Genomic DNA, 57,671 nt, shown 5'->3' with positions numbered 1-57,671 from the left:
GGTACCAGGGCCATTTGTACCACTACTTAAATTGGTAGGATAATAATATTCATACTTCTCACGATATGCCTGACCGCCCAGATTTACTTTAAACGACAGGTTCTTTATGATCTCATAAGTAGCACTGGCGTTGGCGGTAGTACGCAAACCTTTACGGGTTATTTTTACCCGTTGCGCCAGGGCTAAAGGATTTTCAATACCCTGAAATGCATAGCTGAAACCATCGAACTGCGCTCCCGCGTTTGCATATGACAGGGCAAGCGATCCATCGGGGTTATAAACAGGGAAAATTGGCATATAGATCAATGCGCCTAAAATTGGCCCCTGGTTAAAACGGCCTTCCTGTACTTCGCGGTTTTCGGTATTGGTTACAAAAACGCTTGATGAAATTTTCAACTTCGGCGAAACATCAGCATCGATATTCGATCTGAAGTTGATGCGCTTTTGATAGGTACTATTTAAAATACCCGGCTGATCGAGATAACCGCCACTCACCATATAACGAACGCCATTGTTGCCACCGGTAAATGTAAGATTGTGCCTTGTTGCCATGGCGTTATCATACAATGCGTCCTGCCAGTCGGTATTGTACTTAGGTTCTATCATCTTTTGTGTTGGGAAATCATACAGGTCTTTGATAATACAAACAGAACAGTTTTGTTTTGTTTGGCCCGATTTCGCTACACGAGTATCGTTATCATCAGAATAAAATGAATCATCCCACGCTATACCTTTTGAGATCAGGATGTCTTTATAATTGGCATTACGACCATTTATAAACAGATCGGTAAAATCGTGCGCATTCATCATCTTTACTTTGTGCGACAATTGCTGGCTGCTTACCTGAAGATCATAGGTAAGTTTTCCTTTACCGTTCTTACCTCTTTTAGTAGTGATCAATACTACGCCGCCAGATGCACGTGAACCATAAATAGCCGCAGATGCCGCATCTTTAAGGATCTCTATTGATTCAATATCATCGGGATTAATAAAGATATCGTTACCTGAAGTATTGGGATTATAACCGGTAGTTGAGTTACCACCGCTACCCGCCTTATTGCTAATGTTTCCGCTTACCGGGTAACCGTCTATTACATATAAAGGCTCAGAGCTGGCGTTGATAGATCCAATACCACGCACCCGGATCTTGGTGCCTGAATAGGGAGCACCACTTACCTGTGATACCTGTACACCAGCCACTTTACCAACCATTGCCTGACCAAGTGTAGGTGTGCTCAGGTTCAGTTCACCGGCCCTTACACTGGTAATAGAACCGGTTACATCGCTCTTTCTGAGGCGTTGATAACCGATAGAAACTTCATCCAGTGTTTTTATTTCTTCTGCCAGTTTTACAGTAATAACCGTTTGGCCCGAAACAGCCACTTCCTGTTTTCCAAAACCTGTAGACGAAAATACCAGCCTGCCGTTTTCACTGGCCTCTATAGTAAACTTACCGTTCTCATCGGTCATTACCATTTTTTTCGTTTTGGGGTCCTGCACAGTTACAGCCTGCAGCGGCTGCCCTTTCTCATCAGTTACCATACCGGTAATTTTACCTGTTTGCGCCAATACCGGGAATGTAATGGCCATACAGAAAATAAACGTCCACCAATGAAGGTGTTTGTGTCTGATCCGAATTCTCATTGTTTAGTTTTATAAATTGAAAAACTTGTGTACTAACAACTGAAGTATGAAGTAAGAAGTATGAGTTTCATGCTTGATCTTGATAACTAATTTCGTTCTCGTACTTCTTACGTCCTACCTCTTACTTCCTAATGTTCGATGGATCGCCCGATGTAAACATCATGCGCAGGCATACGATGGCCATGCTGATCATTTTCATAAACAATCAATTTAAGTGCAGTAAAAAATATCCAGGACTAAGTATCCAATGGTTCGGTAGGATCGATGTGTAATACATCGATCACCGGAATAAACTCCGCTTCCGTTTCAAACAGGCGTTTTCCTGCTTTAAAGAGCACTTCATTTAACTCTTTCTGGCATCTTGCGGCAAGTGTCGTGGTGATCATCATACTTTGACCTGCGGTGGTAGTAGAAATGCAGGGTTTATCATTAGGCATTCCGTAACGGAGAAGTTTTCTAACCTCAATATCATTTTGCAACAGGGTAAGCAAATAATAATTCGTCATTTGCACCATACTATTGCCCTTTATCAACTTATAGTGTGCATTGGGCATAGCCTGCCGGGCATTAGCCAAATAACCAATACCAATAGCCAACGTGATCAATAATAATATTCTCTTCATCATACCAGGTTAGAAACGATCGCAAAGCTGGCTAAATCGGATTAACTTAGTATCAATATGAGATTATGCAATTATTAAATATTAAATAAATGCTAAAATTGTTTTGCACACATTTTATTTCTCTATCACTCATTTGGCTCTTTCATATTGCACCGGCCATTTAATATCATCGTTTAACTCACCTGCAGCCTGCAAAGGGAAATAAGGCTGGCGAAGCATTTCGCGTGCCATTATTATAAGATCGGCATCGCCATTTACAAGAATGGTTTCGGCCTGAATAGAAGTTGTGATCATACCTACAGCGCCGGTAAGCATGCCTGTTTCTTTTTTAATACGCGAAGCAAAAGGTAATTGATAACCTGGGCCGGTAGAAATTTGTTGCAGGTTTGATAAGCCGCCTGAAGAAACATCCATCAGATCAACATCCTTTTCCTGTAAGATGCGGGCCAGCTTTATCGATTCTTCCAAATGCCAACCACCCTGTACCCAATCGGTAGCGGATATACGTACTATCAACGGCAGGTTGGCCGGCCATTCTGTTTGAACGGCAGCAATCACTTCAAGCAGTAAACGAATACGGTTCTCAAAAGTACCGCCGTATTTGTCGGTACGGTGATTACTGAGCGGTGAAAGAAACTGATGAAGCAGATAACCATGTGCACTGTGGATCTCTATTACTTTAAACCCGGCCTCTAATGAACGTTTTGCTGCAGCTCTGAAATCGTCAATCACTTTTTGAATACCCTGCTCGTCCAACGCAACAGGCATGGGATAATTATCAGAGAACGCAATGGCAGAAGGAGCCACAACCGTCCAGCCGCCATGTTCAACGTCTACTTTACCCCGACCCTGCCAGGGAACATTGGTACTTGCCTTACGACCTGCATGCGCCAATTGAATGCCTGGTACTGTTCCCTGGGCCGATATAAATGAAGTGATCTGTTGTAATTTTTCTAAATGCGCATCTTTCCAAATGCCAAGATCAAATGGGGAGATGCGGCCTTCGGGTGATACTGCCGCCGCCTCTGAAATAATAAACCCTGCTCCACCCACTGCCCTGCTGCCTAAATGCACCAAATGCCAATCGGTGGCAAACCCATCTTCCGAAGTATACTGACACATAGGTGATACCGTGATCCGGTTCCTGAATGTTACTGACTTTATTTGGAGCGGGGTAAATAATTTTGACATACGTTCTGGTTGATTATTATATGATACTGCGGCAAAGGTAAGAAACGTTTCAGGTTTCGAGTTTCGAGTTTCAGGTTACGAGTTCTCAGTTTTTAGTTTTTAGTTCTTTAATTCAGAACTCGTTAATAATGGGAACCTCGCTATAGTTCATGGTTTCGAGTTTCAGGTTGCCGTGACGGCGTGATGCTGTATTCGGTATTAGCTTACAGCTGTATTTGCTTTCGGCTGTATTTGTATTCGCTTGCAGCTTGCAGCTTATAGCTTACAGCCGTGTTCATCTACAGCTGCATTCACTCCCCAGGAGAATATTTGCTTTGTTGCAAGAACTGCATAGGCAGCGTCAACTCAATCATATCTACAATAGCCTGTCGTTTATTAGTAGCCTGTTCATAATAGGCTTTGGCAATACGGTAACCCATATAATAACCTAAATCGCCGGGTTTGTCTTTTGCACTTTGGCCATTGTACAACCATTTACTCATATCCGAACTGCAAAGGTTTGATCTCAACTCACTCCACAGTTCTTTTTCATGTTTGTCGCCATATTCATGTGCAACGCTATTGATCTGTTTACCCGCAACCATTTCGCCTATAAAATCACAAATACCTTCCTTCAGCACCTGCCATAACAACGGACACGCTGCAGCCGTATCTGATATATTCTTCTGTTGCGTATGTACACACTCATGCGCCACCATATTGCGGATCTTTTGCACCAGATCGCCATCACCCGAAAGCATATTGGCCCTGTTTGTTTCTTTATAAGTAATAAACTCAGAAACGTCCACATCTTTTGACGAAGCCGAGATCTCTGTACCTATCAACACAAATTTGTCGGAGACTGTACCGCCGGTATTAAGAATACCAATAGCAAAACAAACCTTAAAGGGTTTGAAGTTGGCATACAACGACTGAAATTTGGTAAACAATTCCTCAATAACTTTCTCAGAATTTTTTACCCCTAAAGTATTCTTCCTGCTAGAAGCATAAAATTTCGGATACCGGGCTATTAATTTAAGTTGTGCTTCGGCCGTAAGATCACGAGCCGCAATAAAGTCTATCAACCCATCGGTTGCCCTGTCAAAGTAAAGTTTTTGAATGGCCGAAAGACTGTCGGCATGCGATTTACAACTACTTAATGCATCAACCGCCTGCCAAAAATGATCTATATCTGCTGTAAGCACTGTTTTGGCATTTTCCGGCTCCAATTCTTTCCTGATCTTTTGCCTTTCAGCTAATTCAACTTTGTTGAGGCTTTTTATAAATATGGAAAGTTTACCCGAATCGGTATTCTGCGGATGGTTAAAACGGTACACCTTAAGTGTATAATCAGTTTTAACTGTTGGCGCATACTCCGATTTTAGAAAACCGTTAATATCCACCGGTTGGCGGCTTTTCATTTTAACCTGGTGCGTAGCATCGGCTAATTCATAGGCAAGAGCTATTCCCTGCTGTTCAATAGAAAATTGAAAAATACCTCCCTTTTGTAATCGAAGCCCGTAACGTAAGGTATCGGTCTTTGTTACAGCCAGGTTGTTGTATGGTTGATTGAGTTGTAATGGTTGCTGCGCTTTGCCTGCTATTGTAAAACCAAACAGCAACGCAGGTATAAAAAGTGAAATTCTTAACATGGTCAAAATCAGTTATGGTAATGTAATTTACTCAAAAGTATGTTTACGAAGCTAAAGCTCAACTTATAAAACACAAAAAGGATCGTGACCAGCGATCCTTTTTTGTTATGAGAAGTAACCGGCACTCCCAGGCCGGCTATAACCTGCTTTTTTCATCACTGGTATGCTGATCTATCTTTTTCTTTGTAAAGGCTTTACCCGCACGGAAATTATAATTCACTGCCAAACCAAAAGTTCTTGTTGGCCGTTTCTGATAGAAGTCAATTCGTGTATCCCCATAAATGGTCAACTCCTTTTCCCGTACTGTGTTGAAAATATCATTTGCATACAACCGAATGCGACAACGGTCTTTCCAGAACTTGCGCACAAAACCCGCATCCATCATAAAGATCTGCGCATAACGGCTATTAGCCGTAACGTAAGGAGAATTGTATTGCATCACCATATCTATATCCATCACTTTCTTCCACGTAATGATCTGTACCGACTGAACATTTAAGCTTTGCTGTGCAAAACGCCCCACATCCATTTTACTCGAAATATAATAAGCTATTAAACTGGTTCTGCTGTTCCACCACTTTGTAATGTCCACGGCCGCTTCAAGTGAAACACCATACTCTATATTATTGGGATAATTCTTTGTTCTATACTCAACAATGTTGCTGTCGATAGTTGAAGCGGTTTGCGCCAGGTAGTTACTGGTGCTTTGTAAATAAACAGTAGCCGTATAATTGTTGTGGTGCGTATACCCGGCCCGTATACTATGCGTGTATTGCGGAACAAGATCAGGGTTGCCTGTCATAACAGTAAAATCATGTACCTGCAACCGGTAAGGGTTCAGGTCGTTGTAACCCGGGCGGCGTACACGCCGGGCATAGTTCAACACCAGTATATTTCCTTTCTTTTCATTTAAATTTTGGGTAATGAACAATGAGGGGAACCACCCGAAATATTTTCGATCGATGCCTTGCTGCAAAGTGATGGAATAACCATTTGCCCAGGTATTTTCACCACGTAACCCGGCCTTTATACTTGTCTTTTTAATGGTTTTTTCAAAAGAGCCGTAAAACATTAAGAGGTCTTCACTGTACTTAAACTCATTGCTGGCGCCAATATCCTTTTGCCATTCCAGGCCCTCATACTGTTCCGTCAAAACCGTATTATTACGACCGGTATGTACATATTTTATTCCTGTTTTTATTGCTGCCGCATTTCGTAAGGCTTTTGTATAATCGGCCTGTACACTGCTGAGGTGTGTAGTACTTGGCGTAATGGTGCGGTAATGCCTGTTACGCAACGTATCGCTGTAAACAGATATAAGTTCATTAATTTCCCATTTGCTGCTGGTAGTATAATCGGCTATCAGCCGCAGTACCGAACCAATGGTGTCCATCTTCCAACCATAGTTAAACGTATAGCTTCCCTGCCAGGGTTTTCGCCGCCAGCCCGATAAGGCATTGCCCGTTACCTGCTCCATTGGCAGATTATATTCGAGCCCCGACTCAAAGCGATTCGCCAACCGGCTGTCCATCCCCATCATCTGAATGTTGAGGGAATGACGGGCCGAAAGATCATAGACCAGCGCGGCCCTGAACTGGTGCCGGGTAATATTATTATAGCGAAAAGTTGAATTGTACAGATTACTTTTATTGGGGTAGCGCACATTGTTCCAACCGGTATAGGCGGTTCTGTCGTTTGTAAAATTGTAACCGCCTGCCAGGTACAACTGTTTCGACTTATAATCGAATGAACCACCCGCCCCTGTGCCCGGGTTACTACCCTGCTGTCTGTATTGAGCAGAAAGCGTTCCCGTTAAACCATCCTTACGTGCTTTCTTTAGTATAATATGAATGATACCACCCGTTGAAGAAGCTTCATACTCAGAAGGCGGGTTGGGTATCACTTCAATTTTAGCAATATCTTCCGACCGCAATGAACGCAGGAACTCAGCCAGGTCGGCCCCCGACATCCGTTGTACTACATCATTGATCATAACGGTTACCGACTGTCCGCCGATGATGCGGATAGAACCATCGGGACTCACCCACAAACCTGGTGATCGTTGCAGTACTTCCAATCCTGAATGACCATTGGCCAGGTAACTATCTTCTACCTGCACTATATAGCGATCGGCTTTTCTTGTTACCAGTGGCTTGCGCGAAGCAACCACCACTTCACCCAATAATTTTCCCCCCCGTACCAGTACCAGGTTTTTCAACAGTGCCGTATCGGGCCAGGTAAATGGTTGTTCCAACGTTTGATAACCTATCAGCGATAATTTCAATTTATACTGAACGCCTGCCGTTAGCGTGGTGTGTAGTTTGAATACACCAGCTTCATTGGCAATACCGCCGGTTACAAAACCGGTATCGCGCAATAAGGCCACCGAAACAAAAGGCAGGGGTTTATGATCGGCCGTTTGTACTTGTCCTGAAACAGACTGGCCATAGACCTGAACTATACCTACAATACATATGAAAATAAATAGAATAAATGATCGCAGCATACAGCATAAAAATACTTGCTGTATTAAAGCGTACGGTTAACAATGAGCGGTTAGCAGAAATGAATGAGCAGCTTGCGGAATTTAACGGCTTTGCAGTTTTTTTAAAAGAATATCTTTTCTTGAGCGCGATACCGCCAGTTCTGCCCCATCGCTCATTAACACGGTTCCGCCCTCGCCCCGAATGTATTTTTGTATTTCGTGCAGGTTTACCAAACAACTATGGTGCACCCGTAAAAAAGGATGCTCTTCCAGCATTTCTTCAATTTCCTTCAATGTTCGGGACACGGTCAACTTTTGCTTATCTTTTAATACCAGTAAAGTATAGTTGCTGTTGGCCGTACAGTACAAAATATTATCAACCGGTACCATTTGCAAACCTTCCATGGTGGGTAAAGCAATGCGATTGCTGAGTGTGGCTGGCTGGCGCAATTTATGAAGCAGAATATCCAACTGGCTGGGCAAGGTTGAAGTGGAAATCAGACCGGCCGATTTTTTAACCGCAGCTTTCAACTCCTGCGGATCAACCGGTTTTAATAAATAATCAATGGCGCTGAATTTAATAGCCTTTATCGCGTACTGATCGTAACTGGTGGTGAAAATAATCTGAAAGTTTACCGGCGCCAGTTTTTCGAGCAGTTCAAAACCATTCATATGTGGCATTTCTACATCGAGGAACACCAGCTGCGGGTTAATGGCGCGCACCAGTTTCTCAGCTTCTTTTGCCGCATGGCAAACCGCTTCCACCTTTACTTCGGCACAATGTTTTTCAAGCAGAATTTGTAATACCTGCGCAGCGTGCGGTTCATCGTCAATAATAACTGATCTGATCATAGCTTTACCGGGTATTTATTCTAATAACAGCTTCGGTGCCCTCGCTGTCTTTTCTATTTTGTAAAGTATAAGGAAATTCGCCCTTCTTTCCCTGATTAAACAGCCAAAGGCGTGTTGCCGTTAGTTTCAGTCCCATCGAATCGCTGCCTTTTGTTTTCAGCCGGGCGGCTTCGGCCAGGCCTATACCATCGTCTTTTATCGAAACGATCAATTGTTTATTCTCAAAATGTATATCAATTAATAACTGCCCCTTGCCATCTTTATGCAACAACCCATGCCAAATGGCATTTTCACAAAAAGGTTGCAAAATAAAACCGGGCACCTGTACCATGGAGGGCTGTACATCGCCATGCAGGGTGATGGTATAATCAAACGCATCTTTAAACCGAAGTTGTTCCATGGTTAAGTACAGGCGCACCATATCCAACTCATCTTCCAGGCTTATGGTTTTCTTACTGGCATTCATCAGCACCATGCGCATCAGCCGTGAAAACCGGGTAAGGTATTCACTGGCTTTATCGGAGTCCTTATTCAATATGCTGTGATTAATGGCCGAAAGACAATTAAAAATAAAATGCGGGTTCATTTGAGCAAGCAGCGTTTGCATTTCCAGTTCGGCTGTTCGCTGTTTCAGCCGCAGCTTTTCATTCTTGTGCCTGAAGATGATGAGGGCGATGGCTAACACCGAAATAAGCGCCACGATCAATATGGTACGCTGGGCAAGTTTTTTATCGGCCTCTACGGCTGCCAGTAAAGCCGCCTGTTCGGCCTGCATGGTCTTTTGTTTAAATGCAAACAACTGTCCTTTATATACATCCGAAATAGCTGAATCTTTTAGGCCATGAAATAATTTCTGATAGCGTAGCGCTGCGGCAGCATTTCCCTGGCGTTCGTATAAACTGCCCAGTAAGGCTGCTGCATCTGTTCTATACCTATGTACGCCCAACTGCATAGCCCTGTCGAAGGCCCTTTGCGCCAGCGGCAGGGCGGTTTGCACATCGCCCCTGGCCTCAGCAACTTTACTCATGCCGATGGTAACCCCAATGCCTATGTTCACATCGTTCTTTACGATCATTTCTTTATACAATGAATCAAGGTAAAAAGAAGCGCTGTCAATATGGTGTTGCATCAGGTGGCATTCACCTAACCGCAAACGTATGACGGGGCTGGTTGGAAATCCGAGAAATGCCTGCCGGTAATAGATCTTTGCAGAATCAGGCTCACCACGCGCCACATACAGATCGCCCAAACAACAATGCAATTCACGAAAAGGATAGGAGCCTTTGGTTGGCCCCAATGCCAGTACTTTTTGATAATAATCCATGGCGGTTTCATAATCGCCAATATTCTTATACAACTTTCCCACCTGCACCATCGAGAGCAACTCATTTTGCCGGTCAAATCCTTTGTTGAGGGCAAGCGCTTCCTGAACGGCTTTAAATGCATGTACATAGTCGCCTATATCGTCGTAAATGTTGCTTAGAATTCGCCAGAGGCCGATCTTATCGCCAGTATCGTTACCACTTAAATAGGTTAGCGCCAGCTTCATGGTATCGGCTGCCCGTTGAAAGTTACCGGCATACCAGGTGGCCTGCCCAGCTCCGCTAAGCGCCATGGCAATGAGATAATTATTTCCGATGGACCTTGCCAGCAATACAGCCTCGTGATATTGCTGCATAGCGTCGATGGCTTTAAACTGCCCCAGAAAACTGCGGCCGTTATTAATAAGGTTACGGCAGTCAAGCTCCCGGGCCTGTGGCCATACGCTGAAACCCGCAAAACACAAAAGAATAACCCCAATTCCTTTCTTAACCATGATGTATAAGGTACTAAAATAACATTCTATGCTGAATTTATGTCATTTCATTCCTGTTTCGCCTACATCAAACGCCACCCATTGTAGTTTTGAACAATGAAAAAGTTAACGTCTATTGTATTTTCCGGTATTATCCTAAGCGGGTTGCTGTTGGGTGCATGTAAAAAAAGCAAAGAAGAAGGTACGGCTCCGGCAGTTCCCGGCAACCTGGAAATACGGTTAGATACAGGTTACATGCCCGTTAATAAAATTGACTCGGCCATAGTAGAATGGGAGATCAATGGCGTTTCAAAAACAATAAAACTACAGCTCAGTGGTGATACCTTACGCGCACCGTTAAAGGAATTCAGTGAAGGTAACGGCCAGCTCACCATACAATTATATACAAAAGTTAAAGTAAGCAATACTGATCTGCAATGGGAGAAACGCTGGCAGTTTCAGTTGCAGCACAATGAACCGGTATTATTAAAGGGCCCCATAAACTACGAAGATGCGAACTGGTTACCACGCGTTATTTTAACAGAATCCTTTACAAAGTTCGTAGCCATTCTTGCCGTACGGCCCCAAGACCCATACTTCTGTTTGAAGAACCTGCCGGCAAAATATCCTTATATAGAATTTGAACGCGGATATTACAAAATACCCGGCGGAATTGAATATGCGGGCTATGGTTACTATAAATGTAATGGCACTTGTGGAACTGAACTGGAAGACCGTAGCTTCTTTGCCAATATGGGTAATATGGTTGGTATTAAACCATGGACCTCACTTTGGATGGGCGTTGGGCTTTTTAGTAAAACTGAGATCAACAGTTACAGCGTTTCGTTTAACTGGGTGAAGAAATAAATTAGCTAACGGGTTAACGAGAATTTACCGGTTTATCTCTTCCTATAAATCGTTCTTTACCTAATAAAAAATTGATCGCCCTGGTAATGTTCTTATCAAGCGCCTCAGGTGTTTTAAGATTAGCTAAATAGCGAACGATCTCCAATTGCAGCGAAGGTATTAAGCTGTCGAAAACGGCTTTGGCCTTTTTATTCGCTTTTAGCGCTTTCAGGAATTTCTCCGGCGCCTGTATAGTTCTGGGCTCAGGATCATGCTCAACAGTTACATGTATAATTTTCCCAATATGCTTTGGTGAATCTTTAAGCATGATGGTGTTTATATAAAGCCGCCATTCGCCTTTATATTTTACCAGCGTTTGCTTATAAGGTTTGTCATTTACGGTTCCACAAATAGGTATGGGGCCTTTTTCTTTTTCTGCCTGTTTGAAGATCTTCTGTAAGATCTTTTCAGGAACCGACACAAAAGGGTTGATGCCTATGATCTGTATTGCTGCTTTAAATTTATTCATCGGTCATCAAAAATATGTTCTCCAGCGGACATTAAACGTATCAAAACCGAACAATTACCTGAAAACTTTATTTAACAACCGGTTGGTTCTCACTTGAATTTATCAATGGCACTTTATTGGCATGCTTAGGCAGCAGCCTGTATTATTAACCTGCAACATTGTTTATGTTCACCAACTACTTTAAAACCGCATGGCGTAACCTGATCAAAAATAAAGCGTATAGCATCTTAAATATAATGGGTTTGGCGATAGGCATGGCGGTTGCCCTGTTGATAGGTTTATGGTCATACAATGAATATAGCTACGACCGTTTTCTGCCAAACTATGAGCAATTGTATCAGGTTAAAAAGAACTTTAATAACAACGGACAGATCCTTACTTTCAATTCCGCTTCATTAAAACTGGCCGATGTTTTACGCAGCCAGTTCCCCGAAATTGAATATGTGGCCGAAAGCGACTGGATGGTACCACACGGATTACGGGTTGCAGATAAAAAGTTTTACCTGGCAGGCGCACAGATCAATAGTGATTTCCTGAAAATGTTTCAGTATCCCTTATTGGAAGGTAATGCAAACACCGTTTTATCAGACCCCTACTCTATTGTACTTACACAATCCACAGCCAAAACATTATTCGGCGATGCACATCCTATAGGCCAAACCGTTCGGTTCGATAACCAGCATGAACTAAAAGTAACTGGTATTTTAAAAGACCTGCCTGCCAATTCATCGCTTTCATTCAACTACCTGGTGCCCTTCAGTTATTATGAGCAAAACGACGCCATGGTGAAATTCAATAGGGCTGCAGGTTTTGAACAAAACTCTTACCAGGTATTTATTCGTTTGAAACAAGGCGCTTCTTATGCCAGTTTAGCAAACAAAATAAAAGACATTGAGAAGATCGACAGGAAGAATATAAATTTCATGAATACAGATGTGATACTTCATGCGTTGAAGGACTGGCATTTGTATAGTGAATTCAGGAACGGACAACCGGTTACCGGTTTTATTGAGTACGTACGAATGTTCAGCGCCATCGGTTTGCTGGTTTTACTAATAGCCTGTATCAACTTCATAAATTTAACTACTGCACGGTCACGCAAAAGACAACGCGAAGTAGGCGTACGTAAGGTAATGGGTTCACAACGTAAAAACCTTGTGCTGCAATTTTTAACAGAATCGTTCTTACTCACTTTTATTTCTTTTATATTATCGTTGGCGCTGGTACAATTGGCTTTGCCCGCGTTCAATACCCTTACAGGAAGAACAATACAAATACCTTTTACAAGCGGTAAATTCTGGCTGGCAACTATGATCTGCATGTTGATCACTGCGCTTATAGCAGGCAGCCGGCCGGCATTTTACCTCTCGTCTTTTCAACCGGTAAAAGTATTGAAGGGTTCCATGCAATGGGGCCATGCGGTTACCCTGCCCCGAAAAATACTGGTAGTACTGCAATTCAGTTGTTCAGTAGCATTGATCATTAGCACCGTCATTATATACCGGCAAATACAATATGCGAAAAGCCGCCCATCGGGTTTCGAGCTGAGCCGGCTGATGTTTAACTACTCCTCAGATGACCTTAGTCGTAATTATACCGCACTAAAAAACGAACTATTACAACAAGGTGTTATTGAAAACATGACCCATTCAACCAGCCCGGCTACAAATGTGTACTGGCATTCCGATGTTGAGCAATGGCCAGGTAAACAACCTAATGAAACGGTGCGTATGGGTGTGGTAGTGACGGGCGAAGATTATTTCAAAACAATGGGCATGTCGTTACTGATGGGTAGAGATTTTAATGGAAGCGCCGATACCACCAGTGTTGTTTTTAATGAAGCGGCCGTTAAACAAATGCGACTTAAAGAACCATTGAACCAGGTGATCAACTTTCAGGGTAAGAATTTGCGAATAGCAGGGGTATATAAAGATGCGTTAATGGTATCGCCTTTTGCGCCTGCTGAGCCTACCATTTTTTTAAGAAGACCGGGTCAGCACAGTGCTATCATATATCGTTTATCGCCTACTATTAATCCAACCGATGCATTGGCGAAACTTACTGCCGCATTTAATAAATACAACCCGGCTTATCCTTATAATTTTGAGTTTGCCGATGCCAGTTACGCTCAAAAGTTCAACCTGGAAATTCTTATCGGAAAACTGGCCGGTTTGTTTGCCGGTCTCGCTATTTTCACCTCCTGCCTGGGCTTATTTGGCCTTGCGGCTTATATGGCAGATCAACGCACACGCGAAATAGGTATTCGAAAAATACTGGGCGCATCCTTATTGCAACTGTGGGTGATACTGACCAGGGATTTTATTATACTTGTACTCATCAGTTGCCTCATTGCTTCGCCCCTGGCCTTGTATTTCTTACAGAACTGGCTGCAGCAATATGCATGGCGCGTAACCATTGGGCTCAATGTGTTCCTGATTGCAGCCGGTGCAGCAATTGCCATCACTTTATTGACGGTGAGTTTACAGGCAATAAAAGCGGCGGTGGCTAACCCGGTAAAGAGTTTGCGGAGTGAATGATAATTAATGGCTTTAGATAACCTGCTCATAAAAATTCATTTGAAAAAGGGGATCACGCCACGTGGCGTGATCCCTGGTAATTGCATTACAATGTTACTTCCAACATTCCTTCATTACGGGGAACATCGGTTGCAATAGCTACTATTTTACTACCGGCCAGTGGATTGTTTACCTGCGTGGCTGTGTAAATAAAATCGAGCGTATTTTCGTCCATTTCAGCATTACCTGATTCCAGTAATGTACCATTGGCAGCATATATTTCTACCAGTACACTTACTACGCGAAAATCATCTATTGCACGAACAACGATCTTATCGCCGGCTGCGCCTTTATATCTTCGTGTAGTGATACTTTTAACAACGGGCGGAGACATACAGTCTTCCAGTGCTCTACTAAACACGTTCTGCCTTGGTCTCAATCCAGTGCCATAAGCTTCTGCCAGGCCCTGATCTGGATTATTAATAACTGCCCGTGCAAACCTTGAAGCCAGCAGGAATTTTTCCTGTGTTTCGGCTTGTTTTTCCGTTGGTTTGCCTTTGCGCTTACCGGGCGCTTTTGCTACTACTGTTTTACCCTCCCACTCGCGAAAAACGAGTTCTTTACCGAGGGTTCCTTTGAGTTTGCGTGTTACTACGCTATTGTCTGAATGTGCCATAAGACTAAAAATTAAAAGTGTAAAAATTTGTTTCTGTCCTCAATCGCTGCCGCGGAGAGGGTTCACAGGTTCGCTCTTCCTGTTAGCCCTGAGCGAAACTCCTTTGGCCTTGATTGATGGATCAAATGTAGAACAGAATTCAGCCTGTTTTTTCAGAAATGTGACGGGGTTTGCCACTGGGCGTGACGAGCTTCGAAAACCGGTGTGACGAACTGCATTTTCTCCCCGGAAATGCATTTTCAGATGTGACGAACTTGGGAAATGGGTGTGACGAACCTATAGAAACGGTGTGATGAACCGCATATTTAGTCAATTGCAACCTCGAAAACACCTCGATGCTATCCTGTTTCTCATTGTATGCAACCTTGTAACATCCTCGGGTTGTCCTCGAAACTCCTCTTTGGGTCCTCGGATTCCGGGGTAGCAACAAGGAACCCAGCCGAAGGAAGTACACTGGCATATGGGTATCATTGTGGTTAAAGAAAATACCAGAAGTAAATGCGTCACCCAAACACAAACAATGGATTAATTGCGAACTTATTTTTAAATTGTCATCCTATAACCTCAAAGCGCATTCGTTATGTTTTATCCATTCTTCGTTTGGCAAAATAAAAAATTGAAAAATGTTGATCCTGAAGATGTAATGTGCCTGGCTACAGAAGGGAACTATACCAGGATCGTTCTTTCTGACAAAACTTTTTTCATGGTGCGATCGAGCTTATCTACAGCGTTAAAAAAACTTCCGCCGAAAATGTTTATTCAAACACATCGGTCTTATGCAGTTTCAATTTTTTTCATTGATGATATTGCCCGCGACCATTTCGTAGTGGCCGGAGAAGCCGTTCCTATTGGGAAACAGTATTACAATAAAGTGATAAACCAATTGAATATTATTGATTAAAACACTCAACACCCCACCAACCCACATTTATCCATCGTAGTTTCCAGTTGAATTGTAGGGTGCTGAATATGATGTTTTTTCAGCACGTTTATCATTGCAGAAAAGATGTTATCCTTTTGTCTTTCTTCTGAAGCCTGCACCACTGCGTGTAAAGTAGCAACGTTAAAATTTCCATCGAGGCTCCATACATGCAGATCGTGAATGTTTTTTACACCTTCAATATGACTCAATTCATTCGAAAGCTTTTCAACATCTACATTCTCTGGTATCGATTGCAATAATACACTTGCTGTACTCATAAGATTTCTTATGGCGTTGTACCCTATAAATACCGCAATGGCTATCGCCAATACACCATCTATCCAATACCAGCCGGTATAATAAATAATGGCAGCACCAATTAAAACAGCCACCCAGCCCAACACATCTTCCAATAAATGCAGCATTACCGCCCTGCTATTATGGCTGTGAACATGACCATGATCGTGATGATGATCGTGCTCATCCTTTTGCATGCGCCAAAAGGCTAATCCATTAATAGCAATACCCAACACGGCTATCCATAACATGCCGCTGCTGTTTACGGGTTCAGGGTGATAGAAAGATCTCACAGCCGCTATACACATCAAAACAGCGCCTACCAAAATAAAAACCGACATACCCAGTGCCGCCAGTAATGAAAAACGTTTGTAGCCATAGGTGAATTTTGGAGTGCGCTTTTTTGCAGACACTCTCTCCAGCCACACAGCCGCGCCAATGGTCATGGCATCCATAAAATCGTGAAATGCATCGGCAATAATGGCTGTTGAATTGGTGAAAATACCACCGGCAACTTCAATGATTGAAAACACCAGGTTAAGCCAGAAAGCTACCGACAGCCCTTTTGTATTTGAGTGGTGATGATGATGATGTGACATAAAAATAACTTTATTATAAACCTGTTTTACCTGCGGCCCAATATGCCTGGGCAATTATACTACCACTTACCCCGTATTGCTTTATTGCCCGCCTTACTGTTTGCACCGATGTTGCATTACCGCTTACAATAAACGTGGCCTCTTTATAACCAGGCATTTGAAACATTGGCAATTGGTTCACAAGCTCAACATTGGCTAACGTTTTATTCTTACTGAAAACGCTATAATTATCTAACCCCAAAATAGCTGGAATGTTCTTATTTTCTGCATCTAATTCAAAGTAAAAATGCAACAACGCTTTATTTTTCTTTGCCCTTTCATTTAATGCACAGGCCATTGCCAGTGTTGTTTCATCGCCAAAGAAGAAATACTGCTTTACATCTTCACTATATACTTTCTTTCCGCGCGGCATTATAAGTTTAAGCTCATCGCCGATTGATAAATTGTTCATATACCGGCTGCCGGGGCCATCGCCATGCAAATGAACAATTAATTCAACGATCCCATTTTCCACATCATCAAACGAAGGGGTATAATTCCTGTATTCCGTATCGCTTATTCTTACGCCTGTGGCATAACCAGCATGGCAATGCCAGTCGTTCAGCTCACCCTGCAAACGTATTCTTTTTATAAAAGGATTTAAATATTCCGTTTCTGTAACCTTTACCCGCGGCATTTTTGAGCCTAATAAGGTCTCAACTGTATCATTGAACCATTTTGGCGCTTTTGGCATATTTTGCGTTTTAGTATCTACTGCAAAATAAAACCACAGCGCTTCCCCGGGCAATCACATACCAAAGTAGCTATTGGACTAATCGAGGTTTTTGTTTCGGAAAGTAAGGGCCGTCATACCTGCCACTTTTGTAAACTGGCGCGAAAAATAGGGATAATCTTCAAAGCCTAATTCAGCGGCTATTTCCTTAACCGATTTATTGGAATGATATAACATTCGCTTTGCTTCTAATATAACCCGTTGTTGAATATGGTGAGAAACCGGCAACCCGGTTACCGTTTTTACGCATTCATTTAAATAAGCGGCCGATATATTCAACAGGTTGGCATACTCTGAAGGCCGTTTGTATTTAATAAAAAGAGCTTCCAACGCATGTCTGAAATCGCGGGTAACAATCTCGAAACGCGTAAGCCCTGCTACCGGTTCAGCGTGCTCAATATATTTTGAAACAATCAGCCCTATCAATGTATTACAACTGTCTTTAAGTATTGTGGAATATAACCTGTCGTCTTTTCTTTCAAAAACATCAATACATAATGATGCCGCCTGTGCAAGTATTGAAAACTCAGCAGGCTTTAACAACAATGGATCGGCCGGGGCTATTTCTTCCAACAGTTTCAGATACCGGGGATCGAGATTTTCATTGTTTACAGCCACAAGGTATAAATTGCCCTTCCCCACCCTTGTCATCAGGTGCACCTGGCTGGGATGGATATATACTATAGCAGTATTTTTTAACTGGTATTTCTTAAAGTCAATTTCAATTTGCGACCTCCCTTCCTCCTGTAAAATAAAGAGGTGAAAATCGTGACGGTGCGAGTGAGCCGGGTCGGCAAAACTGTGCGCGTCGCCTACAGATTCTTTACCAATCAAGATACCCTTATCAAACATTTCGGGGAGAGTGATTACAGGAATGGGTGGTGATTTTTTAGCCATTACCTGCAATGTAGATATTTCCGGGTGTTTTTGACAAAATCGTTACCTTACTATATTGCCTGTTATAATCTTCCATCATGTGGTATCAGCTGCTGAATATCTTCTTCTTCGTATTTCATACACTGCTCACGCTTTTTAACATCACCGGCTGGATGTTCCGCATCACAAGAAAATGGAACCTGATAACCTTACTGTTAACCGCCTTTTCCTGGTTTGTGCTGGGCATTTGGTATGGCTGGGGTTATTGCCTTTGCACCGACTGGCACTGGCAGGTAAGGGAACAACTCGGGTACCATGATCAGCAAAATTCTTACATTCATTTTTTGTTATTAAAACTCACCGGTATAAACTTCAACGAGAACCTGGTAGAAACTGTTACCCTTATTGTTTTTATGATAAGTCTTGCACTGAGCATATGGCTTAACATCAGGGACAGAAAAAAACCGGTCTAATAATATAATCCATCTTTTTCATAAATATTTCTATTGGCCTACGGGCATAATAATAGCAGATTTGCTGAAGAACGCTGAACAACTGAATAACTCAATAACTGAATAACTGAATAACTGAATAACTGAAACCCGATGCTTAAGTCATTTCATTATCTTCTTTCGATTGTCTTGCTAGCCTGCACTGTTACCATAAAGGCTCAAACAATCGATCTTTCCGGCCAATGGCGGTTTCAAATTGATTCGCTCGACAAAGGAGTAGAACAACAATGGTTTAACCGGAAGCTAACCGATGCCATTAAACTGCCCGGCTCCATGACCACCAATGGGAAAGGCAATGATGTTGACATCAATACACCCTGGGTGGGCAATATTTGGGATACCTCCTGGTTTGTAAAACCCGAGTATGCCGAATACCGCCGCAAGGGAAATATTAAAATTCCCTTCTGGCTTCAACCCATAAAATATTACAAAGGCGCCGCCTGGTACCAGAAAACAGTGAATATTCCTGCAGCCTGGAATAATAAACAACTGGAACTGTTTATTGAGCGCAGCCATTGGGAAACTACCCTTTGGATAGATGGTAATGAGATAGGTATGCAGAACAGCCTGGGCACACCGCATGTTTTCAACCTTACCCATGCATTAACACCCGGCAGCCATCAGATCACCATTCGTATAGACAACCGGGTTAAAACCTTTGATGTGGGCCAGAACTCGCACAGCATTTCTGACCACACACAAAGCAACTGGAACGGCATGGTGGGCAAACTGGCGCTTACCGCCCGCTCGCCACTATATGTTCAGGATGTACAATTGTACCCCGATATAAAAGCGAAAGAAGTGCTGGCAAAGATCACCATAGGAAATAGTACCGGAAAACCGGCAAAGGCTTCGCTTCAATTATCGGCAGGTGAAAAATTAAAGCCGCTCTCGCAGCAAATGGAAGTGAATGGCGACAATGCCACTGTTGAGCTGCACTACCCCATGGGCGCTGATCCATTGTTGTGGGACGAATTCAACCCCAACCTGTATACTATGAAGGTACAGTTGCAACAAGGTATTGATAAAGATGAAAAGCAGGTGCAATTTGGTATGCGCGCCTTTGAAACACAAGGCACCCAGTTCACCATCAATGGCCGCCTCTTATTTTTACGCGGCACGTTGGAATGCGCCATATTTCCTAAAACAGGTTATCCACCCACTGATATAGATTCGTGGTTACGTATTTTCAAAATTGCCCGCTCATATGGCCTGAACCATTTGCGTTTTCACTCGTGGACGCCACCTGCTGCCGCTTTTGACGCAGCCGACCGCCTCGGCTTCTACCTGCATATTGAATGTTCATCATGGGCCAACCAGGGCTCGCCCATCGGCGATGGTAAACCGCTCGATAAATACATTTATGAAGAAAGCGAACGCGTAGTAAAAGCCTATGGCAACCATCCCTCGTTTTGTATGATGGCCTATGGCAATGAACCTAGCGGCGACAATCACGTTAAATACCTCACCGATTTTGTTGCCTACTGGAAAAACAAAGACCCACGCAGATTATATACTACCGGCGCCGGCTGGCCGGTAATTGACAAACAGGATTACAACAGCACCCCCGATCCGCGCATTCAACGCTGGGGCGAAGGTGTTAAAAGTATAATAAACGGCCAGGCCCCAAAAGCTGATTATAACTGGTCGGGCATCATTTCAAAATGGCAACACCCAACTGTTAGTCATGAAATTGGCCAATGGTGTGTGTACCCCGACTTTAAAGAAATTGCAAAATACACCGGCGTATTAAAAGCAAAGAACTTTGAGATCTTCCGTGACAGGCTCAATAGCCACGGCATGGGTAAGCTGGCCGACAGCTTTCTACTTGCTTCCGGTAAATTACAGGTATTATGCTATAAAGCCGATATTGAAGCCGCTTTGCGCACACCCGGGTTTGGCGGTTTTCAACTATTAGACCTGCACGATTTTCCCGGCCAGGGCACTGCACTGGTGGGTGTACTGAGCCCTTTTTGGGAAGATAAGGGATATGTTACCGGTAAAGCGTATAGCCGTTTCTGTAACGCCATTGTACCCCTGGCAAAACTGCCCAAAATGATCTACCTGAATAATGAAGAGTTAACGGTACCTGTTGAAGTGGCGCAGTTTGGTGCAGCAGCACTTAATAATGTAACGCCGGTTTGGGATATCAAAAATGAAAGCGGTAAGGTGTTGTTTAAAGGACAATTACCAGCCACCAATATACCTGTTGGCAATGCTATTTCTTTAGGCACTATCAATCAGTCGTTGAAAACAGTACAACGGCCCGAAAGGCTTACGCTAAGCATTTCTATTGGGGAGAACCAAAATACCTGGGACATATTTGTTTACCCGGCATCACTGCCCGAAACCAGCCAGGAGATACTGGTAACCCAAACGCTGGATGCAAAAGCGCTGGAAATACTCAACAATGGCGGTAAAGTATTACTCACCCTGAAAAAAGGATCGCTGAAAGCTGATAAAGGCGGCGATATTGCCGTTGGCTTCAGCAGTATATTCTGGAATACCGCCTGGACACATAATCAACCTCCTCATACGCTGGGCATCTTATGTAATCCTGCGCACCCGGCCCTTGCGGCCTTTCCTACCCAATACCATAGCAACTGGCAATGGTGGGATGCCATGAGCCATTCCAATGCCATACGTTTAGATTCGCTGGCAAAAGGGCTGCAACCCATTGTACGCGTAATAGACGATTGGGTTACTGCCCGTCCGCTTGGCTTAATAACCGAGTGTAAAGTTGGAAAAGGCAAACTGATACTCTCAGGCATTGACCTGCTAACAGATTTGGACAAACGCCCCGAAGCAAAACAATTATTATTCAGTCTGAAACAGTACATGAGCGGCGCCGCATTCAACCCCGCAACGCCAATAACTTTTGAAAAACTACAATCTGTATTGAAAAATTAATTCTAACGAAAATGAGCCTATCGATGATAAATGTATGGGAAGAAAAAGTGACCATACCTACCTATGAAGCCGGTACACCTGATAAAAACCCTATGTTCTTTGAAAAACGGGTATACCAGGGAAGCAGTGGCGTAGTGTACCCCAACCCGGTTATAGAAAAGATCTATGATGAAAAGAAAGATGCGGAATACCAGGCCCTGTTCCTGGAAAATAAATACCTGAAAATTATGATACTGCCGCAACTGGGCGGCCGGGTGCAAATGGCTTATGACAAAATAAAACAACGCCATTTTATTTATTACAACCAGGTAATTAAACCCGCATTGGTTGGCTTATGCGGACCCTGGATCTCGGGTGGTATAGAATTTAACTGGCCACAACACCACCGGCCCAGTACGTTTGAGCCGGTTGATTATACCATTGAAGAAAATGAAGACGGCAGCAAAACAGTTTGGGTAAACGAAGTGGAGCGCATGTTCCGCACTAAGGGAATGGCCGGTTTTACTTTACACCCCGATAAAGCATACCTGGAAATAAAAGTAAAACTCTATAACCGTACGCCCCTGCCGCAAACATTTTTATGGTGGGCTAACCCGGCCGTAAAGGTGAACGATCATTACCAATCGGTGTTTCCGCCAGATGTTAATGCCGTATTCGATCATGGCAAAAGAGATGTATCAACTTTCCCTATTGCAACCGGCACATATTACAAAGTAGATTACTCACCCGGCACCGATATTTCGCGCTATAAGAATATTCCCGTTCCTACCTCCTACATGGCCGTTAACAGTGAATATGATTTTGTAGGCGGTTACGAGCACGACACACAGGCGGGTGTATTACATGTAGCCAATCACCATGTATCGCCCGGTAAAAAACAATGGACCTGGGGACATAGCGATTTTGGCCAGGCCTGGGACCGCAACCTTACCGATGAAGATGGCCCATACATTGAACTAATGACCGGTGTGTTCACCGACAACCAACCCGATTTTAGCTGGTTGATGCCTTTCGAGGAAAAATCGTTCACCCAATACTTTATGCCCTACCGTGAGTTGGGTGTGGTTAAGAACGCCACCAGGGATGTGCTGATGAATGTAGAAAAATTGAATGATGAATTGCAGGTGAAAGTGTTTGCCACTTCGGCGCAACTACTAAAGATAAGGATAACAACAACAGACCAGGAATTATTGAATGAAGTTATATTGGTTAGTCCGGAAACTATATATACAAAAAACATTGCAGTTTCAGCAAACATAACCACTGACAATATTCTGCTGGTGCTTTCCGATAAAGGCGGTAAAGAAGTTTTGCGGTATAAAAACAATATTGATAAAAAAAGCGAGATCCCCCAGCCAGCCAAAGCAGCACTGGAACCAAAAGATGTAGAGAACAATGAACAGTTGTATTTAACGGGGTTACACCTGGAACAATACCGCCATGCAACATACAGCCCCGTTCCTTATTATGAGGAGGCGTTACGCAGAGACCCTAAAGACATACGTAATAACAATGCGCTTGGTTTATGGCTGTTTCGACGGGGACAGTTTGCCAAAAGCGAACCTTACTTTAGAAAAGCGGCAGAAACACTTATAAGCCGCAACCCCAATCCTTACAACGGTGAACCATATTACAATCAGGGATTGTGTTTAAAAATGCAGGGCCAGATTAAAGAAGCCTATACTGCTTTTTATAAAGCCACCTGGAACAGCGCATGGCAAGACAGTGGCTTTTTCTCCCTGGCGCAAATTGATGTTACGCTGGGTAACTATGAACCGGCGCTCGAACATATACAACACTCGCTCGACCGCAATGCCCGTAACAGCAAGGCCATTGCATTAAAAGTGCTTATACAAAGAAAGCTTGGTTTACATAAAACGGCTTTAAAAACATGCGCCGCGGCATTGGAGCAGGACCTGTTCAATCTTTCGGTGCTTTTTGAACAAAATAAATTGCTTGCAGCAACCGGCGACAATAACGGCGCAAAACGTTCGCTCGATCAATTGATAAAGATCGCCCGGGGCGACAATCATAATTATTTGGAATATGCCCTTGACTATATGGCTGCCGGCGTTTTTGAAGACGCTATAGAACTGCTTCAACTGGCAGTTTCCACAAGCAAAGGATCACCATCGCCTCTTGTATGGTATTATCTTGGCTGGGCACACAAGCAATTGGGCCAAACAGAACAAGCCCTGTCATTCTTTATAAAGGGCGCAGCAGCCGATGCACATGGTTGCTTTCCCAACCGGCTTGAAGATATTGCCGTGTTACAAATGGCTGCTACGTTTAATGAGGCCGATGCAAAAGCGCCTTATTATCTGGGCAACTTATGGTACGACAAACGGCAGTACGACGAAGCCATTCAATGCTGGGAAATGGCAGTACAACGCGACGCTTCTTTCGCTACCCCCTTCCGTAACCTGGGCATTGCTTATTTCAACAAACGGAACGATGGTACTAAAGCTTTAAGTTATTATGAAAAGGCATTTGAACTTGATAAAACTGATGCGCGGGTATTGATGGAGCTCGACCAATTGTACAAACGCCTGAATAAAGAGCCCAAGGCGCGGCTGGCATTTTTAGAAGCACATAGCACCGTTGTTGAACAGCGTGATGATCTTTATTTGGAAAGGGCCGCGTTGTATAATTTCATTGGTGAACACGAACATGCTTATGAACTGATCATGCAACGACAGTTTCATCCCTGGGAAGGTGGTGAAGGTAAAGTATCGGGCCAATATATTTATAGCCTGATAGCCATAGCCGGTAAACACATAAAAGCAAAACAATATGAAAAGGCCATAAACTGTTTGGAACAGGCACAGGTATACCCCAATAATTTGGGCGAAGGAAAATTGCATGGCGCCCAGGAGAATGATATCTTTTACTGGCTGGCTATTGCATATAAAGGACTGGATAATAAAGAAAAAGCCAACACCTGCTTACAAAAGGCAACACAAGGTTTGGCCGAACCAACCGCCGCCATGTTTTATAACGATCAGCAACCAGATAAGATCTTCTACCAGGGACTTGCCTGGAATGCATTAGGTGAGAAAGAAAAAGCCAGCCTCATCTTTTCAAAACTGGTTGATTACGGTAAAGCCCATTTGCACGACGAGGTAAAGATCGATTACTTCGCTGTATCACTCCCCGACCTGCTGATCTTCGAAGACGATTTGAATGTGCGTAATCAAACGCATTGTTATTATATGATGGGACTCGGTTATCTGGGACTTAATTCGAAAGAAGCCAATGATTGTTTCAATAAGGCTTTGCAGAATGACTCTATGCATTTTGGTGCTAAGACGCACTTAGACCTGTAAGGTCCATCACTTGAGCTTGACTAATTATTAGGTTGAAATTGGACCTGACAGGTCGTTTCCATAAATCCGACCTGTCAGGTCCGCTTATACCTTCCGTCTACGCAAGATCAAATGGCGGACCTTACAGGTCTTGGCTACTTCAATTCAAACTTATTCTTCAACCTGATATCATTCGAAGCACTACCTATCATCAAATTAAATCTTCCTGGTTCTGCACCCCATTTTAATTGTGCGTTATAGAACGATAGCTTCTCCTTATTGATCACAAAACGAACGGTTTTGCTTTCGCCGGGCAGCAACAACAACTTGGTAAAATCTTTTAACTCTTTTACGGGGCGTACCACTGAAGCTACTTCATCGCGCAGATACAACTGTACTACTTCTTCACCTGCATACTTACCGCTGTTGGTTAATTTGAACGTAACTATAATAGAGTCGTTGCTGCCGATAGTTGTTTTGCTCAATTGCAGATCGCTATAATCAAATGTAGTATAGCTAAGGCCATAACCAAATGCAAACTTCGGACTCTTTTGCAGATCGATATAACCTGAACGATAGTTCGAAGGTTTATCATCGTCCGGAGCCGGGCGACCTGTGTTCAGATAATTATAATAAATGGGAATTTGTCCTTCTGTTCTTGGAAAGGTCATTGGTAATTTTCCCGAAGGATTGTAATCGCCAAACAATACATCGGCAATGGCATTACCAGCCTCGCTACCCAGCCACCAGGTATATGCAATGGCCGGTACATTATCGGCCGTCCAGTTAAATACCAGAGGCCGGCCGGCATTTACCAGTACCACCAATGGTTTACCGGTTGCATGTAAGGCCTGTATCAATTCTTCCTGTACACCGGGCAAATGAATATTGGCCCGGCTTTTAGCTTCGCCACTCATTTCGCGGCGCTCGCCTACACTTACAATTACCACATCGGCACTTTGTGCAGCAGCAATGGCTTCGGCAAAACCGGCGTGGCTTGTATCACTTACTTCGCAACCTTTTGCATATACCAGCCTGGTATTGTTGCTAACTTTATTTTGCAGTCCTTCCCATTGAGAAACCACATCGCTGTTATCGGGCCAGCCTACGCTCCAAAAGCCAAGCATATCATCTTCGGATTTTACAAGGGGGCCAACAACAGCGATCGTTTTTGTCGTTTTTGACAATGGCAACAGACTATTGTTGTTCTTCAGCAACACAATGCTCTTTTTAGCCATATCTTTTGCAATAGCGCGGTGTTGTGCATTGCCAACCATTTCGGTTTCGCGTTGCGTATTGCTGAAACGGAACGGATCATCGAACAACCCAAGCTCGAATTTCTTACGCAATATTCTTTTAACAGCATCGTCGATCAGCGCCACCGGCACCTTGCCTTCTTTAACCAGTTTAGCCAGGTTGGCCGTATAACTGCGGCTCTCCATATCCATATCGCTGCCAGCGGTTATGGCGCTCAATGCGGCTTCATATTTATCCTTAACGAAACCATGGTTTACCATTTCACCAATGGAACCCCAATCGCTCACTACAAAACCAGTGTATTTCCATTTGCCTTTTAAGATATCGCGTTGCAGGTAAGCATTACCAGTTGCGGGCACACCATTCATGTCGTTGAATGAATTCATAAAGGTAGCAGCACCGGCTTCGGCAGCAGCTTTGAAGGGCGGCAGGTACCATTCCCACAAAGTGCGCTCACTCATATCAACTGAGTTATAATCGCGGCCACCCACAGCTGCACCATAAGCGGCAAAGTGTTTTGCACAGGCCATTACCGCATCGGTGTTACCTAAACCTTTACCCTGAAAACCTTTTACCCTGGCTTTTGCCACCAGGCTGCCGAGATAAGTATCTTCACCGGCGCCTTCCATAACGCGGCCCCAGCGTGGATCGCGCGAAAGATCAACCATGGGAGCAAACGTCCAGTGAATGCCGGCAGCAGCCGCTTCAATAGCCGCCACACGCGACCCCTGCTCTATTGCCTGCAGGTCCCAACTGGCCACTTCGGCTAATGGAATGGGGAAAGTTACTTTGTAACCATGAATAACATCCTGACCAAAGAGCATTGGTATTTTTAATCTCGATTGCAAAGCAAGCTCCTGCGTACGGCGGGTACGGTCGGCGCCTCGTACATTGAGCATGGAACCAACCTTGCCGGCTTTTATTTCCAGTAACAGGCTGCTTTTGTCGCTTTCGGGACCAGTTACTTCTTCTTTACTCGAGTACTGATTTAACTGACCGATCTTTTCATCGAGCGTCATTAGTTTCAGTACGGAATCAACCCGTTGGTCGATGGTTTTCTTTTGTGCAAATACATCGTGTGTGCCGGCGGTTATGCAGGCAGTAAAACAAAGGGCAATGAAAGAACGCTTCGTCATAGGTAGCATTATCTGTTTGGTGTTTTTTGTTAAAACTAGCCACATCGGGCAATGGACCCAAAGAACCCGCCACTACAATACCACTACAAGTACGATGAATTTCGACATAGTACCCTAATTGTGCAGTTTAATCATCTGGCACATAATTTCCTGATTAATGTTGTATAACTTAAATTTAGGTACCCAACATGGAGAACCGCCAATCGATATGGAACCTGAAAATATTAGGAAAGCTTTTAAAGGATTCTTTCAGCCGCCTGCAACAAAATGATCCCTTACGTTTGGCCGGCGCCACTGCATTTTTTACCAGCTTTGCCCTGCCACCGATCATTATTCTTCTTTTTCAATTGTTCCGGCTTTTTTTCGATAGAAAACTGATAGGCGCCCAACTGAGGAAAGTGCTTTCCGGTACACTTGGCCAGGAAGGTGCCGAACAACTGCGAAGCACTGCCCGCGGGTTTCGCAACCTCGCGCAAAATTGGTATATGGACATCCTCGGACTGTTGTTCCTGGTCTTTATAGCCACTACCCTTTTCAAAGTCATCAGAAATTCATTACACGACATTTGGGATATCGGCCTTAGAAAAACAGGCCTCCTGTACGATCTTAAAGTACGGGGCCAATCGCTGGCTATTATTTTAACTACCGGCATATTGTTCGTTGCTGCCAGCATTATTGATGTAACCCGTGTTGTTGCCGAAGAATATATAGGTAGAATTTGGCAAACAGGAAGCGTGTTCATAACAACAGTCTTTAATGAAATTGGCAGCATACTGGTTACCACCATTTGGTTTATTATACTGTTCAGGTACCTGGCCAATGCACGGCCTTCGTGGCGGGTGGCAAAAGCTGGTGGTATACTTACCGGTGTATTATTTTATATTGGAAGAACTATTCTTTCATCGGTAATGAGCCATAGCAATGCCGGAATTATTTACGGCGCTGGCACTGCCATTGTACTGATCTTATTGTTTGTGTTCTACTCCTCCTTCATTCTTTACTTCGGGGCATGTTTTATAAAAGAATATTCCTTGTTCATTAACGATCCTATTGTACTCTCAAGAAAGGCGTACCACTTCCATCTTCAAAAAACGGCCAATTGACTGTGATGGCATTGATGGTTTCACAACAATTTCGTGGAATGGATTTTATATAAATAGAATAAGACACTAACGGTTGCCTTTTTATTCATTAAAAACAAAAACATATGGAATCGAATGCTCAAATGGATTACAGTTCCGTACTGGAACAGTTCTTCATCAACTGCCTGCAGGAACTTTACTGGTCAGAAATAAATCTCGTACAGGTGCTCGACACCATGAACAGCGCGGCTTCGGCTGAAGGCCTGAAAGAAGTTTTTGTTGTTCACAAAGAAGAAACGGAAAAGCATGTTAAACGGCTTGAGGAGGTATTTAAACTGCTATCGCTGCCACCGGAAGGAAGGCGCTGCGTTGGTCTGCAAGGACTTTTTGACGAGGGCTGGAAAGTGATCGATGAAACAGAAGCAAATTCTGCATCACGCGACGTGGCGCTTGTTATAGCTGCCCAAAAAGTAGAGCACTATGAAATTGCCACCTATGGCAGCCTGATCACCCTGGCAAAAACAATGGGAGCAAAAGATATTGCGAAAATACTGACGCCAACGCTGGAAGAAGAAAAAGAAGCCGATAAAACCTTAAGCGCCATTGCCGAAGGCGGTTTAAATAAAGAAGCTACACAGGAAGAAACGGTGTAAAAGAAAAAGGCCTGAAAGCTGCGTTATTTAAAACGCACCTTTCAGGTCTCTTTAAAAATGTTATTACATCTTCACCTTCACCACACTATTGATATATTCTTCAATATTTGTATATCCATCGCCATCGCGATCTTTTACAGCATCAGATGCATCGTTGGGGTTTAACTTATGCGCTGTTTCCCAGCTATCGGGCATACCGTCATTGTCTTTGTCTTTATAAGGCGTGCCTTTATATTCAGGATAACCACCCACCTGGCTGGGGTGTGTAATGATACCCATTTTATATGAATCTACGGGCAGGCGGCGTTTTATGAACTGATTGCCGATATTGGTTTTACCACCTTCAGTATAATAGATCTTATTTTCCTTAACCTGTTTTACAATACGCGCATCTACCGCATCGCGTTTTGGTAAAGTAGCGCCGGCATTATCCAAAACATAAGCATATGCTTCTTTAGCGGTCATAATGGTTACTTTTGGCATAGGGAAGGGTTTGTCAACCTTTATTTGCGAAGTGAACGCACCTGCATCTTTGCCATCACGTACCTGTACACCACCGGCCCAGTTGTCGTTGGTAACAGTTTCGTTGCCTTCAACGATATTACCATTCACATAGGCTTTACCAAACTGATCGGTATTCGATTTATCGCGACCAGACTCTGGCTTTAAAATACGATGACCAATGGGCTGATCTTTTGGTGTAATAGGACCGGGTTTAAAATAGTTATTGATAAAGTTGAACAATGATCTGTGATCACCACCATCGGCACTGCGGTTCCACCAGTTGTAAACCACGTTGTTTACGAAGTTGAAATCGCCATCCATACCAATTGATGGGCTGCGGCTTATATTGCTCGACCACAGGTTACGCATAAACGCACTGTTATGTCCGCCAATGGTGCTGCCGAAAGCGTGGTTATAGGTATCGAGCCCTTCAGAGAAAATACAGTTCGACATGGTGATGTTCACGGTAGGTAATTTTTCTGGTTTTGAACCATCGCCTTTATCGTATACGTGACGGTACATGCTCATATTCTCATCGAGACCCCAGCTGGCCGATACATGATCGAAGATGATATTGCCAACGCCGTTACCACCCAGGGCATCGTCGCGACGGGTTACTTCGGTTTCACCGCGACGAAAACGCATAAAGCGAACCACAACATCGTGTGTATCTATCCACACAGATTCACCTGCAATACAAACGCCATCGCCAGGCGCCGTTTGTCCGGCAATGGTAATATATGGAGCGCGAATGATCACCGGACTTTTCAGGTGAATAATACCGGCCACATTAAACACAATAATGCGGGCCCCACCCTGTTCGCAAGCTTCGCGAAATGAACCGGGGCCATCGTCGTTTAGGTTGGTTACAACAAACACCCTGCCGCCTCTGCCACCAAAGGTAAAAGCACCTCCACCTTCGGCACCTGGGTATGCAGGTATTTTCGCCTGGGGCAGATCTTCCGGTTTTGAAGCCCAGGGAATAAAGGGCTTGCCCTTTTTTGCATCAGCTTCAATAATGGGTAATGCCTTAGCCCATGCTTCATCAGACTTTTTCTTTACTTCATGCATTACTTTATTGGCCGAATCTTCGAGCGCCGGGGGAATAGTTGGATATTGGGCACGTGCAATCGAACCAAAACTAATACAGGTGAATGCCAAAACAGCAACCCGCAGGTTTGTTTTCATTTCTATGATTTTTGTGTTTAAACGCTGGGAATGGTTGTCTTCTGTAACCGTGAACAGGCTAAGGTTAAATGTCTTATTTACGGTTATATTTTGTACAGTCGAGAATAGTTTAAAAACGGTTGCATGGCCCAATAATCATCCCTTAAAGTAATTAAAATATAGCATAGGATGCCGCTACCACTTCAAGCAACTCGAAATTTTCAGGTGCTTCGAGCCCACTGGCATTCCTTTGCTGTTGAAATGACTTAAAGGAGGGTAATGCCAAAAATTGTTGTTGGGCCTCATCATTATCAAATGCACCAATATGTATAAAGGTCTTTTTATCGGCCGCTAAATAGCTTATATAGCGGATGGCCGGGTTGTTCAATGCCTCTATATCCTTTACAAACTTCCTAACATTTTCCTGATTGGTTGCAAGAAATTCAGCGCTAACGGTGTAAGTTACTTTTACAATTTTCATGTTTTAATGCTTTTGTAATTTAAAAACCAATCAGGCAACAAAAACGTGACAGGAATTTCTAAAATATTTTTTACCTGCGCGTTGCATTTTTAGTCCATTAACCTAATAGGCTGGTTTGCCGTAGATTTATTATCTTTAGAATGCTAAATCAGAAACCATGAAGATGACATATTTAAAAATCTTACATCTTATCCTTCTTGCAGGCCTTATTCCAAACGCCAACGCCCAGAACGAAAAAAAGAAAGAAAATCTGACGCTTACCGTAGATATTTCGAACCTGAACGCCCCCGATGGTAAGCTATTCTTCACGTACTACAACACCACTACCAAGTTCAGGTTTACCGATAGCGCCCTCATAGATGATAAAAAAGTTATTGCTTTCAGGACCGCCATTGACGAGCCTATTCTGGCACAACTTCGGTTAGTGCCTAACGACAACAAACAGCGTTCTAATTATCAACGTGATAGTTACAGCCTGTATATAGAACCGGGGAAGCTTACGGCCATAGTGAAGGATTCGGTAAGCAACACCCAGTTATTGGGCTCTGCTACACACAAAGACTACCTGGCATTGAAAGCCAAAGCGGATGCATACGACAGCCAGTTTGAAAAGCTGTATGAGCAGGTAAGAAATGCAAGGAAGCAAAAGGACAAGGAAACAGAAAAGACTTTATTTAAACAAATTGAAGCGCTTGACGACCAGGTAAAGGAAAAAGTGTATAAGGAGTTTGTGGTTAAAAACGGCAAAACCTCACCCGTGGCCGTATATGCGCTGAGTCAATATTCAGGCTATTCAATAGATCCTAAAAAAGTTAAGCCCGTTTATGATCTTTTAGGACCAGCCATTAAAAAACTGCCAACCGCCGTTGCCTTTGGTAAGCGAATTGAAACAGCCAAACAATTACAAATAGGCCAGCCGGCTTTTGCCTTTACGCAAAACGACACGCTCGACAGGCCGGTTAGCCTTGCTTCATTTAAAGGAAAATATGTGCTTATCGATTTCTGGGCCAGTTGGTGCGGTCCCTGCCGGGCAGAGAACCCCAATGTAGTAGCCGCCTATTCTAAATTCAGGGATAAAGACTTTACGGTGCTTGGCGTTTCGCTCGACCGGCCAGGACAAAAAGAAAAATGGCTAAAAGCCATTCATGACGATCAGTTACAATGGACGCATGTATCTGATCTTAAATTCTGGGATAATGAAGTTGCCAAATTATATGATGTAAAAGCCATTCCGCAAAACTTCCTTATAGACAGGGAAGGTAAAATTGTTGCCAAGAACATTCGCGGTGAAGAATTACATACTACCTTGCAGGAACTTATCAAATAACAGATCCTTTGTTTATTAACCCATCTCTATACTTCGCGAGCCGTCTCACTCAATGGGACGGCTCTTTTATTTTACATCACTCATACAAACCCATCTTTTTCTTCAGCTCATACATTTCGTGTTGTAAAGCTTCCACCCGCTCGAGCAAATGAACAATGGTCTCTATACCTTCCAGGTTTATATCAAGATCGTAATGAAGCCGCACCATTTTTTCAAGTGAAGGAAGCTGGGTATCCTGTATTGACAGTTGTTCATTAACCGTTTCAATGGTAATAAGACCCTGCTGCGCCAGTGACTCTATAAAAGTAATTTCTATTTGATGGGCGGTGCAAAATTCGCTTACGGCAATCAAATGTCCGGTACTCATGGCAAGTGATTTATTTCATTTCGGATAGTTGTTTAAATAATTCCTTTTGTTTTTCGGTAAGGTTGGTAGGCAACTTAACATTCATGGTTACATACAGATCGCCAAACTTCCCTTCTTCCTTATATACAGCAAATCCTTTTTCTTTCAGGCGCACCTTTGTACCGTTTTGTGTTTCGGGTTTTACTTTCAACTTCACCTTACCGCTGAGGGTATCAACCGTAACCTCACCACCAAGAAGCGCTGTATACAGATCGATATCCTGCGTATGATACAGATCATTACCAACACGTTTAAAGCCTGTATTATTAATGATTGAAAAGGTAATGTACAGGTCACCGGCCGGGCCGCCGTTAACCCCTTCGCCCCCATGGCCTTTTAAACGTATTTTTTGACCATCCTCAATACCGGCAGGTATGGTTATGCGAATGCTTTTACCATTAATGGCAAGCGTTTGTTTATGCGTTGTATAGGCATCGGTGAGGTTTATTTTCAATTCCGATTCATAATCCTGCCCACGGAATTTAGCCGACCGCCCGCCACGGCTTCGGCCCTGTCCGCCAAACAGCGATTCAAAGAATTCAGAGAAATCACCGCCGCCAAAATCTTCTGATGAAAAATGCTGTCCGCCCCCGCCAAACGGTTGCTGTTGCTGCGATCTTCTTGCCTGTTCAAACTGGTCGGCATGCGCCCAGTCTTTGCCATACTGATCGTACTTCTTTCGTTTTTCAGGATCGCTCAACACTTCATTGGCCTCATTTATTTGTTGAAACTTTTTGCTGGCTGCCGGGTCATTGGGATTCACATCGGGATGATGTTTACGGGCCAGCTTACGATATGCTTTCTTTATATCTTCCTGGGAAGCATTTTTATCAAGCCCCAGTATACTGTAATAGTCCACGAACTCCATAATTCTCTCCTATTATTTGAGTATCGTAAATTTACTGAAATACCCATAAACAAAAAAGACCGTCCCGGCTAAGCCGGGCACGGTCAAACCTCCGAGACTAACTATTTTCTACCAATTTCCATTTTGCACCAGCACTCCGTTGGAGGAAGTGATATATGTTGCCGGAATGGGGAAACGGCTGAATTTAGCGTAGCTAAAGCCAGTTCGGCCATACACATTTTTCAACAGGTTTTCGGTATATCCGGTACCATTGCTGCCATCGGCTGCTGCTACTTTATTATACCTCACCAAATCGAACCAACGATTGAATTCCAATGCCAGTTCAATTCGCCGTTCCTGCCAAATGGCTAAACGTAACTGCGATTTGCTGCTATAAGTAATTTGGGGAAGAATGCCTGCGCCGCCGTTCATGCCTGCTGTCACGGTGGCGGCAAAGCTCATATTACCCCGGGCGCGGTAACGGATCTGTTCAAGATATTTAAGCGCATCGGCAGTATTGCCCACTTCGTTGCTGGCTTCAGCATCTATCAAAACAATATCGGCATAACGCAGGAACATTGGGTTCACATTCTGAAATGAAAAGTTCGATTGGTTCCAGTACGAATAAGGCCAGATAACCTTTTTGTTCGCATAGTTGGTGCCGGCCGGGAACGAAACCGGTTTGTTATTATTATAGCCAATAATTGAGTCGGTCTTTGTAAAAATTGTTGCTGCCAAACGGGGATCTCCACTTTCATAGCTATTTACCAGGTTAGCAGATGGATATATTACCCCATTGGCAAATGCCGGTAAACCCTGGTATTGCAAATAAGGATTATACCAACGGCCCGACCAGATAGAACTGTTAAAAATGTACCCGCCAGGCATCATATTTTCGGAGCTGTATAACTGATCGGGACTAAATAAATTCCGATAGTTGGGGTATAGACTGTATTCACCACCGTTAATTACCGAATCGGCATAAAGCTTGGCATTCACATAATCCTGTTCATACAAATAAACTTTTGCCAATAAACCCTGTGCAGTGCCCTTGGTAATACGTCCTAAATTACTGGTGCCCCACTGCTGCCGCGTAGGCAGGTAAGCGCTTGCAAATTTCAGGTCGGCAATAACAAGCTTTATAATATCGGCATGCGGGCTTTTGGCAATATTATATTCTGCAGCGGAAGGATCATGGTCGCGTAACGGTGCATCGCCAAATACATTCGTTAAGTCGAAATGATAGTAGGCACGAAAATATTTCGCCTGCGCCTCATATAACAGCGCAGAAGCCGGCGCCGACTTTGCCACAGCTGTTACGTTGTCGATCACCACGTTACTGTAATGAATGTTCTGGTAAGTTCTGTCCCAATATTGCTGAACATAACCATTGTCTGCCAGGTAGCTGTAGTTCTGAAAGAAATTCATGTTAGCATCGGAGCCGGGAATGAAATCATCGGCACAAAGTTCATGCGTACTCCACTGCTGACGGCCCAGGGTATATTCACGCCAGGCCAGTGAACCATATAGCCTGTTAACGGCCATGCCCAGGGTTGTGGTATCAGAGGTAATGGTGGCCGTTGAAAGCACTGCCTGCGGCGCTTTGTCGAGGAAGCTTTTGCTGCACGATACTATTCCCCAAATGGCCAGTAATATATTTATATAAGCTAATCGTTTCATTGCTCGCACATTAAAATTTGTAATAGTTAGAAAGTTACATTCAACCCTGCCTTTACGGTTCCTGATACAGGGTACGTACGGAAGTCATCACCCATTGTTGACACACCATACGAATTGGAAACTTCGGGTGAAAAACCTTTGTATTTGGTTATGTAGAAAGGATTGGTAGCACTGAGATATAACCGCAGTTTACTGGCTGCAATCTTGCTGGCTACGCTTTTATTGAACGTATATCCGAATTCAACATAACGCGCTTTAAAATAAGTAGCGTCTGCAATATTAAAATCGCTTTGCTGCGAGGTTGACGTATTCACGGCATAACGCGGTATGCTGGTGTTGGTATTTGTGGGCGTCCATGAGTTGAGCCATTCAACGTTCATATTCGAAAGACCAGAGCTCAGGAACTGGTTGCGGGTGGCATTGTAAATTTTGGCGCCAGAACTTACCATCAGGTCAATGGCAGCATCGAACCCTTTCCAGGAAGCATTTAATGACAGGCCGCCAATAAATTTCGCATGGGGTGAACCGATATCTGTTTTATCTTTTACATCAATAAAGCCATCGCCATTGAGGTCCTGGAAAATAAGGTCACCGGGTTTCAGCCCGCTCCAGAACTGTTTACCGGCAACGCCTGATTGCTTAACGGCATTTTCATTGAGGGCATCTATTTGGGCCTGACTTTGTGCAATGCCTGCTACTTTATAACCGTAAAAATTACCAATGGGCATGCCTTCTGTTGAAATATGTGTTGAAGGCACCATCCAATCACCGGTGTACACCGTTTGATCGCGGAAATCAATTATCTTATTCCTGTTGGCGCTACCGGTAAGGCGAACGCCATAGTTGAGGTCGCCTACTTTATCGTCCCAGCTTGCTACAAATTCAAAACCGGTATTGCGCACAGTACCAGCATTGGTATAAGCAGGTGTAGTTATACCGGTGCTGCCGCCGGGAATGGGCAATTGCAGCAACAGATTTTTTGTTTCCCGGTTGTAGTAATCAACTTCCAGTTTCAACCGGTTGTTGAATGTGGCAAATTCGGCGCCCAAATCGGTTTGCTCTGCTACTTCCCAGGTAATATCAGGATTGGCAGCTGCGGTAATGGTAGCACTGTTATAAAACACGCTGTTAAATACGCCTGAGTAAACCATATCCTGCGTAAGGGTGCTATAGGTTTGATAGTTCGGGATCTTGTTATTACCTATCTGTCCCCAGCTGCCCCGCAATTTCAGGTTGTTGATCCAGGAGACATTTTTCATAAACTCTTCTTCCGATACGCGCCAGCCGGCTGCTATAGAAGGAAAGGAGCCCCACTTACTGCCCTGGGCAAATTTAGATGAACCGTCGGCACGAAATGAAGCGGTTAAAAAGTACCGGTTCTTAAAAGTATAGTTGGCCCTGAACAAATAAGATAGAATTGATTCACTGGAAGGCAGGTTCGCGCTGTTGGTCCAGCTGAGGCTGGTAGTAGGCAGTGCGTTTATATACCTGTAATCGTCATCTGTTGACAACAGGCCCGAACCGGTTAGGTCGAGTGTATTGTAATCGTAGTTCTGCGCTGTGTAGCCGGCCAGCAGATCAACCTGGTGATCGTGACCAAACGTTTTGTTATAATTAAGGGTATTCTCCCAAAGCCAGGTATATCTTGTTTCGTATGCGTTTTGTATTGAATTGCTGGCCTGTATTTGATTGGGGCTTGAAATATTAAAAGCAGGAATATAGGCATCTATACGATTCAGGGTGAAATCGGTACCGTAACTGCTGCGGAATGTAAGTCCGTCAAGTATTTCAAAATTTATATAGGCATTGCCAACAAATTGCAATGGCTTCGATCTTACATCCTGGTTCAAATAGAAAGATGCATAGGGATTAATGATATCGGGGTCCTGACCGGGTGTAAAAGAACCATCGGCCTTACGAACGGTTAACAATGGTGAAATGCGATAGATGGAGTTCAGGCCACGGCCGCCATTCCATTGGGCTGTGCCGGTATAGCGGCTACCGGCCAACGAAAGGTTATGCCCCATCGTCAGGCGTTTATTTAATTTGTATTCGTTATTGGCGCGTAATGTTATACGGTCGAAGCTCGTATATTTGATCACTCCATCTTCCTTGTGGTAAGAAGCGCTGATATTATACTTTACGTTATCCGAACCGCCCGATACGCCCATTTGATAGTCGCTTACGATACCTTTTTGAACAACTTCTTTTGTCCAGTCGGTGCCTTCCCCAATTGTATCGAGGTTGTACATAGGCGCTTTTCCCGCATTCGTGTTAAAAAGGTTTACCAGTTCGGCATACTGGCGGCCATTGGCCACATCATATTTGCGGGTAAGGAATTGAAAGCCGTGTGAAGTATTAAATGTAACAACCGGTTTACCACTGCGGCCTTTTTTTGTTGTCACCAGAATAACGCCGTTAGCGCCGCGTGAACCGTATATAGCAGTGGCAGAAGCATCTTTTAAAATTTCCATGGAAGCAATATCGCCGGGCGCCAGGTAAGCGATGTTCGATACCATCATACCGTCCACTACATAAAGCGGGCTTGCATCGCCGTTGGTACCCAATCCGCGCACAAATACAGTGGGCGCCGCACCGGGGCCGCCCTGGTTAAGGATGGCCACTCCAGGCGCTTTTGCCTGCAGCGCTTCTGCAGCATTACTACCGCCAATTTTAGTTATATCGGCCGATTTAATGCTGGATACGGCACCGGTAAGATCGCTTTTTTTCCTGGCGCCATAACCAATGATCACCATGTCGTTCATAGCGAGCGGAGACATAGCCAGTTTTATAGTAATGTCTGTTTGATCGCCTACCCGCATCTCCCGGGTTTCATAGCCAACATAAGAAATAATGAGAACGGATTGCGGGCTTTCAACAGTAATATCAAACGACCCATCCTCTTTGGTGCTGGTGCCGTAACTTTTTCCTTTTTCCTGAACATTGGCCCCCATCAATGGCGAGCCCGTTTCTGAAAGGATCTTCCCGCTAATTTTTATAGGCGGCGCCGGGGGAGGTGCTGGCGCTGGCGCAGGTTCCTCTTTTTCTTTAATAACCACAATGTTGTTATTAAAGAAATCATAAGTGAGCGGCTGGTTTTGGAAACATATATCCAGAACCTGCCTGACAGAAGCATTGGTTACATGAAGAGAAACTTTGCCGGCTTTTTGCAGCAACACGCCGCGATAAGCAAAGGTGTAACCGGTTTGCTTTTTTATTTCCTTCAAAACCTGTTTTATTGGAATGTTGTCACCCGATAGTGTAACTTTTTGCGAGTACACACCGGCCGTCACATTTAAACAGGCAACCAGTAGAAAAACAGATAAGAAGTTCATCACAAGCAATAGTTTTCGCCCAACCCCTGTTTTACGCAAAAAGGGGTTGCAGCATGCAGTAAAATGCATAATTTTGATTTGTTTGGTTAAACAATAAGAGACACAATCATTGTTGGCTAACCTGACTGTCCCGATCATTCCGGGACCTTCGACCGCTCCGACGGCTATCGGGGCGGTTGTCTTTTAGTTAAGCCCGGGTGTGAAACACGAAGGAGGAATTTTGTAGCATGTTCTTTCAAATGGCATAAGCATATATTTGGTTTTTACTTAGTTACATTACGATCACTTTTTTCCCCTCTACTTTTAACTTCAGCGCCGTAGTTGTTTCCAGCACTTTCAATACATCGCTCAAATTAGTATTGCGGGGTATTTCTATTATAAGCGGTTCATTACTTATGGCGCCTTTATATTCCACTTCAACATCGTACCAGCGGCTGATCTGGCGCATGACGGTTTTTATATCTACATTTTCAAAATGGAACAAACCATTTTTCCAGGCCATTACCTGATCGAGGTCTGGCGAATGGTCAATGGTGAATGGTGAATGGTGAGTGGTGAATGGTGAATGGGCTTCTGCCAGTACAGCCTGCTCGCCAGGTTTCAGGACCACCGACTGTTCCGACTTCTGACCTCCGACTTCCGACTTCCGACTTTCAGCTCCTAACTTCACAATCACTTTCCCCTCCAACAGTGTTGTCTTAACTGTCTCCTCATCATCATAAGCATTTACATTAAAGTGGGTACCCAATACTTCAACAGCAGCCCCTCCGGGGATGGTAACCTTAAAAGGCTGCTTCGCATTCTTCGCCACTTCAAAATAAACCTCGCCTGTCATTTCCACCTTTCTTTCATTCCCTGTAAATAAAGAAGGAAATTTGATAGAAGATGCTGCATTCAGCCATACTTTACTTCCATCGGGCAATACAAGTTGATATTGTCCGCCGCGTGGTGTAGTCAATGTATTCCAGGAAACGGCTCCCCGCCCCGCCCCCCCTGTTGGGGAGTATGCAATCATACCGTCTTTTGATTTCATTACATTCGTTGTACCCTCCTGCGCCAATTGTCCATTGGCCGCGTTGTCGAGCACAATGGTGGAGTTATCTCCTAATGTAAGAATGGCTTTGTTGCCACCGGGCGCAACGTCCTTAGTAAGAGTAGTTTTTTTATCATTTGTAACCACTTCCTTTGGGGTATTACGTATCACACCAAACCAAATACCTGCACCAACTAACAAAACGATTGCTGCAACGGCTTTCATTCGCTTCCAGAAAATCATATGCCGAACCGGCGCTTCTACCTGCTCCTGTACCTGACTGGTTGTTATTATGCTGTTCAGGACCGTATTAAGCCTTTCCTGTTCCATTGCTACAGGCAGGGGTTCATTCCTTAGTCCTTCAATGAGTACCGCTTTTATATCTTCTTCATATTCACCTCTGTTCACTAATGTAAACAGCTCATTAAATTCAGTCCTGCTGATCTGGTTATTTGTAAGTTGCTCCAGTAAATACTGCAGCTTTAATTGATTTTCGCTCATAACAACAATTTCGATAAACCTATCCTCTATAATTGACGACTGCCAAAGATGATCACACTATTCACGCTTAAAAAAAATTTCAAAAAAGCTTTAAATGGAAGGTTTTGTTAATTTTATACAAATAAAACCAGTGAGTGATAAGCCCAGCCAACATACCATTCCAGGAAAGGGAACTATTGAACCGGATTGCCCAAAGTGATGAAGCCGCATTTACTGAAATATTCCGCCATTTTAGCCCTCGCATCTGGATGTTTGTTGTTAAAAAAGCAAAATCGGAATCAATTGCAGAAGAAATAGTGCAGGAAGTATTTCTGAAGTTATGGGTAAAGAAAGAAATGGCTACCGACATAGAAGATCTTACATCGTACCTTCATACGATGGCTGCCAATAAATTGTATGATCATTTCAAAAAAATGGCCGGTGATAGCAGAAAACTGGAGAACCTGTGGCTTCAGGTTCAACAGGCAACAACAACCAATCCTGTTGAAGAAACGCTCGACTTTCGCGAAAGCATGCATCTCATTAACCAGGCTATTGAACTGTTACCACCACAAAGAAAGAAAATTTATCTACTGAACCGGATGGAGGGATTGAGCTATGAAGAAATTGCTCAAAAGCTTAACATCAGCAAAAGCACGGTGAGCAATCAACTGGTAGAGGCCACCAAATTCATCAGGGAGTATATAAAAGGCACCGGCGGCGCCGCTATTATATTCATGATCCTCACTACTAAATTTTAACTTCCTTATTAAGACGAGAGTAATTTCACCTATTGAGTATGAAGTAAGAGGTAAGAAGTATGAGGCTAACTAATTTTTAAGCCTCGCTTCAACCCTCAAACATCCGACTTCTGACTTCCTGATGCCATTAGCCGGAAACTACGAATTTCAGACTCTTCATACTTCCTACCTCCTACTTCAGCGAAACTATACTGTTTGCAAACTAAAAAGTTCCTGTAACACTTTTATTACTTTATCAACCTCTGCTGTTGTATTATACTTGCTGAATGAAAAACGAATGGTATTGCAATCATCGTTCTTTTGCAAGGCCCTTATAACATGCGAACCACTGTTTTCACCACTGCTACAGGCGCTGCCACCCGATACACAAATACCCGCCATATCCAACTCCAATAACAACGATTCTCCGTTGGATGTTTTGGGAAAGCAAACACTCAATACCGTATACAATGAATTTTCGGGACTGTTAAAACCCACACCGTGAACTGCATCCATTAACTTTTGTTTCATGTATGCTTTCAGCTCGGCAACGTATTTGCTCTCTTCAGCATGTTTTGCCATAGCCAGTTCAAGGGCTTTGGCGAAACCAACAATACCATATACGTTTTCGGTACCTGCGCGCATATTGCGTTCCTGACCACCACCATAGAGCAGTGGTTTTATTTGCAGATCGCTGTGCACATACAACATACCAACACCTTTGGGACCATGAAACTTATGACCTGCGCCTGAAATAAAATGCACGCCGGATTCCAGCAGGTTCAACGGGTAATGTCCAACGGTTTGCACACAATCTGAATGAAAGATGGCGTTGTATTGTTTGCAGAGTGCACCAACACGTGCAACATCTAACAACGTACCTATTTCATTGTTTGCATGCATTAGTGAAACCAACACCTTCTTTCCTTCGGCCGTAAGGGTTTGCAATTGTTCTTCGAGGTTGGCATAATCAACCTCGCCGCTTTTTGTTAAAGCCACCAGCGAAAAAGGAATTTTATTGATATGGCTATAATATTCAACAGTGTGCAACACCGCATGATGCTCAATGGGTGAAGTAATGATATGCGTACAGCCCAGGTCGCGTACGGCCGATGCAATAGCTGTGTTATTGCTTTCGGTACCACCGCTGGTAAAGTAGATGCTCGAAGGCGTTACACCCAGTAACTGGGCCACTTTTTTACGGGCTGTTTCAACACCCAGCTTGGCCATTCTGCCTACAGAGTAAGTAGAAGAAGGATTGCCAAACGTACCTTTCATATAAGGTAACATGGCCTCTAACACTTCTTCATCGAGCGGGGTTGTAGCGGCATTGTCGAAATATATTGCTTGCATCATGATTGATTTCTGATTTTTAGATTTTGAGATTTCGGGATTTGTTTTGAGTTCAGCCTCGCGATAAATCGCGAAATCCCTAAATCACGAAATCCCCAAATTTGTATTTCTAGTTATTGCTGTTATAAGAATCCAGGCCTTTCTTCAGGAACTCCTTATATCGTTCTACATCATAATCGGCGCCTTGCGGCTGGGTCAGCAATTGTTTAGTGTTGGGGTTGAGCAATACGTAAAACGGTTGCGAATTGGCTTTAAAAGCGCTTGTTTGCAAATTGCTCCACTTGTTGCCAATGGTTTTTATACGGCGTCCTTCCTCATTGGTGAATTGCTCGGTTTCGGGTAAACTGGTTTTATCATCAACATACAACTGAATTAACACATAGTCTTCGTTGATCAATTTGTTCACGCCTGCATCGGGCCATACATTGGCTTCCATTTTACGGCAGTTCACACAGGCATGGCCGGTAAAATCTATCATCACCGGCTTGCCTGCATGTTGAGCGTAGGCTATACCTTCATCATAATCAAAAAACGGTTGAAATCCTTTTGGCGCTTCAAACAGATCAGTGTACTTACGTGTACCGGTGTTCACCGGTTGTTTTTCATGGCTACTGCCCGATGACAGATCAAAATCCTGGCTCGACATAGGCGGCAGAAAAGCGCTCACACTTTTCAACGGCGCACCCCAAAGGCCAGGCACCAGGTACACGGTAAAAGAAAGACAAACAACCGCTAAAAATAAACGAGGTATAGTTATAGGTGAAACGGTACTATCATGACTAAAGCGAAGTTTTCCCAACAGGTATAAACCAAACAAACCAAAGATCACGATCCACAGCGACAGGAACACTTCCCTGTCGAACCACTTCCAGTGATAAGCGAGGTCAACATTGCTGAGGAACTTTAGTGCAAACGCCAGTTCAAGAAAACCCAATGATACTTTTACACTGTTCAACCAGCCACCCGATTTGGGCAATGAATTCATCCACGAAGGGAACATGGCAAATAAAGTAAATGGCAGCGCCAGCGCCAGTGAAAAACCAAACATCCCAATTGCGGGGCCCAGTAAAGCACCGGTTGTAGCTGTTTGTACCAGCAGGGTGCCAATAATTGGCCCGGTACAACTAAACGACACAAGCGCCAAAGTTGCCGCCATAAAAAAAATACCGCCAAGACCGCTTCCGCCCGACTTGCTGCTTATTTTATTTACCCAGCTCGAAGGCAGGGCAATTTCAAAAGCACCAAAGAAAGAAGCGGCAAATACCACCAGTAACAGGAAAAAGAAGAAATTGAAAATACCGTTCGTGGAAAGATCATTGAGCGCATCGGCGCCAAACAACAGGGTTATTAGTAACCCCAGTAACACATATATAACAATGATGCTCAGCCCGTATATAAAAGCCTTGCCTACCCCGCTTTTACCTGGCGAGCCCTTTGTAAAAAAGCTAACCGTCATTGGTAACATAGGAAAAATACAGGGCATTAACACTGCAGCAAAACCACCTAACAGCCCTGCAATAAAAACAGACCACAATGATTGCGGTGTTGCGGCATCGGCACTTTTTATAACAGCCGGTTTTACAGCTACCGTATCCTTTTTGGTTGCAGTTACCGGTTGAACCTGTTCTGTTGACGCACTATCGGTCATAGGCGTAAACATTACATCATCGGTAGAAACGGTGTCCTGGGCAAAACCAGCAGATACACCAGTGCATAAAAGCAATATAGTTAACAGGGCGCTCAGCCAGGTAATACGTATACACATAAGCGGTTGAATAGTGGATTACTTAATGGGAATGCTGAACTCCTGCGTATCGGGTGGAAGACATTTTTCATCGTTGCAGGTCATATATTCCACGTTACCTTTTACCGTAGTTTGTTGTTTGTTCAGTTTTACTTTTTGTTGAAAGATCACCTGTTTTTCAAAGAAGGCCACTTTCATATCAAAGGCAGGCTCGTTGCGCACAATTGGCGTTGGTTCCTGGGTTTTTCCATTCAATGTATATTCCTTAGAGGGCGCAAAGGTAAATGTTGTTTTAACCGGACCACCTTCAGCAACGGTTTGAGAATACAAATGCCAGCCGCCATCGATGTTAGCTTTAATAAACACCACTGCTTCAGTAGCACTGATCTTTTTGGCTCCATAGCTCCACTTAACCGGTTTCAGTATTTGGGTGCTTCCTTTAAGCGATGACAATAGAAAAACTGCAGCGAAAAATACTTTCGTTGTAAAACGCATAAGCAATAATTTAGAATGAAATGAAAAAGGTAAATTCCAAATCTCAAGATCCAGGCTCCAAACAAATTCCAAATCTCAAATTCCAGGTTCCAAACAAATCTCAAGATCCAGGGGTCCAACCGGGCCGCACTTGCAACTAAAATTGAAGAAGTTTCTTTTTATTTCCAATAGGATTACCGTTCCTCCATAAATTTTCTGGCAACATCCCCATTTTTCTTAATTTTATTCGGATTACAGATTGTTTAAATACCTAACAACGATACTTTTTTCAATATGCAAATGGCCGATTTAGATACAGTTGACCTCCAAATTTTACGTTTGTTACAAAAAGACGCGTCGCTTACAAACAAGGAGATCGCCTTTGAGCTCGATAAATCAGTAGCTACCGTTCATGAACGAATAAGAAAGTTAAAGGAGCAGGGCTATATAAAGAAGATAGTGGCGCTGTTGGACCGTAAAAAAATAAACAGGGGATTGATTGCCTTTTCACAGGTTTTGCTAAATGACCATACAGCACAAACCCTGGCAACTTTCGAAAAAGAGGTTTCGCGTTTTCCCGAAGTGATGGAATGTTTTCAAATGACGGGAACATTCGATTTTATATTGCGTATTGCTACCAGCGACATGGATGCTTATCACGATTTCTATCGCAACAAACTGGCAACGTTACCCAACATAACAACCGTTCAAAGTTTCTTTGTGTTATCAGAAACGAAGAGTATTACAGCGTATCCTATATAGCTGTGATAAAAGATGATCTACCATCAAACTTATTGAATAAAAGGACAGTCTTTTATCAGTGAAGATTGATAATAAATAAAGCACTGTCCGGGAAAGAAATTTCCGGAAAGGCAAGGCAATAGTCAGTTACTACAATCAATCACACCATGTGTAATAATGTGATCATTCATTGTGGCAATCAATATAGCGATATGGTTACTGATACAATTAATATTGCATCAACGATCATGTGACATCAGTTATAACAATTGCGCACCATCGCAGTCTTGGCAACGCAATTGTCATACATCTGAGCAACTAAATTATAAAGTATCATTGCACTATTCAATGTCATTAATAACTGAAATAATGGTATATCTTACTGTTATTTAAATAAGTGTCCATTCTCCTTTTAATTATTTACAACTACATAAAATTTTTCAGGAACAGATAAGCTTCAGATAATCACTATCTTCTCTAAGCGTAATACAGATAATACCAATTTTTAAACCTGTTTTACCAGAATTTGTACTTTAGTTTTATATCTTCATCATACTTTTGTGATCTCTTCTTGCGTTTATATCTTGGTTTACCGCAGTCTGACCATTTTCTACCGCAGTTGATCCCGAATCAATCAAACGATTTACAGAAAGGATAAAATAACAGCACTTTAAAAGAAACGGTATTTATCCATTTCAACCAAAACGATTACACCCATATGAGAAGAACGATCTTCTACACACAGACTTTATTATTTGGTCAGGAAGCGAACACTTCACCTTTATCATTTTTCATCAGCATTGATATTACGGGCAACCATGTTGCATTCACCGGCGCCTCATTTGGTCACCGACCAACCGGGCATCGGATGGCATTGTCGTTAGGCAATTAATTTCTGACCAGGTTTTTATTTACAGCAAACAATTCACAGTTGGCATACAGGCATATGCATGTACGTGTTGGGCAATTACCAACAAACGGGCAGGCAATGCCAGGTTTAAATACGCAGACATTTCTAAGGCAGCTACATACATAATAATTAAACTAAACCAAATGAACAGAAATCACCGACCTAAACTACTGTTGTGGATGGTAAGCATGTTCTTCACGATGCTTGCATTTGCACAGAACAAAACCGTGAGTGGGCGCGTAGCCGACAAGGATGGCAGACCCCTTGGGGATGTGAGTGTAAAAGTAAAAGGAACTTCCGTAGGCACTACCACCAGCGCCGAGGGTACATTTACAATACCCGTTGAGGGTGCTGAATCAGTGCTCGTTTTCTCCTTTGTGGGTTACCTGCATTATGAAACAAAAGTGGGTACTTCATCTGTATTTAATATACAACTTACCGCAAGTGGCAAAGACATGGATGACGTAATTGTAATTGGTTACGGCACCCAAAAGAAGTCGAAGCTCACCGGTGCGGTGGCTACTATCAAAGCCGCGGAAATAGAAGATATTCCGGCTCAAAACATTGCCGGCGCCTTACGCGGCCGTATAGCGGGTTTGGGCGTAAGCGCTGCATCGGGCCGGCCCGGCGCATCCATTACCCTGAACGTGCGGGATGCCTTTGCTTCAGATGCCGCATCAAGGGTTGGTGGCTCTGATGAGCCTTTGTATGTAATTGATAATATGATAGTGAACAAGCAGACTTTCGATAACCTCGACCCAACCATGGTAGAGGACATTACCGTATTGAAAGATGCCCAGGCTGCTATTTATGGCGCCTCCGGTGCTAAGGGCGTAATACTCATCACCACCAAAAAAGGTAAGGCCGGAGCGCCCAAACTCAGTTACAGTGGCTTTGCCGGCGTTGCCGATGCCACCAAAAAGCCCGAAATGCTTAGTGCATACGAACATGCGCGGTTGCTGAATGAAACATATAAAACAAGCAATAAGACCTATGATAAGTTTTTCTCTCCGGAGGACCTCGAGTATATCCGCACCATGCCCAACTATAACTGGTTCGATGAAATGTGGCAGCCGGCGCTTACCCAACGCCATAGCCTGAGCGTTTCAGGCGGCGGTGATAATGTCACCTACTTTTTAAGCGGCGGCTACCAAAACCAGAATGCCAACTATGCAGGTTTAAAGAACGACCGGTTCACCATGCGTTCGGGCATAACCGCTAAACTGACCAACAGCCTAAGCGCCGAAATATTGACCAACGTTGACAATAATGTGCGCTTTAGCCATAACCCCTGGGATGAAAAAGATCAGGCCTTCCTCGAGAACCTGATACAGGTACCCCGCTGGACGCCCATTATGATCGGCGACAAACCTGTAAACTATGCTAATTCCGGCAATAAATTTAGCGGCAATCCTTTTGCGATGCGCGATTCAGGTTATTATGATGAAAGTAAAACAAGGAGCTATGGTATTAACGCCAGCCTTTCATGGGCGCCCAAAACCGGCATTCTGAAAGGATTGACAGCGAAGTTTCAGGCCTCACAACAAGGCGCCAATACAAGAAACGAAACCTATACCCCTCCTTTTACGGTATATAATTTTGCACGCAAGGGAAATAACCTGCTCTTATACAGCGATAGCCTGCCCATTGACCCGGCCACCGGCCGGCCTTCATCAGCCAGCGAAACAGCAATATATGGCGGTGATAAGAGCCGTTTAGCCATGGGCCAAAACGAGAACAGCAATTACCGCGTAGTTTTCACTGTTCAATATCAGAAAAAGATCGGCGATCATGATTTTAGTATTATGGCCGGCGGCGAACAAAGTGAAAGCCGGAGCAAAGGCCTGAGCTATTATTATCAAAAACAACAGGTGCCCGATAATCCTTTCTTCTGGGCATTTGACCAGACGCCGATTACTGAAAGACCTTCAGCTACCCAATCGGGTAAGCGATCTTATTTTGGCCGCTTCTCCTACAACTATAAAGGCAAATACACCCTCGATGGAATAACCCGTGCAGATGCTTCTTCCAACTTTGCGGCCAATCATATCTGGGGCGTATTCCCATCGTTTGGCGCCGGCTGGGTAATAAGTTCAGAAAAATTCTTTGATAAGGTACCTTATATTACTTATTTGAAGGTGCGTACAAATATTGGTCTTACCGGTGAAGACCGGATTAACGACAGGTTCTGGCAGGAGCGTTATATAGTGAATGTAGGCTCCTATTTGTATAACAATACCTATGTAACCGGTCTCAGGCCCGATGTGGTTCCCAACCCCGATATTAGCTGGGAAAAGAAACGCACCGTAAACGTGGGTGTCGATCTGTCGCTGTTCAACAATAAGCTGAGCCTCACCTTCGATGCCTTCCAGAACTACGGTTATGATATCTTCGATCAGGGAGCCAACGAAATGTACCCGATGTATGCCGGTTTTGCCGCTCCTGTAGTGAATAACATCATACGTTATAACTGGGGTACAGAATACAGCATCTCTTACCACGCCAACCTGGCAAAAGACCTGCAATTGAAAGCCGGAATGAACTTCTCATTCGGTAATTCAGTAATATCTCAAATGTTTTACAACAAATTCGAAATTTGGGACCAGGGAACGCTTGAGGACTTACCCTATACGTTGGGCACCGATCCCCGCACGTATAACAGCAGCAACATTGGCCTGAAAGCTGCCGGTATCTTCCGCAGCCAGGAAGAAGTAGACGCTTTCCTCAGTAAAAACCCGGGCTATACCATCAATAAAATGGTACCCGAACCCGGCATGTTGTATTACCATGACCTGGATGGCGATGGTCAAATTACCGCAGATGATAAAACAACCATGTTCAAACGTATTGACCCAGTGCTTTCTACCGGTATTCAGCTTGGTCTTTCTTACAAAAACTGGGAGTGGCGCGCAAACATAGCTGCCAGAATTGGGGGAAAAGTATTCTATGATTCCAAAGCCAGAAAAAGTATTCCAACCGACATAAAGAACGTGCCGGCTTGGTGGACAGATGGCTGGACACCCGAGAACCCGAACTCCCGTCTTCCAAGAATTGACGACCCGTTCATTGGTACAGAATCTGACTTCTGGGCGGTAAACGGCACCATGATACGGGTAAATGATATGACGATCAGTTATGCAGCACCCAAAAATGTGGTTCGTTATATAGGCCTTAACAGCGTACGGTTTGTGCTTACCGGAAATAATCTGTTCGTGTTGAAGAATCCTTTAAAATATAAAGATCCTTATTCATCATCCATTTATGATTACCCTACGTTAAGGACCATATCAGCGGGCCTGAACCTTGGTTTCTAAAAACGATTGTTACGTAACCGGAAAAAAAATGTTTATGAAAAAGTTATCATTTAAAAATATATCCCTGTTAATAGCAGCAGCGGCACTAACATCATTGGGCAGCTGTAAAAAGGTTGAGGACCTGGTGACTTACAGGGACCCGATGCAAATGGACCCACAAATCTGGCAGCAGGAAGCAGCTGTGCAATACTTTCTGAACGATACCTATCAGTTCATTATGCCCCTGTTTCCATATGAGTATACAATCAACAGCTTTGCCATGCACCTGGCGAGTGATGAAAATGTTTATTCAGCTACCGAAACCGTATCCAAGAAGTTTTTAAAACTCACTGTCGACGATCTTCAGGCCAACGATTGCAAGTATATGGGCTTCAAATTCGTTGGGAACAACTATGGCGAAAACCGGTATTTCGACGTAGCCAGATGTAACATAGCCATTAAAAACCTGCCCGGCAGTACCGGTATTCCCGAAGCAACCAAGAAAAAATTGCTGGGCCAGTTTTATGCCTTACGCGGCATGAATTACTTTGGCCTTACCAAAATATATGGCGGCATGCCATTGGTGCTGGAACCGCAGGATCCCCAAAACCTGAACCTTGGCGGCCGCGAGAAAGCCCATACCATGTTCGACCAGATTCTTAAAGACTATGATTCTGCCATCGTAAACCTGGAAGGTGTAACGTATGACCCTGCTATCGAAAGAGGTAAGATCGACAAATTACAGGTACTGTGCCTTAAGGCCCAGGCCTTGAAATGGTGGGCAAGCCCGCTGTTCAACCCAAACGGGGATGCCGGCAGATGGGATAAAGCATTTGCCGCAATTGAAACAGCCTACAAAGCCTGCGACGGTCCTTATAAGCTGATGTCAAATTATGGCAGGATCTTTATAACCGAGGGGAAAGACCAAACCGAGGCCATTATAGTAAGGTCTTATTCACCGAGTCAACCTAAAAAGTTTCAAAAGGTGGAACAAAACAGCCGGCCATCATCAGAAGGCGGCAGCCCCCAGGAGTGGTACAACCCCAGTAAGCAAATGATAGATGCCTACACCATGAAAGACGGGTATCCTGCTACAACTACAGGAAGCAGCGCAACTTACCCTTATGACGATGTACTGTTCTGGGCAAACAGAGACCCACGGTTCGACGCCACCATCGTATGGAACGGCGCCAAATGGGGACTGAGTGCTAATGAAAAAAGAAAACAATGGACCTATGCCAAGGCCACGTATGGCGGTGTAGCTGAATCGACCAAGCCCTTTTATGTTAGAAAGTTCTCTGACACTACCATGCCCAAAACAAATGTTGCGACAGCTAACGACTTAGGCGGCAATGGATTCGACTGGATTGAATATCGTTTCGCTGAGTTAATACTCGACTATGCAGAAGCCGCCAATGAAACCGGCAAACTGTCGCTCGCCAAAGACCTGGTAAGAAAGATCAGAGTAAGGGCCGGCATAGTAGAAGGTGATAAAGATTATGGCCTTGGCTTCGCAGATGATCAGGACAAAATGCGTGATCTTATTATAAATGAGCGCATGGTAGAGTTTGCATTTGAAGGCAAAAGAAATGACGACCTGCGCAGAACAAGACGTTTGCATTTACTACGGGGAGGTATTGCCGCAATGAAACCAATAGACCCTGTTGTTGCGAAGCTTACTGATGATCTGGAAAAACCGCTTGACTCCGATCCCAAAACGTTGCGCAGAGATACGATCAACATGTACAACAAGGCTTCCTTCCTTAAACATTTCAAACAAGGATACACATGGCAGGTACCTACAGGCAATGTCGACTTTAACATACCGCAAACCTATTATTGGTTTGGGCTTAGCAGCCAGTTCCTGAACTCATCGCCCCTGTTAGATCAAACCGTTGGCTGGGATGGCGGAACCTTTGACCCCCTGAGTGAATAATTATTGCCGGCAACTTTAAATTAACTACGTATGAAAATCAGAAACACAACCATAGCTTCATTATCGGTCTTGCTGCTGGGGATCTTTGCATCGTGCAAAAAGACAGCGCCAACCGCTATGAACATGTATAACGTAAAACTTAACCTCCAAAGCCAGGCTCCTTTTGCATTGGATGAAAACTCGGAAGTTGAAATTACCAGTAAAGATTCAGTGACCATTGACTATACACTTGAATCGCCCGATGAAGATATGTACACGGTAGTGCTGAACAAAACCGGCGGTAATACCCTTACAAAAACCGCCATCACCGATAATGGTAAAAGAAGGGTATATTCCGGATCACTCAAGTTCCTCGCCAAAGACCTTGGCGCCGGCATTACCTCTTATCGTATTTGGCCTCTAAATAAGGAAGGGGTATACTTAGGCGATGGTTATAAAAGAATTACCATCCATGTACTTTCGGATTTAAGGTACTACTCAAACATTAAAGTATATATGGCCGACACAACCAAAAATGAACCCTGCTATCTTTCCGCAGGTTTTGACGGCCCCAATTTATACAGTTATAACAGCGGGGCTGCCAATTCGGCGAAGATCGATTTTGGATTCCGTTGTACGATCACAGAAAACCCCACGACAGTGCATCCATTTATGTACTCACTATCTGCCAATCCCCTTCCTTTCACTCCATACGATATCAGTTCCTGGCCAACGAAAAGAGTCACGCTGTTTTCAGCACCGGTATCGGGTAGTACCGATACCTGGAAAACCAGGTTCAATACCGGCCCTAAAATTGAAGCGGAAGCAAAAGCAGTTGCCATAAACCAAACCAGCAGCCCGGAACTTAAAGCTGGTAACTTTGTTTTCTTTAAAACACCGGAAGGTAAATATGGGGTGATGCTTGTGATAAACAAATACGATGATTATTTAAATAGACACTATTTATGGGTGTCGTACAAAATGCCCGACTATTAATCAACAACAGATATAACAATTGAGAGCAAAAGGATCGCTGAAAGGCGGTCCTTTTTGCTTTTGGTACCCCGCATTCGCCAAGGCTTCGGCGGGCAAGTAAAAAAACAACGCCATGAGCAAAAAGGCCCATGGCGTTTTAGTTAACCCTTTAAAAAAATACGACTTAAATAAGCGTAGCGTTGCGGGCAAAATAATATAAGTAACCTTAAAAGAGGCTTAATGGCTCGTGAATGGTCAATGGTGAATGGTGAGTGGCATTGCGAATCGTGAAACGTGAAACGGCAAACGCCCAATTACAAGGCTCGCGTTTTGTCGGTGACCGGTAATAAATTTGGGCGGCGCAAGTTCGTAAGGGAACCTGGGAAATTTGCGAGCCCTTTCACGTTTCACGTTTACCGTTTCACGTGCCGTTTCCATTTCACTATCATGCTCCAAAACAAAAACAAAACACATTAAACTCCTCTTCTCTATAAAAAGTAACAGTAGCCTTATGCAATTCTGCAATCTGTTTTACCAATGGCAGGCCCAGCCCATTGCCCCGGGTAGCAGTGGCATTTGAGGCCCGGTAAAAAGGCGTGAACAACATATGTTCTTCCATTAGTGATAAAGGAGTACCAACATTTTTAAAGATGAGCTTCTTCTCCCCCTCTAATAACTGAATAACAACAATGGCTTTTTTATCGGAAGAATATTGCAAGGCATTTTTTAAAAGATTATTGAACGCCATCGTAAGCAACGGCACATTGGCATTCACCATCAGCGATTCCTCGGTAGCAGCGTCCCCATCAAAATTAACTTCAATCATAGAGTTGGGAAACAAAGCCTGAATAATTTCTACCGACCTGAACAACAACTCATCTAACCGCACCTGCGGATACTCTCTTTCGGTAATTATTTTATAATCGCTTAACAACAATAACGAATTGGTTATATCGGTAAGGTTCTGTTGCTTCTGATATAATTGCTCCAGCGCCTGGCGGTATTGTTTGGCGTTAAGGTCCTGGGCAAGCACATTCTCCGTTATACCAATCATTGCCGTAAGCGGCGTTCTAAGTTCATGCGAGGCATAATGAACAAAGTCTTTTTGAATGCTGAACGATTGTTGTAACCGCTCCAGCATTTGATTAAAATTGGCAGCAAGGCTATTCACCTCCTCTCCCTGCGCTTCCTGTTTTAACCTGATATCGAGATTGGCGGAGTTGATATTATGCAGATTGCTTTTTAAAGACTCAAGTGGCGAGATCACCCTTTTTACAAAAAAGTAAGTGGCCGTCCAGCCAACAACTAAACCAGCAATGTAAACAATGATCATTACCCATTTCAGGAAGGTCATTTTTCTACGGCCGTACTTATCAAACGCTTCGGCTAAAATGGTGTATTCCTTATTATTCTGATTTATATAAATGGCCACCAGCTCATCGGTACCTTTTGTAGTGAACACCTCCTTCTCCAACTTTGCCCTTGCCAGCAGCGAATGGTCGTAATTAATTTTTATATCGTCGATACTGGTATAAATAACCTGCCTGCCTTCAAATATGATCACCTTTTCATTATAAAGACTATTAAGGGTATTTCTATCAATTACCTTTAACAGGTCAAGGTCAATTTGATCAACCTCTATCAAAAACTTAAAGGTAGTAAGCGACCGGTCCTTTATTCTTTTGTAAAATTCTTCCTTTCTGAAATCGGCAAATGAAAAATAAACGATCATAAGCGCGATGGCAAGAAAAACCGTGAAAAGTATAGAGAACCCAATGGCAAATCGTACCCGTAAGCTTTTCATAATGTGTTATGATATATCGGTATTGTGTAGTTACTGCTCCTGGGCAAGAAAATAACCAAACCCCGGTTTAGTATGTATCAGCTTGCTGGGAAAAGGTTTATCAATTTTATTCCTTAACAAATTAATATACACTTCAATGGTATTATCGCTAACGCTGTATTTACCTTTCCATATCTTCTTAAGGATCTCTTCTTTCGAAACGGGCAATCCATTGCCTTCTGCCAATAGTGCAAGCAGGTTGAATTCGGTTTGGCTTAACTTGATCACCTCTTTACCCCGGAACACCGATTTCCCCTTTATATCAATATTCAGATCGCCCACCTGGTAAAACCTTTTTCCGCTCGGCGCCAACTCATACCGTTTTAATATGGTACGCAACCTGGCAATCAATTCCTCCATAAAAAAGGGCTTTATAATGTAATCATCGGCGCCGGTCTCAAATCCCTGCAGGCGGTAATTTACATCGCTATAAGCTGTTACCATCAGTACGGGCAATTCGGCATTATTCTTTTTAATAATGGAGGTTGCCTGCCATCCATTAATACCGGGCAGCCTGATATCCATTACCACCGCATCGGCCACAGTTAAGATCTCTGATTCAATAGCATCCTCAGCTTTGCTATACGCAAATACATCAAAATCGTTCCTGATCAGGTTCTCTACCATGTTTTGCTGAACCGAAGCCTCATCTTCAATAACTACAATACACTTCTTTTTTTCCATCACATATGTACACTTAAATGCTGCAATAAATTAACTCCCAAATTAAGAAAGAAATGACCACCATCACCTTTGTAAAGGCATAAAAACCAAATTATATTTACTTAATGCCTTTAAGTCATTTTTAAGGTACTTATTTTTATTTTCAATCTACACGAACCCATTCCCAGTGTAATTCCGATATCTACTTCCACACGCACCTTAACCAGTCAAAGACTAATACCATTTGATCGTTGCCGAACCGATCCTTAAAAACGTAAACGTTATTTTTTAAGGCCCTAAATCAAATTACCATTATGGATGAAGTTCAATTTGTTGAATGGATTGACCAGCATCAAGAGGCAGATGGAATGATGTCAATACACTTAGTTGACCAGTATCAGCAAACTATTGGAAAGGTATGCCGCCTTTACAAAGACACCGGTGCAGATAAAGGAACCCTGTTTGGGGCAATTGTGTTCCAGTTATGGAAGTCTGCTTCAACAGACTCTGAAAAAACAAAAACGGGTTTGTGGGCATATCGCATAGCACTTACTACCGCCATTGTACATAATATGATCTTCAATGAAAGAACGCCCGATACGCTGCAAACTTTAATGACCCTTACAGATCATAATGTAGAACTGATCAATGCCTTAAAGCAATTGACCGATGATGACAAAGCCATTATGACCCTGTACCTCGAAGACCTGAGTTACCCTGAAATTGCCGCTACCACGGGTCTTGCCGAAACAATTGTTGGGGTAAAACTAAACAGAATAAAAAAGAAGGTACAGCAGTATGTAGTAAGCCCCAATGAACAGCCTTCAATAAAACTGATGTGGCAGAATATAGCAACCGATCCCAAAAGCAACGCAGAACTAACTGAGATCATAGCCGAACAATCGTCTCCCATTTTTAATATTCAAAACGGCTTTATACCTTCTATAATTTCAAAAAGCCTGGCAAAAGGAAATGATATCAAAAAATCACTTGAAGATGTACTTAAGAAAATAAGACTGGTGGCTGTATTGGGTATTGCCGGCCGAACCATCATTTTTGCCGCACTGATGCTTTTCGCCAGGTTCACTATTAAAAACGATACTACCTTATTGTGGGTTACGGCTGCCGCCCTCCTGCTTTTTATAGTACAGACTACGCTGTTAGTAAAAACCTGGGTAAAACGAATTGGTACAATGAAGAACACCATTCAACACTTCAGGTCTCAGCGGGAGTTTAACAAAAAAGGCACCGTCTGACAAAAGTCATATCCTTCCCTTGCAAAGGTCATCCGTTGCCGGCCTGTAGGGAAGGAAATTTGTGTAACAAAACACAAACAAAATGGCAACAACAACTTTTAACCACACAATAGGAACTACTTATAATCAGACCGGCACTTCAGTATTTTCAAGATTTATTAATTGGTGTAAAGGCCAGCAGGAAAACCGGCTTATCTGGCTGGGCGTGGTCGTAGCAGGCCATGGTTGTGTAATTACCCCACTAACCGTGTTAGCCGTTGTAATGGCGGGTAATAGTTTAGTATTGTTTATGTTAGCCATTTTTGCCATGGCCATATCGCTGATCACTAACCTGGCTGCCTTACCTACCAAAATAACCATACCGGCCTTTGCCCTGAGCATTCTTATTGACGTGGGTATTTTGATAACAGCCGCATTGACCAGCCTCCATATTATATAACCCTACTTTTTTCATAATAAGCAAAAAGACTGTCGTTACCGGCGGTCTTTTTTGTAATTATATCTTTTTCAGGCAATTAAATTGAACGACCTGGTATATGTTTTTCAATACATGCTGCAAGAATTTCTTAAAGTAACTTGCAGTAATGAAAGTTTTATGGAAGTATTTGAAGCCCCATCGCATGCTCATTGTATTGTCACTCCTTCTTGCAGCGGGCGCTCAATTACTAAACCTGCTCGACCCGGTGATCTTTGGTAAGATCATTGACCGCTTTGCCACCAACAGATACAATTTGCCCGAAAATGAACTGATACCCGGCATTATTTACTGGTTACTGATAGCGCTCGGCATTGCGGTGCTGGCTAAATTACTCAAGTCATCTCAGGAATATATAACCCGTAAAACAGTGGCCCGTTTTGGCATGAACGTTTTCAACGACGGGCTAAAGCAAACCTTACGCCTGTCGTTCCAGGAGTTTGAAGAAAGCAGAAGCGGCACTACCCTATCGGTGCTACAAAAAGTAAAAACAGATGCGGAACGTTTTATCAATTCATTCATTAATGTGCTGTTCACATCGTTCGTAGGCATAGGCTTTTTGCTTTGGTACAGCATCAACAGGAACTGGTTACTGGTGCCTGTTTTCTTTGTTGGCATTGTTCTTTTGGGTTCACTCACCGGACTGGTATCTAAAAGAATAAAAGGCATACAAAGATCTATCAACCGGCAAACCGACAGGCAGGCCGGGGTAATTACCGAAAGCCTTAGAAATATAGAGCTGGTAAAAAGCCTGGGCCTAACCTTCCCCGAAATAAGGCGACTGAATGAACAAACGCTGAAAATATTTGAGCTGGAAATGCTAAAGGCTAAAAAAGTAAGTTCGCTTTCTTTTTTACAGGGCAATATGCTCAACCTGCTAAAACAATCTATTTTGTTTATCCTGTTATGGCTCATCTTTA

The 57,671-nt window shown here is 43.5% G+C and carries 42 protein-coding genes and 2 pseudogenes (2 of these 44 running past the window's edge); 18 read left to right on the top strand and 26 right to left on the bottom strand.

The features are described from left to right. The 8 genes and pseudogenes from GGD38_RS29185 to GGD38_RS29150 form a co-directional block, all read right to left on the bottom strand. Positions 1-1,644, bottom strand: partial view of a SusC/RagA family TonB-linked outer membrane protein gene (locus tag GGD38_RS29185; RefSeq protein WP_375302724.1) — the 5' portion only. 1,737 nt of this gene lie to the left of the window's left edge; only the first 1,644 of its 3,381 coding nucleotides appear in the window; its start codon is at positions 1,642-1,644; the stop codon falls past the left edge of the window. Between the two features lie 236 nt (positions 1,645-1,880). Further along, entirely contained in the window at positions 1,881-2,267 is a 387-nt protein-coding gene (locus GGD38_RS29180; RefSeq protein ID WP_375303920.1) for a hypothetical protein, read from the bottom strand. Between the two features lie 129 nt (positions 2,268-2,396). Continuing rightward, on the bottom strand, positions 2,397-3,458 hold the full coding sequence (locus tag GGD38_RS29175) for an NADH:flavin oxidoreductase/NADH oxidase (RefSeq protein WP_375302726.1): 1,062 nt from the start codon (positions 3,456-3,458) through the stop codon (positions 2,397-2,399). 290 nt (positions 3,459-3,748) lie between these two features. Then, a complete protein-coding gene (locus GGD38_RS29170; protein WP_375302727.1) occupies positions 3,749-5,089 on the bottom strand; it encodes a DUF2268 domain-containing putative Zn-dependent protease in 1,341 nt (446 codons plus the stop codon). Between the two features lie 136 nt (positions 5,090-5,225). Beyond that, complete coding sequence (locus GGD38_RS29165) at positions 5,226-7,595, bottom strand: outer membrane beta-barrel protein (protein WP_375302728.1); 2,370 nt, start codon at positions 7,593-7,595, stop codon at positions 5,226-5,228. Between the two features lie 81 nt (positions 7,596-7,676). Then, complete coding sequence (locus tag GGD38_RS29160; RefSeq protein WP_375302729.1) at positions 7,677-8,426, bottom strand: LytR/AlgR family response regulator transcription factor; 750 nt, start codon at positions 8,424-8,426, stop codon at positions 7,677-7,679. A 4-nt stretch (positions 8,427-8,430) separates the two neighbouring features. Then, a pseudogene (locus GGD38_RS29155) lies at positions 8,431-8,976 on the bottom strand (sensor histidine kinase); the annotation flags it as partial. Between the two features lie 744 nt (positions 8,977-9,720). Beyond that, positions 9,721-9,801 (bottom strand): annotated as a pseudogene (locus GGD38_RS29150) (tetratricopeptide repeat protein); the annotation flags it as partial. Positions 9,802-10,338: 537 nt separating this feature from the next. Between GGD38_RS29150 and GGD38_RS29145 the strand changes: the two are divergent. After that, the gene (locus GGD38_RS29145; RefSeq protein ID WP_375302730.1) at positions 10,339-11,088 is read left to right on the top strand and encodes a hypothetical protein; all 750 of its coding nucleotides are present in this window, start codon (positions 10,339-10,341) and stop codon (positions 11,086-11,088) included. 13 nt (positions 11,089-11,101) lie between these two features. Here the strand turns inward: GGD38_RS29145 and GGD38_RS29140 are convergent, their stop codons facing one another. Further along, positions 11,102-11,596, bottom strand: a complete 495-nt coding sequence (locus GGD38_RS29140) for a YdeI/OmpD-associated family protein (RefSeq protein ID WP_375302731.1) — start codon at positions 11,594-11,596, stop codon at positions 11,102-11,104. A 164-nt stretch (positions 11,597-11,760) separates the two neighbouring features. Here GGD38_RS29140 and GGD38_RS29135 point away from each other — a divergent pair, with 164 nt between their 5' ends. Beyond that, a complete protein-coding gene (locus GGD38_RS29135; protein ID WP_375302732.1) occupies positions 11,761-14,133 on the top strand; it encodes an ABC transporter permease in 2,373 nt (790 codons plus the stop codon). Positions 14,134-14,218: 85 nt separating this feature from the next. On the opposite strand, the gene GGD38_RS29130 is transcribed toward GGD38_RS29135, so the two are convergent. Then, complete coding sequence (locus GGD38_RS29130) at positions 14,219-14,788, bottom strand: hypothetical protein (protein ID WP_375302733.1); 570 nt, start codon at positions 14,786-14,788, stop codon at positions 14,219-14,221. 580 nt (positions 14,789-15,368) lie between these two features. On the opposite strand from GGD38_RS29130, the gene GGD38_RS29125 reads away from it, so the two are divergent. Continuing rightward, complete coding sequence (locus tag GGD38_RS29125) at positions 15,369-15,689, top strand: LytR/AlgR family response regulator transcription factor (RefSeq protein ID WP_375302734.1); 321 nt, start codon at positions 15,369-15,371, stop codon at positions 15,687-15,689. A 5-nt stretch (positions 15,690-15,694) separates the two neighbouring features. Here GGD38_RS29125 and GGD38_RS29120 read toward each other — a convergent pair whose 3' ends face one another. The 3 genes from GGD38_RS29120 to GGD38_RS29110 form a co-directional block, all read right to left on the bottom strand. Next, entirely contained in the window at positions 15,695-16,606 is a 912-nt protein-coding gene (locus GGD38_RS29120; RefSeq protein ID WP_375302735.1) for a cation diffusion facilitator family transporter, read from the bottom strand. 13 nt (positions 16,607-16,619) lie between these two features. Continuing rightward, positions 16,620-17,339 carry a siderophore-interacting protein gene (locus tag GGD38_RS29115; RefSeq protein ID WP_375302736.1) on the bottom strand — a complete coding sequence of 240 codons (720 nt, stop codon included), beginning with the start codon at positions 17,337-17,339 and terminating at the stop codon, positions 16,620-16,622. 78 nt (positions 17,340-17,417) lie between these two features. Continuing rightward, positions 17,418-18,275: a helix-turn-helix transcriptional regulator gene (locus tag GGD38_RS29110; RefSeq protein WP_375302737.1), complete on the bottom strand. Its 858-nt coding sequence runs from the start codon at positions 18,273-18,275 to the stop codon at positions 17,418-17,420. Between the two features lie 77 nt (positions 18,276-18,352). On the opposite strand from GGD38_RS29110, the gene GGD38_RS29105 reads away from it, so the two are divergent. From GGD38_RS29105 to GGD38_RS29095, 3 genes are all read left to right on the top strand, one after another. Beyond that, positions 18,353-18,727, top strand: a complete 375-nt coding sequence (locus GGD38_RS29105) for a DUF2784 domain-containing protein (protein ID WP_375302738.1) — start codon at positions 18,353-18,355, stop codon at positions 18,725-18,727. Positions 18,728-18,859: 132 nt separating this feature from the next. Then, positions 18,860-21,676, top strand: a complete 2,817-nt coding sequence (locus GGD38_RS29100) for a sugar-binding domain-containing protein (RefSeq protein ID WP_375302739.1) — start codon at positions 18,860-18,862, stop codon at positions 21,674-21,676. 11 nt (positions 21,677-21,687) lie between these two features. After that, a complete protein-coding gene (locus GGD38_RS29095) occupies positions 21,688-25,002 on the top strand; it encodes a DUF5107 domain-containing protein (protein ID WP_375302740.1) in 3,315 nt (1,104 codons plus the stop codon). Positions 25,003-25,136: 134 nt separating this feature from the next. Here GGD38_RS29095 and bglX read toward each other — a convergent pair whose 3' ends face one another. Continuing rightward, positions 25,137-27,374, bottom strand: coding sequence for a beta-glucosidase BglX (gene bglX / locus GGD38_RS29090; RefSeq protein WP_375302741.1), 2,238 nt, complete (start codon positions 27,372-27,374; stop codon positions 25,137-25,139). 188 nt (positions 27,375-27,562) lie between these two features. On the opposite strand from bglX, the gene GGD38_RS29085 reads away from it, so the two are divergent. Beyond that, a complete protein-coding gene (locus tag GGD38_RS29085) occupies positions 27,563-28,477 on the top strand; it encodes a YihY/virulence factor BrkB family protein (protein WP_375303919.1) in 915 nt (304 codons plus the stop codon). A 104-nt stretch (positions 28,478-28,581) separates the two neighbouring features. Beyond that, entirely contained in the window at positions 28,582-29,109 is a 528-nt protein-coding gene (locus GGD38_RS29080; RefSeq protein ID WP_375302743.1) for a ferritin-like domain-containing protein, read from the top strand. 63 nt (positions 29,110-29,172) lie between these two features. Here GGD38_RS29080 and GGD38_RS29075 read toward each other — a convergent pair whose 3' ends face one another. Together GGD38_RS29075 and GGD38_RS29070 are read right to left on the bottom strand one after the other, a co-directional pair. Continuing rightward, entirely contained in the window at positions 29,173-30,801 is a 1,629-nt protein-coding gene (locus GGD38_RS29075) for a polysaccharide lyase family 1 protein (protein ID WP_375302744.1), read from the bottom strand. A gap of 151 nt (positions 30,802-30,952) precedes the next feature. Then, positions 30,953-31,261, bottom strand: a complete 309-nt coding sequence (locus GGD38_RS29070; protein ID WP_375302745.1) for a hypothetical protein — start codon at positions 31,259-31,261, stop codon at positions 30,953-30,955. 163 nt (positions 31,262-31,424) lie between these two features. Between GGD38_RS29070 and GGD38_RS29065 the strand changes: the two genes are divergently transcribed. Then, the gene (locus GGD38_RS29065) at positions 31,425-32,588 is read left to right on the top strand and encodes a redoxin domain-containing protein (protein ID WP_375302746.1); all 1,164 of its coding nucleotides are present in this window, start codon (positions 31,425-31,427) and stop codon (positions 32,586-32,588) included. Positions 32,589-32,664: 76 nt separating this feature from the next. Here the strand turns inward: GGD38_RS29065 and GGD38_RS29060 are convergent, their stop codons facing one another. From GGD38_RS29060 to GGD38_RS29040, 5 genes are all read right to left on the bottom strand, one after another. Beyond that, a complete protein-coding gene (locus GGD38_RS29060) occupies positions 32,665-32,955 on the bottom strand; it encodes a chaperone modulator CbpM (RefSeq protein WP_375302747.1) in 291 nt (96 codons plus the stop codon). A 10-nt stretch (positions 32,956-32,965) separates the two neighbouring features. After that, positions 32,966-33,862 carry a DnaJ C-terminal domain-containing protein gene (locus GGD38_RS29055; protein WP_375302748.1) on the bottom strand — a complete coding sequence of 299 codons (897 nt, stop codon included), beginning with the start codon at positions 33,860-33,862 and terminating at the stop codon, positions 32,966-32,968. Between the two features lie 108 nt (positions 33,863-33,970). Next, entirely contained in the window at positions 33,971-35,521 is a 1,551-nt protein-coding gene (locus GGD38_RS29050) for a RagB/SusD family nutrient uptake outer membrane protein (RefSeq protein ID WP_375302749.1), read from the bottom strand. Positions 35,522-35,547: 26 nt separating this feature from the next. Next, positions 35,548-38,856 carry a TonB-dependent receptor gene (locus tag GGD38_RS29045; protein WP_375303744.1) on the bottom strand — a complete coding sequence of 1,103 codons (3,309 nt, stop codon included), beginning with the start codon at positions 38,854-38,856 and terminating at the stop codon, positions 35,548-35,550. Between the two features lie 271 nt (positions 38,857-39,127). Beyond that, positions 39,128-40,390: a FecR family protein gene (locus tag GGD38_RS29040; RefSeq protein ID WP_375302750.1), complete on the bottom strand. Its 1,263-nt coding sequence runs from the start codon at positions 40,388-40,390 to the stop codon at positions 39,128-39,130. Between the two features lie 134 nt (positions 40,391-40,524). On the opposite strand from GGD38_RS29040, the gene GGD38_RS29035 reads away from it, so the two are divergent. Next, positions 40,525-41,130, top strand: a complete 606-nt coding sequence (locus GGD38_RS29035) for an RNA polymerase sigma factor (RefSeq protein WP_375302751.1) — start codon at positions 40,525-40,527, stop codon at positions 41,128-41,130. A gap of 186 nt (positions 41,131-41,316) precedes the next feature. Here GGD38_RS29035 and GGD38_RS29030 read toward each other — a convergent pair whose 3' ends face one another. The 3 genes from GGD38_RS29030 to GGD38_RS29020 form a co-directional block, all read right to left on the bottom strand. Further along, the gene (locus GGD38_RS29030) at positions 41,317-42,465 is read right to left on the bottom strand and encodes a cysteine desulfurase family protein (protein ID WP_375302752.1); all 1,149 of its coding nucleotides are present in this window, start codon (positions 42,463-42,465) and stop codon (positions 41,317-41,319) included. A gap of 106 nt (positions 42,466-42,571) precedes the next feature. Beyond that, positions 42,572-44,227 (bottom strand): protein-disulfide reductase DsbD family protein, encoded by a 1,656-nt coding sequence (locus GGD38_RS29025; RefSeq protein WP_375302753.1) that lies wholly within the window; start codon positions 44,225-44,227, stop codon positions 42,572-42,574. 18 nt (positions 44,228-44,245) lie between these two features. After that, positions 44,246-44,701: a protein-disulfide reductase DsbD domain-containing protein gene (locus GGD38_RS29020; RefSeq protein ID WP_375302754.1), complete on the bottom strand. Its 456-nt coding sequence runs from the start codon at positions 44,699-44,701 to the stop codon at positions 44,246-44,248. Between the two features lie 273 nt (positions 44,702-44,974). Here GGD38_RS29020 and GGD38_RS29015 point away from each other — a divergent pair, with 273 nt between their 5' ends. The 5 genes from GGD38_RS29015 to GGD38_RS28995 all read left to right on the top strand — a co-directional run bounded on the left by GGD38_RS29015 (position 44,975) and on the right by GGD38_RS28995 (position 52,535). Beyond that, the gene (locus GGD38_RS29015) at positions 44,975-45,442 is read left to right on the top strand and encodes an Lrp/AsnC family transcriptional regulator (protein WP_375303918.1); all 468 of its coding nucleotides are present in this window, start codon (positions 44,975-44,977) and stop codon (positions 45,440-45,442) included. A 697-nt stretch (positions 45,443-46,139) separates the two neighbouring features. Beyond that, the gene (locus GGD38_RS29010) at positions 46,140-46,313 is read left to right on the top strand and encodes a hypothetical protein (protein ID WP_375302756.1); all 174 of its coding nucleotides are present in this window, start codon (positions 46,140-46,142) and stop codon (positions 46,311-46,313) included. Positions 46,314-46,474: 161 nt separating this feature from the next. Next, positions 46,475-49,645 carry a SusC/RagA family TonB-linked outer membrane protein gene (locus GGD38_RS29005; RefSeq protein WP_375302757.1) on the top strand — a complete coding sequence of 1,057 codons (3,171 nt, stop codon included), beginning with the start codon at positions 46,475-46,477 and terminating at the stop codon, positions 49,643-49,645. 34 nt (positions 49,646-49,679) lie between these two features. Further along, entirely contained in the window at positions 49,680-51,560 is a 1,881-nt protein-coding gene (locus tag GGD38_RS29000; RefSeq protein ID WP_375302758.1) for a RagB/SusD family nutrient uptake outer membrane protein, read from the top strand. Between the two features lie 30 nt (positions 51,561-51,590). Further along, the gene (locus GGD38_RS28995) at positions 51,591-52,535 is read left to right on the top strand and encodes a hypothetical protein (RefSeq protein WP_375302759.1); all 945 of its coding nucleotides are present in this window, start codon (positions 51,591-51,593) and stop codon (positions 52,533-52,535) included. Between the two features lie 424 nt (positions 52,536-52,959). On the opposite strand, the gene GGD38_RS28990 is transcribed toward GGD38_RS28995, so the two are convergent. Together GGD38_RS28990 and GGD38_RS28985 are read right to left on the bottom strand one after the other, a co-directional pair. Next, positions 52,960-54,318 (bottom strand): ATP-binding protein, encoded by a 1,359-nt coding sequence (locus GGD38_RS28990; protein WP_375302760.1) that lies wholly within the window; start codon positions 54,316-54,318, stop codon positions 52,960-52,962. Positions 54,319-54,348: 30 nt separating this feature from the next. After that, positions 54,349-55,041 carry a response regulator transcription factor gene (locus tag GGD38_RS28985; RefSeq protein ID WP_375302761.1) on the bottom strand — a complete coding sequence of 231 codons (693 nt, stop codon included), beginning with the start codon at positions 55,039-55,041 and terminating at the stop codon, positions 54,349-54,351. A gap of 293 nt (positions 55,042-55,334) precedes the next feature. Between GGD38_RS28985 and GGD38_RS28980 the strand changes: the two genes are divergently transcribed. The 3 genes from GGD38_RS28980 to GGD38_RS28970 all read left to right on the top strand — a co-directional run. After that, the gene (locus GGD38_RS28980) at positions 55,335-56,276 is read left to right on the top strand and encodes an RNA polymerase sigma factor (RefSeq protein ID WP_375302762.1); all 942 of its coding nucleotides are present in this window, start codon (positions 55,335-55,337) and stop codon (positions 56,274-56,276) included. Between the two features lie 82 nt (positions 56,277-56,358). Beyond that, positions 56,359-56,715, top strand: a complete 357-nt coding sequence (locus GGD38_RS28975) for a hypothetical protein (RefSeq protein WP_375302763.1) — start codon at positions 56,359-56,361, stop codon at positions 56,713-56,715. Between the two features lie 145 nt (positions 56,716-56,860). Continuing rightward, on the top strand, positions 56,861-57,671 hold the beginning of the coding sequence (locus GGD38_RS28970) for an ABC transporter ATP-binding protein (protein WP_375302764.1). Its footprint extends 932 nt past the window's final position; only the first 811 of its 1,743 coding nucleotides appear in the window; its start codon is at positions 56,861-56,863; its stop codon lies beyond the right edge, outside the window.

This window comes from Niastella sp. OAS944 (genome assembly GCA_024809215.1).
GTDB lineage: Bacteria > Bacteroidota > Bacteroidia > Chitinophagales > Chitinophagaceae > Niastella.
Note: the sequence above shows the minus strand (reverse complement) of the source record. Positions and strands in the feature narration are given on the sequence as shown.

Excerpts from the sequence above, each read along its gene's own strand:
- GGD38_RS29125 (WP_375302734.1), top strand. The coding sequence starts at position 15,369 with ATGTTTTATCCATTCTTCGTTTGGCAAAATAAAAAATTGAAAAATGTT.
- GGD38_RS29040 (WP_375302750.1), bottom strand. The coding sequence starts at position 40,390 with ATGAGCGAAAATCAATTAAAGCTGCAGTATTTACTGGAGCAACTTACA.
- GGD38_RS29130 (WP_375302733.1), bottom strand. The coding sequence starts at position 14,788 with ATGGCACATTCAGACAATAGCGTAGTAACACGCAAACTCAAAGGAACC.
- GGD38_RS29175 (WP_375302726.1), bottom strand. The coding sequence starts at position 3,458 with ATGTCAAAATTATTTACCCCGCTCCAAATAAAGTCAGTAACATTCAGG.
- GGD38_RS29000 (WP_375302758.1), top strand. The coding sequence starts at position 49,680 with ATGAAAAAGTTATCATTTAAAAATATATCCCTGTTAATAGCAGCAGCG.
- GGD38_RS29055 (WP_375302748.1), bottom strand. The coding sequence starts at position 33,862 with ATGGAGTTCGTGGACTATTACAGTATACTGGGGCTTGATAAAAATGCT.
- bglX (WP_375302741.1), bottom strand. The coding sequence starts at position 27,374 with ATGACGAAGCGTTCTTTCATTGCCCTTTGTTTTACTGCCTGCATAACC.
- GGD38_RS28980 (WP_375302762.1), top strand. The coding sequence starts at position 55,335 with ATGGATGAAGTTCAATTTGTTGAATGGATTGACCAGCATCAAGAGGCA.
- GGD38_RS28995 (WP_375302759.1), top strand. The coding sequence starts at position 51,591 with ATGAAAATCAGAAACACAACCATAGCTTCATTATCGGTCTTGCTGCTG.
- GGD38_RS29145 (WP_375302730.1), top strand. The coding sequence starts at position 10,339 with ATGAAAAAGTTAACGTCTATTGTATTTTCCGGTATTATCCTAAGCGGG.
- GGD38_RS29170 (WP_375302727.1), bottom strand. The coding sequence starts at position 5,089 with ATGTTAAGAATTTCACTTTTTATACCTGCGTTGCTGTTTGGTTTTACA.
- GGD38_RS29140 (WP_375302731.1), bottom strand. The coding sequence starts at position 11,596 with ATGAATAAATTTAAAGCAGCAATACAGATCATAGGCATCAACCCTTTT.
- GGD38_RS29095 (WP_375302740.1), top strand. The coding sequence starts at position 21,688 with ATGAGCCTATCGATGATAAATGTATGGGAAGAAAAAGTGACCATACCT.
- GGD38_RS29135 (WP_375302732.1), top strand. The coding sequence starts at position 11,761 with ATGTTCACCAACTACTTTAAAACCGCATGGCGTAACCTGATCAAAAAT.
- GGD38_RS29010 (WP_375302756.1), top strand. The coding sequence starts at position 46,140 with ATGAGAAGAACGATCTTCTACACACAGACTTTATTATTTGGTCAGGAA.
- GGD38_RS29045 (WP_375303744.1), bottom strand. The coding sequence starts at position 38,856 with ATGAACTTCTTATCTGTTTTTCTACTGGTTGCCTGTTTAAATGTGACG.
- GGD38_RS29030 (WP_375302752.1), bottom strand. The coding sequence starts at position 42,465 with ATGATGCAAGCAATATATTTCGACAATGCCGCTACAACCCCGCTCGAT.
- GGD38_RS29110 (WP_375302737.1), bottom strand. The coding sequence starts at position 18,275 with ATGGCTAAAAAATCACCACCCATTCCTGTAATCACTCTCCCCGAAATG.
- GGD38_RS29020 (WP_375302754.1), bottom strand. The coding sequence starts at position 44,701 with ATGCGTTTTACAACGAAAGTATTTTTCGCTGCAGTTTTTCTATTGTCA.
- GGD38_RS29160 (WP_375302729.1), bottom strand. The coding sequence starts at position 8,426 with ATGATCAGATCAGTTATTATTGACGATGAACCGCACGCTGCGCAGGTA.
- GGD38_RS29025 (WP_375302753.1), bottom strand. The coding sequence starts at position 44,227 with ATGTGTATACGTATTACCTGGCTGAGCGCCCTGTTAACTATATTGCTT.
- GGD38_RS29060 (WP_375302747.1), bottom strand. The coding sequence starts at position 32,955 with ATGAGTACCGGACATTTGATTGCCGTAAGCGAATTTTGCACCGCCCAT.
- GGD38_RS29075 (WP_375302744.1), bottom strand. The coding sequence starts at position 30,801 with ATGAAAACAAACCTGCGGGTTGCTGTTTTGGCATTCACCTGTATTAGT.
- GGD38_RS29005 (WP_375302757.1), top strand. The coding sequence starts at position 46,475 with ATGAACAGAAATCACCGACCTAAACTACTGTTGTGGATGGTAAGCATG.
- GGD38_RS29180 (WP_375303920.1), bottom strand. The coding sequence starts at position 2,267 with ATGAAGAGAATATTATTATTGATCACGTTGGCTATTGGTATTGGTTAT.
- GGD38_RS29165 (WP_375302728.1), bottom strand. The coding sequence starts at position 7,595 with ATGCTGCGATCATTTATTCTATTTATTTTCATATGTATTGTAGGTATA.
- GGD38_RS28985 (WP_375302761.1), bottom strand. The coding sequence starts at position 55,041 with ATGGAAAAAAAGAAGTGTATTGTAGTTATTGAAGATGAGGCTTCGGTT.
- GGD38_RS29120 (WP_375302735.1), bottom strand. The coding sequence starts at position 16,606 with ATGTCACATCATCATCATCACCACTCAAATACAAAAGGGCTGTCGGTA.
- GGD38_RS28990 (WP_375302760.1), bottom strand. The coding sequence starts at position 54,318 with ATGAAAAGCTTACGGGTACGATTTGCCATTGGGTTCTCTATACTTTTC.
- GGD38_RS29115 (WP_375302736.1), bottom strand. The coding sequence starts at position 17,339 with ATGCCAAAAGCGCCAAAATGGTTCAATGATACAGTTGAGACCTTATTA.
- GGD38_RS29015 (WP_375303918.1), top strand. The coding sequence starts at position 44,975 with ATGCAAATGGCCGATTTAGATACAGTTGACCTCCAAATTTTACGTTTG.
- GGD38_RS28975 (WP_375302763.1), top strand. The coding sequence starts at position 56,359 with ATGGCAACAACAACTTTTAACCACACAATAGGAACTACTTATAATCAG.
- GGD38_RS29050 (WP_375302749.1), bottom strand. The coding sequence starts at position 35,521 with ATGAAACGATTAGCTTATATAAATATATTACTGGCCATTTGGGGAATA.
- GGD38_RS29065 (WP_375302746.1), top strand. The coding sequence starts at position 31,425 with ATGACATATTTAAAAATCTTACATCTTATCCTTCTTGCAGGCCTTATT.
- GGD38_RS29100 (WP_375302739.1), top strand. The coding sequence starts at position 18,860 with ATGCTTAAGTCATTTCATTATCTTCTTTCGATTGTCTTGCTAGCCTGC.
- GGD38_RS29085 (WP_375303919.1), top strand. The coding sequence starts at position 27,563 with ATGGAGAACCGCCAATCGATATGGAACCTGAAAATATTAGGAAAGCTT.
- GGD38_RS29080 (WP_375302743.1), top strand. The coding sequence starts at position 28,582 with ATGGAATCGAATGCTCAAATGGATTACAGTTCCGTACTGGAACAGTTC.
- GGD38_RS29070 (WP_375302745.1), bottom strand. The coding sequence starts at position 31,261 with ATGAAAATTGTAAAAGTAACTTACACCGTTAGCGCTGAATTTCTTGCA.
- GGD38_RS29105 (WP_375302738.1), top strand. The coding sequence starts at position 18,353 with ATGTGGTATCAGCTGCTGAATATCTTCTTCTTCGTATTTCATACACTG.